Raw genomic sequence first — 42068 nt, forward strand, 5'->3', positions numbered from 1 at the left:
CCCAGCCTGCGAAAATCTTCTCCAACGCGACCACGATGTAATACAGCACGATCCCCAAGAACGCCAAGGCGATCAGAACGGCAAACATCAAGGGGAAATCCGAATTGGTGCGCCCACTGTCAAACAGCGCTCCAAGCCCGCGCCCGTGTGGGCTGACGATTTCCATCAGATTGGTCCCGATAAAGGCAAGCGTGACTGCCACTTTCAACGCGCCGAAGAATTCAGGCAAGGTCTTTGGTAAAGCGATTTTCCAAAAGATTGTCGCTTGAGACGCCCCAAGCGAGCGCAGGATATCGCGATACTCCGGCTCTAGAGTCGACAACCCGATAGAAACGGATACCGCAATCGGAAAGAACGAGATCATGAAGGCCAGCAGCACTGTGTTGAAATCATGCTGGCCCACGAACATCAGCGCGACGATAGGCACAACGGTTGCCTTGGGAATCGCATTGAAACCCACCAAAAGTGGGTAGAGCGCATCGCGCATCAGCCGCGAAAACCCCATGATCATTCCCAGCAGCGTGCCGAATAGCACAGCCAGCAACAGCCCCAGCACCGTGCGCCACAAGGTCTGCCACCCCATTGTCAGAAACAGGTTCCAGTGCCGTTCAAAGGCGGGTGGCAGGTCCGAAGGGGCCGCCATCTTGAATTTCGGCCAACCATTGAACCAGACCAGCCATTCCCAGAACGCCAGAAAGATGACAACCGCAATCAACGGAACGGCTATACCGCGCACAGTTTTCCAGCCGGTCATATGCGCGCCTCCTCTGCTGGTGCACGCCCTTGAGCAATCTGGATCTGGTGTCGCAGGATGTTCAGCTGTTCGGCTGCGACAGGCGTGTAAAGATCCTCAAGCGTGCGTGGCCCCTCTGAGGGAATATCCAGCACATATTGTGTGCGTGCGGGCCGCCCTGACAATACAACCACCTGATCGGCAAGGAAAATTGATTCACGCAAATCATGCGTGATTAGCACCCCGGTAAAGGGTTCGCGTTCCTTGACGCGGTGCATGGTCTGCCACAAATCCTCTCGGGTGAAGGCATCCAGCGCGCCGAAAGGCTCGTCGAGGATCAGCACATCCGGCTGATGGATCAGGGCACGGCAGAGCGACGCGCGCTGGCGCATACCACCTGACAGTTCCGAAGGGCGCTTGTCCTCGAACCCCTCCAACCCGACCAGAGACAACAGGAACCGTGCACGTTCTTCAGCTTGGCGCTTCGACAGTTTCGATGGCACGATTTCCAGCGGCAGCAGCACGTTTTTCAGGATCGAGCGCCATTCCAACAAGACAGGGTTCTGAAAGGCCATACCAACAGTTGAACGCGGTCCCTTGACCCGCTCGCCGTGCAGCCAGACCTCTCCTTCATCGGGTTTCATCAACCCTGCGATCAACCGCGTCAGCGTGGACTTGCCGCAACCAGAGGGGCCGACAACTGCAACAAATCCGCCTTCTGCGACGCTGATCTCCAGCCCGTCAAGCACTGGCAAGGGGCCGGCATCCGTACGGTAAGCATGGCGCACGCCCTTGATTTCAATAAGATTTTGCATTCTCTTCCTGCATAGAAAGACCAGCGCCATATTGGCGCTGGTCGGTGTCCGTATCCGCCTTAGTCCAGCTTGAAGCCGCCTTCTGGCAGGAATGCATCAGTGAAATACAGGCTCGCATCGGGCTCTGTCTGATATTCATAGGTCAGCTTGATCTGCTCGATCGAGTTGGCGAAACGATCGGAATCAATAATCCCCATCCCGTTTTCCATAACCCAGTCGGTCAGCACAGTGTCCTGCATCGCCAGCTCAAGGCGACGCAATTCCAATTCGGCATCCATTGCCGGGTTGCGGCTGACAAGGCTCTCAATTGCAGCAGCAGGGTCTGCAATGGTATCGATCCAGCCTTTTGCAACTGCCTCTAGGAAACCGGAAACGGCATCCGGATTTTCAGCTGCAAAGTCGGTGTTCACAATGACAACATTGCCATAAAGGTCCACGCCATGATCGGCCATCAAAATGACAGTCAGATCATCCTCTGGCACGCCAAGACGCGCTGTGCTGAGGAAGGATGTGAAGGAAAAGCCGGTTACGGCCGCAACAGTGCCTTCTGCCAGCGATGGCTCGCGCGTGGGAAAGCCGACAGGCTCGATCGTGACCTGGCTGGCATCAATGCCGGTTTCGGCAACAAAGATCGGCCATTGCGCAAACGCGCCATCCGGGGGCGGTGCGCCCAGCACGCGGCCTTCCAGATCGGAGGGTGTTTCGATGCCAAGGGACTTGCGGCCAACAATGGCAAATGGCGGCTTGTCATAGACCATCATCGCGCCGATGACGGGTGCATCCGGGTTCTGGTCAAGGAATTTGATCAGGCTGTTGATATCGGCAAAACCCACCGGAAACGCCCCGGTTGCAACCTTCGGGATCGCATCTAGGCTGCCTTGTCCGGCGGTTACTTCAACTTCCAGCCCCGCATCGGCGAAATAGCCCTTGTCGATGGCAACGAAATACGGCGCGGATGGCCCCTCAAACCGCCAGTCAAGCGCAAATGGCATGGATGTCTGCGCATGGGCAGCAACTGCAACAGCGCTTAGGCCGATTGCAGTAAAAATACTACGGTGAAACATCAAGATCCCTCCTGTTGGACTTACTGTGATGGTCGTAAGCCTTGCCTTGCGCGGAGTCATTGTCCACCCCCGCCGCACAGGCCACATCTGGCCTGAATGCCGCATTCTTTGGCATCCAGAGGAAAGATGCAAGAATTTTAGTCAATCACAGGTGGGAGTTGCCCTGTCTTGCGGCGCGACGGCGCAGCCACCAGCCCAGCCCACCGCCCAAAGCCAGCCCAAGGGTTGCTGGCAAGACGAATACCGAAAGCATGATGGCATACATCACACCATCCATCTGCGGTTGGCCCTGCAAGGCTAGATAAAGGCCAAGCGCTGCCAGCACATGCCCTGCCCCAAAGGCCGCGAAGGCACGTTTCCAGCCATTTCGGATCAACACCGCACCCAGCAGCGCTCCGGCCATGACCGATGCAATTATAAGCAGATAGATGCGCAGTTCCGGCCCCATCATGCGGCCTTTGTCTGCAACCGTGGCAGCAGGCCATGCGCCCAGCCCGAAATCGTGCCCGCCCCAAGGCAAACCACCATATCACCGGGGGCTGCATGTGCGCGCACAAGGGCCTCCAGTTCATCTTCGGTACTGACGGCAAAGGCCGCACGGTGCCCATGCGCGGCCAGTCCTGCCAGAAGATCATCACGACTGGCCCCCGGAATCGGGTCCTCTCCGGCGGCATAGACTGGGGCGATACCGACGATATCGGCCTCGTTGAAACAGGTGCAGAATTCTTCAAACAGGCTTGATAGCCGGGTGAAACGATGTGGTTGATGAATGGCTATGACTCGCCCTTGCCCACCTAGCGCCTGTCGCGCGGCCTTCAGCACGGCTGCAATCTCGACCGGGTGATGACCGTAGTCGTCAATTATCGTCACCTCCCCAACTTCGCCCACGCGGGTAAACCGGCGGTTGACCCCGCCGAACTTCATCAGCGCGCTGCGGATTTCGGTGCCATTCATGCCAAGATGCCGTGCCGCCGCCACAGCCGCGAGCGCATTGGAGACATTGTGATCCCCCGGCATGGGCAAGGCGCAATCCTTGATCACGCGCCCCTCGTCCTGAAACGCAATGTCGAATTTTGCGACACCCTTTTCATAATGCAGGTTGATCGCGCGAATGTCTGCCTGCGCATTGAACCCGAATGTCACAACGCGCCGGTCTGTCAGCTTCGCAACCAGCGCCTGCACTTCGGGGTGGTCGGTGCAGCAGATCGCCAACCCGTAAAATGGAATGCCCGAGACGAAATCATAAAACCCTTTGCGCAAAGCGTCAAAATCGCCCCAATGCTCCATATGTTCGGGGTCGATATTGGTCACAATCGCCATTGTTGCGGGCAGCCGATTGAAAGACCCGTCACTTTCATCTGCCTCGACCACCATCCATTCGCCTGCACCGGCCCGCGCGTTTGATCCATAGGCATGGATCACACCGCCGTTGATGACTGTCGGATCCAGCCCGCCTTCATCCAGCAGGGCCGCAACCATCGTGGTTGTCGTGGTTTTGCCATGTGTCCCCGCAACCGCAATATTGGAACGCAGGCGCATCAACTCGGCCAGCATTTCGGCGCGGCGAACGACCGGCAGACCAAGGCGGCGCGCTTGTTGCAATTCGGGATTGTCGGGCTTGATCGCGGTGGACACGACGACAACGGCAGCATCGCCGATATTCTCGGCGCGCTGGCCCACGAAAACTTCGGCACCCAGCGATTCCAGACGCTCGGTTATCGCGCTGGCTTTCAGGTCAGACCCCTGCACCCGGTAACCATGTGTCATCAGCACCTCGGCAATCCCCGACATGCCAATGCCGCCAATGCCGATAAAGTGGATCGGGCCAATATCGGTGGGCAGTTTTGTTGCCGGGCTCATGGTTTGTCCTTTCGGGCTAGGGCTTCGACCATTTCGGCCAGCCTTTCGGTTGCGTCGGCACGCCCCGCCGACAAGGCGGCCTGTGCCATAGACTGTGCGGCCTTGGGGTTGGTCAGGATCGCCTCAATACTCTCGGCCAGCGCAGGCGCTGTAAGCTGCGCTTCGGGAAAAACGACTGCTGCATCGACAGATGACAGCATTTTGGCATTTGCCGCCTGATGGTTGGCCGCCGCGGCGGCGTAGGGCACCAGCACCGAAGGCCGCCCGATAATCGAAATATCGGCAACCGAAGACGCACCTGCGCGGCTGATGACAAGCTGACACTCTGACAGACGGCGGGGAATATCGGCAAAAAACGGGGCAATCTCGGCAGCAACGCCACCTGCTTCATAAGCGGCCACAACGCGCTCGATATCCTCCTCACGCGCCTGATGGGCAACGCCCAGATTGCGCTTGATCGCCTCGGGCAGCGCAGAAATGGCCTGCGGCACGACATCTGACAAGATGCGCGCGCCTTGTGACCCTCCGATAACAAGCACATCCATTGGATAGTCGCCCGGCGGGATATAGCCTGCGCCCGCACGCTCCAGCACGGCGGCGCGCACGGGATTTCCGGTGAACTCACCCTCAATCCCGTCAGGCATCTGCATCGGCCAGATGCCACAGGCCAGTTTGTTCACGCGACGCGCGAATATCTGGTTCACGCGCCCTAGCACGCCGTTTTGTTCGTGGATCATTCGCGGAACGCGTAATGCCCAGGCCGCAGACAGCGCCGGAATAGAGGGATACCCGCCAAACCCAACCACAACGCGCGGGCGATCAAACAGCATGGACAGCGCCGCAGAAAAGACACCCGCCAACAGGCGCAACGGCACCATGATCTTGTCAGCCAGCCCGCCACGGGCAAATGTGGCAGCCTTGACCTGTTCGACCTTGACCGCAACGGGAAAACCGCCCGCATACCGCGCGCCGCGCGCATCGGTCGAGAGTTTCACCCGCCAGCCCCGCGCAAGCATCGCCTCTGCCAGCGCCTGAGCGGGGAACATATGGCCCCCTGTCCCCCCGGCAGCGATCAGTAGAAGTGGCGGTCTGGCCATGATCTTACCCCTTAGGAATGCACGCGCCGCGACAAGATATCGCCGATTTCGCCCTGAGGCCGTACCCGTGTGAATGCCAGAAGCATACCAATTGCCATTCCCGTCGCAAGGAGTGATGACCCGCCATAAGACACGAACGGCAAAGTCATGCCTTTGGACGGAAGCAACCGGACAGCAACGCCCATATTGATCATCGCCTGAATCGAGAAGACCACCACGATCCCGGTGCCCGCAAGACGAATGAACGTATCACGCTCGCGCATCAGGCGAAACAGCGACCGCATGAGGATCGTGGCGTATAACCCGATGATGAACAGCACAAGGATCAGCCCATATTCTTCGGCGGCAACAGCAATAATGAAGTCGGTATGCGCGTCAGGCAGGTTCCATTTCACGCGCCCCTCGCCCACGCCAGCCCCGAAAAAGCCGCCCTCTGAAATGGCATTTTGCGCAAATCCCATCTGGGTGCGCGGATCGACTTCCCCTGTCAGAAAGCCGTCGATACGTCGAGCAAAGTGCTCTGAGTTGTGGTAAGCAGTGTATCCCCCCACCAGCACGATGGCAGCAAAGCCCAGCAGCAGGAACATGGGGGCGCCTGCAACAAAATACATCACCATCCAGCCCGCCGCGATCAGCGCGGCCTGACCGAAATCTGGCTGAATAACCAAAAGGCCAAGAACCAGCATGGTAAAGCCCAGCGACAATGCCTGTCCGGGTGGGCCATTCGGCTCTCGTCCGGCGGCCATCAGCCATGCGGCAAAAACCGCCAGCATCGGCTTCAGGAACTCTGACGGCTGAAAAGAGCCGAACCCAAGGCTGAACCACCTTACAGCCCCTTTACCGAAATCCGTCCCAAAGAAGGGCAACAACATCAGCGCCAGCAAAGAAAAGAAGAACCCGACCACCGCAAAGCGCCGGATCCGTTCGGGCGAACACATTGACAACAGGATCATCGCCAGTATGCCCAGGATGCCGAAAAACACCTGTCGCTGTACGTAGAAAAACGGCGGCAACCCATTTCGCGTGGCCAATGGCGGCGAGGCAGCAAGCCCCAGCAACAGGCCGACTGCCATCAGAAGAAGCACCGATGTCAGGGTCACTTTGTCGATAGTGCGCCACCAGCGCGGGAGCACTGGCTCCACCACGCGCACGGGCGCGGTGCCATATACCATTTCGGTCATATTACTGCCTCGATCGAACTGCCGGGTATTCGTTACTTGCCTGTGATTGCCCGTTTTCCGGGTCTATGCACCGGATCGTAACCTGAAATCGCCACGCATTCCAGCATAAAGACGCAATTGCGCCCTGTGGGTGCCGCGCTCGCAGCCCACTTCAGCGTAATCCCGCTGCCGCGCGACCGCATAGCAAAGGCCACCTTTGTCATTGGATCACAAAACTATGGGTTCAAAGGATAAAGTACGCAGGAACGACTTTCGTCCGGGCTTGTACCATTGAACGCGACTTACCGCTTGGCAGACCACCGCCCGGCACGCGACGCTGTCACTCGCGGCAAGGGCAAAGGCACCATATGCATATCGCGGCCGGTGACGACCGCGCGACCCTGCGGCACCAGCGCCGCAAGTGTGGGCGCATCATGGTCCAGACCGCCGGTATAGACCCCAAAAGCAGGCAGGATCAGATGCATATCCCCGATCAGGAAGGCCGGCAGACGTTGCCCTGCAAGCCGTAGTTTCGGATGATAATGCCCCGATATGTCAGGACCATCGTCCGCAATATGGCGCAGATACAGCCCGGCGATTTGGTCCTGCTGTGCCACCCTGCCCGGCAAACCCACTGGGGCCGGATCGTGGTTGCCGGTGATCCAGAGCGTGTCATAGGACTGGCAGATATCGTCAAGCAACTGCCGCTCTGCACCAAGCTCTCGGATGGCCAGATCATCGTCGAAACTGTCGCCCAGACTGATCAGGCTTGCCGCGCCAGTGTCCCGCAACTCTGTGGCCAAGCGCTCCAGCGTTGCGCGGGTTTCAAAAGGTGGCAGCAATGCACCAACCTGCCGCGCCATGCGTGCAGACTTGCCCAAATGCAGATCTGAAACGATCAGCGTGCCCCTCTCGGGCCAGAACAGCGCGCCGGATGGGCGCGCGATGAAACTCTGATCATGAAATCGGAAGCTGCATGTGTTCATGCCTGTGTCTTTGCGGCAAACCCCTCCAGCGTCAAGCCTGCCTCGGCCATCATGCGCGCGGCCTCATCTTCCAGCAAGCGCGCGGTGCCAGCCCCCTTAATGGGAATGCGGCCCGCTTCCAGCATCAACGGGGCTGCAAAAGGGGTCACATGCGGCGCCATCGAATGCACAAGCTGCCCGCGCGTGCGCAGCATTTCCTCGATCCGTCCAAAATCCGCCAGCCCGCGCATCGATTCCGCGCGTGTGATCTGCAACAGCAGATGGTCGGGATCAAACTTGCGCAAAGTGTCATAGAGGATGTCGCTCGAGAATGTCGCCTGTTTGCCCGATTTCCGCGCCCCTGGCAGATTGCGCTGGATCAGCCCCGCCACTGTGGCGACAGAGCGGAAATTGCGTTTCATCATGGCGTTTTCGGCAAGCCAGTCCTGTAATCCGGCGCGCAAGCCTTCGGGGTCTAGCAAGGGTGCGGGGTCGCGCACCGGCTCCAACCCCCAGATCAGGCAGGCATAGTCGGTTGCAACAAATCCAAGCGGGGCCAGCGCGTCACGCTCCATCCGGTGGGTCAGCAACAGACCAAGGGTCTGATTGGCATTGCGCCCGGCAAAGGAATACAGCGCAAAATACCACCGCCCCCCCCGCTGGAAGGTTTCGCTTGTCATGGTGCCGGGTTTCGGCAATTGCGCAACCCGCGCCTGTAGCGCCAGCCAGTCGCGTATATGGTCGGGCAATGCCGCCCAGGCCGCGCGATCCCCGATCAAATCCAGCACCCGCGCCGAGAGTTCGGTCGATGTCGCCATTTTCAGACCATTGAACACGGCGATCTTGGGTTCTCTCGTGGGTTGCGGCGTGACCTCGACGATCATGTCGCGCAAACGGTCATAACGCACAGTCTGGCCCCCGATCAGAAAGGTATCGCCGGGCGAAAGTGCGGCGGCGAAACTTTCCTCAATCTCGCCCAAGGGTGCCCCCCCACGCGGGCCACGACGCACGCTCAGCAGTTCTGGCGCGACGATGGTGCCAATATTCATGCGAATTGCCTTGGCCGCGCGCGGGTCACGCAAATGCCAAAGACCATCGCGCAGGACCAGACGTTGCCACCGATCATAGGCGCGAAGCGCATAGCCCCCTGTTGCCACGAAATCCATGCAGGCGTCGAAATCTGCACGGGTCAGCCCCGCATAAGGGCCAGCGCGGGTGACCTCGGCGTATAAAGCATCCGCATCCAGCGGCGCAGAACATGCCAGCAGCAGGATATGTTGGCACAAAACGTCCCACCCGCCCACAGGCGCGCGCCCATCGCCATCCAACTCCCCCGCCTCGACCGCTTGCAACGCGGCGATACATTCGAGCACTTCGAACCGGTTGGCCGGGACGATCCGGGCGCGCGATGGTGTGTCAAAGCGGTGATTGGCCCGCCCGATGCGTTGGACGAGTCGCTTGATGTTCTTGGGCGCACCAATCTGGATAACAAGATCGACATCGCCCCAATCCAGACCCAGATCCAGACTGCCGGTCGCCACCACCGCGCGCAGACTCCCTTCGGCCATCGCGGCCTCGACCCGGCGGCGCGCATCACGCGACAAGCTGCCATGATGCAACCCAATGGGCAGGTTTTCGTCATTCACCGCCCAGAGTGCCTGAAAAAACAACTCTGCCTGCGCGCGTGTATTGATGAACACAAGCGTCAGCCGCGCATCGGCTATGGCGCGCATCACATCGCGCGCAGCATAGGCCCCGCCTGCCCCGGACCAAGGCGGCGCAGCGCTGGTGGGCAGCATGGCGATATCCGGCTGCGGGCCAGCATCCGCCAGAACAATCTCGGCCCCGCCCATGAACTGCGCCAGCGCGGCCGGGTTTTCGACAGTGGCGGATAACCCTGCCACCTGCATATCTGGCGCCAGACTGCGCAACCGCGACAGGCACAGCATCAACTGATCCCCGCGTTTCGATTCCGCGAGGGCATGAATCTCGTCAATCACCACGCGTCTGAGCGCGCCAAAGATTTTTGGCGCTTCTGGGTAGGAGAGCATCAGCGCAAGGCTTTCCGGTGTTGTCAGCAGCACATGTGGCGGGTCCACCCTCTGGCGCGCGCGCTGTGTGGCCGGTGTGTCGCCGGTCCGGTCCTCGATCCGGCACGACAGACCCAGATCAGCGACAGGACGCGCCAGATTGCGGCCAATATCATGCGTCAGCGCCTTCAGCGGCGACACATAAAGTGTGTGCAACCCCGCGCCAATCTTGTCCCGACATGCCGCCGCAAGGGTCGGCAAAAACCCTGCCAGCGTCTTGCCCCCGCCGGTTGGTGCGATCAGCAACGCATTTCCCGCCGCCTGCAACATCTGAATCTGGTGGGCGTGCGGCGTCCAACCTTGCGCGCTGAACCACTGCGTAAGCGGCGCAGGCAGGTCATTTGGGATAATCTGATCAAAAGCAGGCATCTGGAGCGTATCCTAAGGGCAGTGTTTAGGGTAAGCCGGATCGCGGCGATGACAACCAGTTGGGCTTTTGCTTCTTGGCCCAAGAGTGATAGGCGAAGAAACTCAAATCCGCTTCAAGGACAGCACCCGCCCATGCCGCCCGATCCGATCGCTTGCCCTGTCTGCCTTGCACCAAGCGCGCGGCCCCTGCTAGAGGTTGATGGCCGGGATTACTGGGCCTGCCCTGAATGTGAAGCACGGTTTCTGAACCCATCTCACCATCCAACCCGCGATGCGGAACATGCCCAATATATGCTGCATGACAATGATGAGGCGGACATCGGCTATCGTCGGTTCCTGTCCAGATTGGCAGAGCCATTGCTGGAAAGGTTGCCCCCCGGCGCATCGGGGTTGGATTATGGCTGTGGCCCCGGCCCGGCACTTGCTGCAATGCTGCGCGAGGCAGGGCGTGGTGTGGCGCTGTATGATCCGCTTTTTCGACCCGAAGCCTCCGTGCTGGCGCAAAGCTATGATTTTGTAACCTGCACTGAAGTGGCAGAACATTTCCACACCCCTGCGGCGGAATTCAAACGCCTGCGCGCACTGGTCCGCCCCGGCGGATGGCTGGCAATCATGACCTGTTTTCAGACGGATGACAGCAGGTTCGCCAACTGGCACTACCGCCACGACATCACACATGTGGTGTTTTATCGCGACACAACCTTCCGTCATCTGGCCGAAAACTGGGGCTGGCGCTGCGAAGTGCCCGTCAAGGATGTGGTCTTGATGCAGCGCCCCGGGCATGCGCCATGACGACATTGCTGCACAAAGACCGGATTGCGGCGGTTGAAAGCGTGCTGAATTCCGGCACCGCACGCAGCGTTCTGGATCTGGGCTGCGGTGATGGGGATTTCTTCCTGCGCATGGCGGCGCGCCCTGACATCACGCGGCTTGTCGGCATTGAGATTGACACTGGTGCCGTGACACGGCTGGAAGCGCGCCTGCGCGCACAGGGCAGCACCGCCGGAGCAGAGGTCAGAACTGGCTCCGTCCTCTCACCTGACCCGCAACTGGCCGGGTTTGACTGTGCTGTCATGATTGAGGTGATCGAACATCTTGACCCCTCGCACCTGTCGCAACTGGAACGCGCCCTGTTTCATGTCTTGCGCCCCCGACGTATTATCCTGACAACGCCCAATGCCGAATTCAACCCGCTTCTGGGCGTTCCTACGCACAGGTTCCGGCACCCCGGCCACCGCTTTGAATGGACTCGCGCGCGGTTTCGGGACTGGGCGCAACGCGTGGCCCTGCGCGGCCGTGCAGGCGTCAGCTTTGCAGATATTGGCGGCGTTCATCCAGACCTTGGCGGGGCTAGCCAGATGGCGGTTTTCCACACAGGCTAGGCATGGTTGCTCTTTCCCCTCGGGCCAAAGCAGCTTATCTGCCGGGCATGACAAACACGCACAAATTCTGGGAGACAACTCCCCTACAGAAAATGACCCCCGATGAATGGGAGGCGCTGTGCGATGGCTGTGGCCGGTGCTGCCTGAACAAACTGGAAGATATCGACACGGAAGAGCTGATCTTCACGCGTGTGGCCTGTCGTTTGTTCGACGATACGACCTGTCGCTGCGCCAATTATGCGCAACGCAAGTCGATCGTGCCTGAATGCGTGGTGCTGACCCCGGACAACCTGCATGAGATCGCCTATTGGATGCCTGAAACCTGTGCCTATCGGCTGCTGTACGAAGGAAAGCGCCTGCCCGACTGGCACCCGCTTGTGACGGGTGACCCCAAATCGACACATAAGGCAGGCGTGTCCATGCAAGGCCGCACAGTGTCAGAACATGCAGTTCCGGTCGAAGACTGGGAAGATTACCCGCTGGACGACTGAACTGCACCGACAGTTTCAGAAATTGCGCAACTGCAACTCTCGTGCGACTTCGGCGCGAACCAGTTTGCGAATATTGCGGGTAATCTTTTCGCCCAATTCGCCTTGCAATTCCTGCCGCACGATATGCGCGACCAACTGATATAAAACACCCTCGTCAATAACTTCGTCGCCTGTCGGATCAGCGGTTTCTGGCGAAGTGTCACCCTGCCCCGGTAACACGGACCCTGCAAGCACCGCTTCCAACCGTGCAAGAGTCGCTTCCAGCGCGCTGTCTTCCAGACTTGCAGGCAAATCTGCCTCGCTGTCTTGCAGTGCAAGCGGCGCGGCCCCTTCCGGCAGGGCGGGTTGCCCTGCTTCTTCGGCTTCGGCGGCGGCAGGTGGCTTGCTGGCGCTCGCAATGCGCCCCAGAAGTGAAGATGCGTTCGGCGCGCTGGCCGGTTCGTCGGCGGCAGGTTGCGACAATGCGGCATCTGGTTCAGGCGGGGTGCCTGTGTCTGAGACACAAGTATCAGGCGGGGTTTCCGCTGCGTCTTCATCAACCCTCAAAGCAGATGTCAGGATCAGCTTGTCAGATAAATCGCCTTGCTGTGCGGAAGTCGGGCTTGGATTGACATCATGAGAGACAATACGCCGAATGGAAGACAGGACATCCTCTATCTCACGGCGGGACATGGCTTCGGTCATACTGCTTGCTCTCTTGTCACAATTTTCGACACGACACTCTGTATTTCGCGTGTTTCCTGTGCGAAATCCGCGCGACACCTACAACATAGTGTAGCGCGGTCTGCTTCACCGCACAATCCAGAACTCCAAGGCGAACGCAATCGCGTCTCACGCCGCCACCGACTGACCTTATTGGCGACCAATCGACTGCAACACCCGGTCCAGTGCCTCGCCCTGTGGAGAGGACAGGGGCGCATGGCTTACGGCGTTATAGTAGGCTTCTACATCATAGGTCGGAATCCCAAGCCCAAGATGATCGACAGTCAACAGCCCCATCGCCGCCAACAGGTTATACGTTGCGATCTGCTGGGCAGCCTGCGCCTGCAAAAGTGTCGTGCGTGCATCCAGAAGATCGGTTTCCGCATTCAGCACATCAAGTGTCGTGCGCGCGCCAAGGCGGGCTTCTTCGCGGGTGCCCTCAAAAGCACTTTCCGAGGCCCGAACCTGTTGCTGGCTGGCGGCAATGCGGGCGCTGGCGACATCGACATTGGCCCAAGCCACAGCCACATTCTGCAAGACCTGCGCAACTGTCTGATGCAATCTGGACCGCGCCGCATCGCGCTGTGCAAGGGCGCGGCGATGCGAAGCACTGACCCTGCCACCCTGATAAATCGGGCGACGATAATTGATCCCTGCGCTCGCAGTCGTATCATCGCCCATCGCACCGCCGAATTGGCGACTTATGGACACTGAACCGGTCACCGCACCGCTACGCTCTGCCAGCACGCTTTCGGCACCGAGCTCTGCTGCAGTCACTTCATTTTGGCGCTGCGCGATAAGCGGGTGCGTGCGCCGCGCGATATCTTGTGCCGTTTGAAGGTTGCTGGCCGTGCGCGGCAATGCAGGCGGCGGGCGCAACTGCCCCGGATAGGCCCCTGTTACCAGCTTGTAGAATTCACGCGCTGCTGCAAGGTCGCCTTCGGCGGCCGCCAATTGCGACCGCGCAGCGGCAAGACGGGCTTCTGCCAAGGACACATCGGTGCGGGTGATCTCACCCAGTTCAAACCGCTCGCGCGCAGCATTCAGTTCTTGCGTAATCACACGCTGGGTGGCCTGGCTCAAGGACACAGCTTCACTTGCGCTGCGCACATCCATGAAGGCAGATACTGCGTCAAGCAAAACCTCTTGCTCGAAATTCACCAGCGCCTGCCTGAGCGCCAGTACCTGTGCCTTGGCCCCCTCGCGGGCCAGTTTTCCAACGCCGAAATCGATGAGCGTGACCTGACCTTCAAGCCCGAAACTCATTGTGGTGGATTCCTGATTGCCAGACGCAATAGTTCTACGCGCGCTGGTTACAAAATCCAGCACGGGCCTGAGCCGTGCAACCGAAAGTGCAACATCCTCATCGGCTGCACGCAAAACAGCACGGTTCTGCTCCAGCAAATCCGAGCTGCGATATGCTGCGATAAACGTATCAGCAAGCGACTGCGCCGAGACCGGAGCAGAGGCGATACATAATATGACCGCAAGCGCAGATAGTTTCCTGTTATGTTTCATTACGTCCGCCTCTTGATGCTGTTATTTTTTGTCGTCATTCACTTGGAACGCATCTTAGAATACAAACTCGTGATCTTTTGAAAATCCCGGCAAGACCGGCGCGGCTGCGTTAAAAATGTCACGCCAGATGATGTGATCGCCTTTGCGCAGCCCCAAACGAACAACGCCCAGCGCGCCCTCCATGAAGACAGCTGCCACGCGGCCATTTTCGCACAGCTGACCAACCAGCTCTTGCGGGAAACGTTCGATCCCGCCTTGCAGGATCATCACGTCATAGGGTGCGTGCTCTGGCGCGCCTTCGACCAGCTTCCCGGTGTGCAGAACCACAGTCTCTGCCCCGGTTTGTGCCAGCGCATCTTGTGCCGCATGCGCAAGCGCCTCGTCTTCCTCAACTGCGACAACCGCTTGCGCCATCCGCAAGATGACTGCCGAAGAATACCCGGTTCCACAGGCTATATCGAGCACAAGATCATCAGATTTGATCTCCAGAGCGTCAATCATCTTGGCAAGAGTGCGCGGGTCCAGCAGCACGCGCCCGTTTTCCAGGACGATATTCTCACCGATATAGGCGGCCTCAACCTTTGCTTCCGGGACAAATTTCTCGCGCGGCACTTCCAGCATCGCGTCAATAATGGGGAACTTCGTAACATCAGAGGGGCGCACTTGCGTGTCCACCATAATTCTGCGGCGAGCGGCGAAATCGGTCATGGACTGAACTCTTGCGGTTGACGGGACTTATCGCAATCTTTGCCACAGAACCGCTGCGCCCGCAACACGCGAGCGCGGGGTTCATGCACGCATGGGCTTTGGTCTGCTGTGCGGCTGTGCTACGTCACACCGAATTATGGAAAAGGGAGACAAGGAATGCACCTGAATGTCTATCTGGCGGGCGAGATCCACACTGATTGGCGCGAACAGATCATGTCCGGCGCGAAGGATCTTGCGATCACTTTTACCGGACCAGTCACTGATCATGCCGCATCCGACGATTGCGGCGTTGCCATTCTGGGGCAAGAGGAGAAAAAGTTCTGGCACGACCACAAGGGTGCAAAGCTGAACGCGATCCGCACCCGCAAGGCACTAGCCGAAGCGGATGTGGTCGTGGTTCGTTTTGGCGACAAATATCGCCAGTGGAACGCAGCCTTTGACGCAGGCTACGCGGCAGCGCTTGGCAAATCCATCATCGTTTTGCACGGCGCGGACCATCAGCATGCCCTGAAAGAAGTGGACGCAGCAGCGCTTGCCGTAGCCGAAACCCCCGAGCAGGTTGTATCGCTTTTGCGCTACACACTTCATGGGACATTGCCCTGAAGCGCAGGCTGGAACGGCTGCAAAATACGGGTTTCGGATTATGCTTTTGCCGATATACCTGACCTGGTTCACATAACCGGGAAAGGATTTCACATGCTTGCAGAATTCAAGACATTCATTGCCCGCGGTAACGCTCTTGATTTGGCAGTCGGCATTATAATCGGCGCCGCCTTTACTGCGATTGTCACATCGCTGGTCGATGATCTGGTGAACCCGCTGATTGGCATTTTTGTCGGTGGCGTCGATTTCAGCGCAATAAGTTTCGGGATTGGTGACGCGCAATTCATGGTCGGAAACTTTGTAAATGCCGTTATCAAGTTTCTTATCATTGCCTTCGTGGTGTTCATGTTGGTCCGCACCGTCAACAAGCTGGTCAATCTGAACACGAAAGAACAAGAACCTGCCCCGGAAGAGCCCACCAGCCCGACATCCGAACAATTGCTGGCCGAAATCCTCGACACGTTGCGGTCAAAATAAACCGCCAAGGGGTGGCCAAGGCCGCCCTTTTTTCACGCGCGCACTAATCAGATATCAATTGCCGTTGTTTTCACCACAGTGCGCAAGGCAAATGACGATTGCATTTGCGTGACACCAGGCAATCGGCTGAGGTATCGGCGGTGGATCCGCGCGAAATCTTCGGTATCGGCGGCAATGATCTTCAGCAGATAATCGGCCGCCCCTGCCATCAGGTGACACTCCAGTATATCGGGCACGCGGGCCACTTCCCGTTCGAACGCGTCCAATATCTCGTCGCTCTGGCCTGACAGCTTGATTTCAACATACACAACAGTCGGGCGACCAATGCGCTTGAGGTCAAGAAGTGCGACATAATCCGAGATGAACCCTTCCCCCTCCAACCGCTGGACACGGCGATGGCAAGCGGAAGGCGAAAGATGCACGAGTTCGGCAAGTTCAGCATTCGTCACACGGCCCTGCCGCTGCAGCACCCTTAGGATTCGGCGATCTGTCGCGTCTAGCTGCATTGCAGCGCAACCTTCTTCTGAAATTTGGTAGTTTTCTGCACGTTTCTACGTCAAAATTTGATCAATCGGCACCAAGTGTCAAGGAATTCCGCATTGATTTCCGATACTCTACCCATATCATTTCAAGGAGGAGGCCGCGATGCTGATTGGATGCCCCAAGGAAATCAAGCCACAGGAATTTCGTGTGGGCCTGACCCCAAATGCCGCGCAAGAGGCCATCGCACATGGCCATCAGGTCATGATCGAGGCAGGCGCGGGCATGGGGGCTGGCTTTGTCGATGATGATTACATCGCCGCCGGCGCGCAGATCGTCGAGAACGCCGAAGAAGTCTTTGCGCGCGCCGATATGGTGGTCAAGGTCAAGGAACCGCAGGCCAATGAACGCAAGCAACTGCGAGAAGGTCAGGTGCTTTTCACATATCTGCATCTTGCGCCGGACCCGGCACAGACGCGCGATCTGATTGAATCTGGTGTCACGGCGATTGCTTATGAAACGGTGACCGATCGCAATGGCGGTTTGCCACTGCTGGCCCCCATGTCAGAAGTGGCGGGCCGGCTGGCACCCCAGATGGGGGCGTGGGCGCTGCAAAAGGCCAATGGCGGGCGCGGGGTTCTTATGGGTGGGGTGCCCGGCGTGCGCCCGGCCGATGTGGTCATTATCGGTGGCGGGGTCGTTGGCACTGCCTCGGCCCGCGTGGCCGTAGGGATGGGTGCGAATGTGACCATTCTGGACCGCTCGATCCAGCGCATGTCCTATCTGGACGACATCTTTCATGGCCGCCTGACCACACAATTCTCGGACTCCGCCGCGATTGAAGAGCTGATTCAGCGCGCTGATATGGTGATTGGCGCAGTTCTGATACCCGGGGCCGCCGCACCCAAGCTGATCCGGCGCGAGCATCTGGCACAGATGAAACCCGGCGCAGTGCTGGTCGATGTGGCCATTGACCAGGGCGGCTGTTTCGAGACGTCGCATGCCACAACGCATCAGGACCCGATTTACGAGGTTGATGGAATTCTGCACTATTGCGTTGCCAATATGCCCGGCGCAGTTGCGCGCAGCGCGACAATCGCCTTGGGCAATGCCACCATGCCCTTCATGCTGGCGCTGGCCGACAAGGGCTGGCGCAAGGCTTGCGAAGATGACCCGCATCTGCTGGAAGGGTTGAACACGCATGCGGGCCACCTGACCTATTATGCAGTGGGCAAGGCGCTGGGAATTGACGTGCTGGCCCCAAGCAAGGCGCTGAAGGTCTGATCAGCACAAATGCAGCTTATGACCGCCCGCCCTCTCATGGGCGGGCTTTTTTGACGGAATGCAGATCTACTAACGTCGACGAATTACATTCAAATCTTGCAATGTGTATTCTAAAGTATATATTCACTCCAGACACCGATTATGGAGGCATAAGATGCAACCCGAAATTACAGCTTTCTTTGATGAAGATACCTTTACCGTCACATATGTCGTCCGCGACCCGCAAAGCAACAAATGTGCCGTTGTCGATTCAGTCCTGGATTTCGACTATGCCTCTGGCAACACCGACACGCGCTCGGCCGATGCTGTGATCGCATTCATCAAGGACAAGGGCTTTGAGGTGCAGTGGCTGCTAGAAACGCATGTCCATGCAGACCACCTGTCTGCCGCGCCCTATATCCAGCGCGAATTGGGTGGCAAGATTGCTATCGGCGAAAACATCCGCATCGTGCAGGATACATTCGGCAAGGTCTTTAACGAAGGCACCGAATTCCAGCGCGATGGCAGCCAGTTTGATGCCTTGTTCAAAGAAGGCGACAGCTTCCATATTGGCCAGTTGCGCGGCGATGTTCTGCACACGCCCGGCCACACACCTGCATGCCTGACCTATGTGATCGGCGATGCCGCTTTCGTGGGCGACACGCTGTTCATGCCCGATTTTGGCACCGCACGTTGCGACTTCCCCGGCGGCTCGGCAGAAATGCTGTGGAACTCTGTGCAGAAAATCCTGACACTGCCTGACGAAACCCGCATCTTTGTCGGCCATGACTACAAGGCAGAGGGCCGGGACGACTACGCTTGGGAAACCACCGTCGGCGCGCAGAAACGCCTGAACAAACATGTCGGCGAAGGCAAATCCAAGGATGACTTTGTGCGCGCACGCAACGAACGCGATGCGCAACTGGGCATGCCCCGGCTGATCGTGCCGTCACTGCAGGTGAATATGCGCGCAGGCCAGATGCCGCCCGCCGAAGACAATGGCACGGTCTATCTGAAAGTGCCGGTCAACACACTCTGACCCACGCGCCACGACATACAACACAGGCGCGGTCGCTGACGACCGCGCCGCATTGCGAACAGGAATATGACAATGATTCAAACAGACTGGATCTGGGGCCTTGTTGGTGGCCTGATGATCGGCACGGCAGCGGCGATCCTGCTGCTGGGCAATGGCCGTATCATGGGCGCCAGCGGCATAATTGGCGGGCTTGTGGACCGTTCTGGCCTTGGCGACTGGGCCGAGCGCGTCGCCTTTCTGGCAGCACTTGTGGTCATCCCTGCACTGATGCTGCCCATATATAACGTGGAAATCTCGACCAAGATCACCTCTAACCTTGGGATCGTGATTGCAGGGGGGCTGATGGTTGGCCTTGGGACACGCCTGGCAATGGGCTGCACCTCTGGCCACGGGGTATGCGGGATTTCGCGCTTCTCGCTGCGCGGGATCGTGGCGACGGTATTCTACTTGTTGGCTGGTGGCATAGCGATGGTGCTGTTCCGGCATGGATTGGGGTTGATCTGATGCAGCGTATTATCATTTCGGCGCTTTCGGGCGGATTGTTTGGCGCGGGGCTGCTGGTTTCGGGCATGACGGACACAACAAAGGTCCAGGGCTGGCTGGATATATTTGGCGCATGGGACCCGACATTGGCCTTTGTATTGGGTGGGGCGATCCTGCCCATGATGCTGGCCTGGCATCTGACAACAAAGCGCGCCACCTCGCTTGTGGGAGCGCCGTTTCCATCAAAGCCCAACCCTCGTCTGGGACATAACCTTGTCATTGGCTCTGTCCTCTTTGGGGCGGGCTGGGGGCTGGTCGGACTATGCCCCGGACCGGCGATTGCTTCACTCAGTTGGGGCGGGACTGGCGGGATCGTCTTTATCCTTGCCATGATCGCAGGTATGATGGCCGCACCATCCCTTCGCCTGCGCATTGACAAACTCGCAGCTATCTGACCCGGAGATATTTATGGAAATCCGCCCCTTGACCGATGATTACGCTGTCTCACCCCAAATCGCGCCCGAGGACGTGCCCGCGATTGTCGAGGCAGGCTTTACGACATTGGTCTGCAACCGCCCTGATGGTGAAATTCCGCCAGAAGTTCAGGCTGAGGCTATTCGCAAGGCCGCAGAGGCCGCAGGACTGCGTTTTGTTCTGAATCCCGTGATCGGCGGGGCAATCACGATGGAAAACATCAGAGCACAGGCGACCGCCATACAGCAAAGCGAGGGGCCTCTTCTGGCGTATTGCGCTTCTGGCAATCGTTCGTCGATTGTCTGGGCGCTTGCCCATGCGGGGCAGCGCCCCACGGACGAGTTAATCGCCATTCCGGCCCGGCATGGCTATGGGCTGGAACCGTTTCGAGCGACCATCGACCAACTCGCTCAGGGCTGAATTCCGGCAAGTCTTGGCATGTCCAACATGCGTATTCAGACCGCGCCCCCTATAAGGGGCGCGGTTTTTTGCGATTTGGGATCAATTCTCCAACCATGATCGGCCGCCTGCCGCGCGATGCCAAAGCGTTCTATTGCCATGATCTGGCATAGACATCTCTGGCAGCCGTAGCGGTCATCCCGCATCCGGGCTGTCGGAAGGGGCCTGTTGGGTTGCACCAATCTCTGCCAAGGCTTGGGGATCACTTGAGCCGGGCGCGAATGGCGGCTGCGGGGGCTGCCCCCAGGTTATAGCCGCAGGCAGGGCAAACTGTGGGACGCTGGCCCCTGTCGCATCGGTCAACTCGCCGGGATCAGCGGTCAGGCGGACGGCCCGCTGTCCGCGCGCCTGACCAAGACGGCCGATACCCAATGCAGTATGTGAAATACTTTCCAGTGTCAGCGTCTCCAGCGCCGTGTCTGGCAAGCGCAACATATCCCCGACCCGAAGGCGCAAGGCATCCGTCAACGTCAACTGTACGCGACACAGAACCGAATCCAGAACCACGCCGCTTTCATTGATGGCAACCTGTAACCGTTCCTGCCAGTCACTCTCCAGCTCTGAATCCGGCAAGTTGTCCTGAGGCAGGGAAAGCGATTTATTCTCTGGTTCAGGCAGGATCACAAACCAATCCCCTTCCTTGGCACCATAGCCCAAGGCGACATGCAGGCGCAAAATGTGAAACTGCCCCTCTTCCAGCATCAGCCCCAACGGCCGCGGGTTATCTATAAAAGACCCGTATCCATAGCCGGACACTAATGCAGACTGAGGCAGTTGCGCACAACGCGTTTCCAGCAGCCGCAGAAAACTGTCGATCATGGGGGCCAATAAGGCCGCATCAGTGCGGGTGGGGATTCGTGGTGCGATTTCTGACGGGTCAACACGGCCGGTTGTCTGCGCTTCGACCATACCCGCCAATACGGCGGGGGCAGCCATCAACAAGCCCATACGGTCGCCCTGCCCTTCCAGCAACGCCAGAAACATACCCGACTCGGCCAGATCCAGAACTTCTGCAAGTGCGCCGGTCGAGATACTGACGCCCCGCACAATCCCCTCAAGACCCGGGCAATCTGCCGACATGCGCCCGAAAGCCACGCGCAGCGCCGATTCAAAAACCGCGCGCTCCTGCGCTTGCGCCGCACGGTGCCGCGTCGCCATCTTTTCGAGGGCGTTACCGCGCACCGTGTCGCCCATCGCTTTTGCTTCTGTTTGATCCATCTTCATTCGCGCCACCCGTTCTGCACCGATCTTGGCGCAAAAGGGTTAGCAAATGCTGAATAACCGCGAAAAAGGGCGGACCCTGAATGTCAGATCTTGCAAACGGGTAGCGAGCGGGTGAATTCAGCGATATCAGCGCGCTTGCGCGCATCGCGCATTGGCGGCCAGTCTTTGGCCACTCCGCCCCAATTTCCTGAACTGCCGACAACAACCTTGTCCCGTTCAACCGCCTGTGCGGCAATACGCGCCGCACAGCGCAGATTGGTCGGGCCATCATACAAGCCGTTGGGGTGCGACAGATCACACCCATAATAACGCGCGGATGTTGGCCAGATCTGCAACAGGCCACGATACCGCCCGCCCGCCCCGGCCGCATCGGGGCGCCATGTGCTTTCATAGCCTGCAAGCCCGGAAAACAAAGCCGTCCAGAAAGCCTTGCGACCCTCTTTGTTTGCTGCCTCATACCCAGGACAAAATGCGTCAATATCCTGAGGGACTGTTGAAACAAGCGCGCGACCGTCCGTTTCCAGGGCCGCGAATTTCGCAGCCGTCCAGCGATCAGCTTCGGGGCGATGATCCCAACGTGTGGTGACCTGCGCGGCACGCGTTGCCTCTACAGCAGTATCAGGCGTTGCCAATGTGCATCCGGCGGTGAGGGTGGCCACCCCAAGAGCGGCCAGCAGTGAAAGCGGCAGATAACGCGGCATCGAATTTCCATAGGTGGCACAGCCCCAAATTGCGCTGCAGCGCGGCGTATGGCCCCGAATCGTTGAAAAAGGCAAACCTGAGAGCAAACAACGGCCCATACTCGGCGGGGTTTTGCCGACCCGCCCCTTGCTGCGCCGCAAAGGCAACGCTAGAAAGCGCTCAACACACCCCGGACAAGGATATGCAACAGCCATGCTGGACCTGAGTTTCGAGCCGCCCAAACCCAAGGTAATCTCTGGCGCGACCGGCGCATGGGAACTGGTCATCGGGATGGAGATCCATGCGCAAGTCTCCAGTCAGGCCAAACTGTTTTCCGGGGCCTCGACCCGCTTTGGCGCTGAACCCAATGCCAATGTCGCTTTCGTTGATGCGGCAATGCCGGGCATGCTGCCGGTCGTCAATGAATTCTGTATCGAACAGGCCGTGCGCACGGGGCTGGGGCTGAAGGCGCAGATCAACCTGCGCTCGGCCTTTGACCGGAAAAATTACTTCTATCCCGATCTGCCTCAGGGCTATCAGATCAGCCAGCTATATCACCCGCTGGTGGGTGAAGGTGAAGTGCTGGTGGAAATGGGCGCAGGTATCGCGCGCCTTGTGCGGATCGAGCGCATTCATGTGGAACAGGATGCAGGCAAATCCATCCATGACATGGACCCCAACATGTCCTTCGTTGACCTGAACCGCACCGGCGTCGCGCTGATGGAAATCGTCAGCCGCCCCGACATCCGCGGGCCAGAGGAAGCCGCCGCCTATGTCACCAAACTGCGCCAGATCCTGCGCTATCTGGGCACCTGTGATGGCAATATGCAGAACGGGAACCTGCGCGCCGATGTGAACGTGTCGGTCTGCCGCCCCGGACAATATGAGAAGTACCAGGAAACGCAGGATTTCGACCATCTTGGAACGCGCTGCGAGATCAAGAACATGAACTCCATGCGGTTCATTCAGGCGGCCATCGATTATGAGGCGCGCCGCCAGATCGCCATCCTTGAGGATGGCGGCAGCGTGGTGCAGGAAACGCGGCTCTATGACCCTGACAAGGGCGAGACACGCTCGATGCGGTCCAAGGAAGAAGCGCATGATTACCGTTACTTCCCCTGCCCCGACCTGTTGCCACTTGAAATCGAACAGGCTTGGGTCGATGAGATCGCCGCCAGCCTGCCAGAACTGCCGGATGCGAAGAAAGCGCGCTTCATGGCAGATTTCGGCCTGACCGACTATGACGCCAGCGTGCTGACTGCGGACGTGGCCAATGCCGCCTATTTCGAGGCCGTTGCTGCGCAAGCAGGCGATGGAAAACTGGCGGCCAACTGGGTGATCAACGAGTTGTTCGGGCGATTGAAAAAGGAAGGCCATGACATTACGGACAGCCCCGTTTCCAGCGCGCAACTGGCAGGAATCATTGCGCTGATCAAGGCGGGGGATATCTCTGGCAAGATCGCGAAAGACCTGTTCGAGATCGTCTATACAGAAGGCGGCGATCCCGCCCAGATCGTGGAAGCGCGCGGCCTGAAGCAGGTGACCGACGCTGGCGCGATCGAGAAGGCTGTGGACGAAATTATCGCTGCGAATCCGGCGCAGGTGGAGAAGGCCAAACAGAACCCCAAACTGGCGGGCTGGTTTGTGGGGCAAGTGATGAAGGCGACTGGCGGCAAGGCCAACCCCGCGGCCGTGAACCAGATCGTCAGCGCGAAACTGGGGCTGTAGCCGGTTGAAGAGCGCCTGAACTCTGGCCTGAGCGCGCTTTGGCCAGAGGCTGGATTTTGAGTATTTTTGGCAAGAAAATGAACAGACCTGCGACTTTTGTCGCGGGTCTGTCTTGTTTGGGCGGGATTGGGACACTGGTCCGCCAGCTTCCATAGAAAAGCCGCGCTCGAAAGCGCGGCCTCAAGGTCGTAGTACGGGCAAGATTACTTGATCTTGCCTTCTTTGTATTCAACATGCTTGCGCGCGACCGGGTCGAACTTGCGCATCGACATTTTTTCCGTCATGGTGCGGGCGTTTTTCTTGGTGACATAGAAATGCCCGGTCCCGGCTGTGGAATTCAGTCGGATCTTGATGGTGGTTGGCTTTGCCATGATGTCATCTCCTGAACAGAGCCGCACGATACCGGGTGCGCCCCGTGAATTCTGAGCCTGCCTTCTACCTGCCTGCCTGCCCATGTCAACCCGAATATCAAAGGTTTTGGGCCAAAGGGCGACGAATTCGGCCCGTCTGCGCGCAAAGGCATGCGCGCAGAACTTGTGCGGATGGTCTGTAAGCCGGGTTTTGTCCCGGGGGTATTCCCCCTTGGATGACCATTCATCTGGCCCTGCCCTTGCAGACAGGGTCTTGCTGCCAACCCGGACCTCGGGCTGAGGCGGCCCTGCGGTGATATCCGGTCGCCCGGATCATGCCCGCGTGAGATCCCTATTCGGCATTGCTCCGGGTGGGGCTTGCCGTGCCGGTCCGGTTACCCGTCCCGCGGTGGGCTTTTACCCCACCGTTTCACCCTTACCATACAAGCGCATGGCGGTCTGTTTTCTGTGGCGCTTTCCCTTGGGTTGCCCCAGCCGGGCGTTACCCGGCACCCTTGCCTCATGGAGCCCGGACTTTCCTCGCATACATGCCCAAGAGCCGATATGCGCGGTCATCCAACCATCCGCACAGGGGCTACATACGCGCCAAGTAGATATCGCGCAAGGCGGCTATCGATGGATATCCGCGCGCAGAACGCGCTGGACCAACCAATTCCCCATCCCATGCACGGTTCAATCGTGATGCTCTTGCCCGCAAAGGGGCGCTGCACTAAGCATGTGTCAGAAGATGAAAGGAACATGGCATGCGCATTCTGGTGACCAATGATGACGGAATCAACGCGCCGGGTCTTGCTGTACTGGAAGAAATAGCGCGTGCCGTTGCCGGGGATGATGGCGAAGTCTGGGTGGTTGCACCGGCATTCGAGCAATCCGGCGTTGCGCATTGCATCAGCTACACGCACCCCACGATGATTGCCAAGCTTGGGCCACGCCGCTACGCGGCGGAAGGATCGCCGGCTGATTGCGTGCTGGCGGGGCTATACGATGTGTTGCAGGGCGCGCGGCCTGAACTGGTGCTGTCTGGCGTGAACCGGGGCAATAACTCGGCCGAGAATGCGCTGTATTCAGGGACTGTAGGCGGCGCGATGGAGGCCGCGTTGCAAGGCCTTCCTGCTATCGCGCTGTCACAATATATGGGTCCCCTTTCGGAAGATTTGCCATCCCTGTTTGACGCCGCAATCGGGCACGGGAAAGACCTGATCGAGAAATTGCTGAAGGATGCCATCTGGGATCAGGGCGATTACCGGTTGTTCTACAATGTCAATTTCCCCCCAGTTGGTCGCGATGCCGTAAAAGGCCTGAAGGTCGCGCCGCAAGGCTACCGCAAGGATACTTTTTTCGGGGTCGAGCCGCATATTTCCCCCTCCGGGCGCAAGTTTCTGTGGATCACGGGCGGGCCGCAACACCTGCCGACCGCCCCCGGAACAGATGCAGCCGTCAACCTTGACGGCTATATTTCAGTCACCCCCATGCGCGCCGACCTGACCGCGCATGATGCGCTGGACAAGGTACGAAAGGCGCTGGAATGAGCACCCCGGACAATGCACCAGAGGGCCTGACAGAAGCGCGGATGCGGTTCATCTACACGCTGCGGTCGCGCGGGGTGACCGATGCCCGTGTCCTGTCGGCAATGGAGCGGATAGACCGGCGCGATTTTGTCACCGGCATTTTCTCGGACCGCGCCTATGAGGACATGCCCCTGCCCATCGCTTGCGGCCAGACGATCAGCCAGCCCTCGGTGGTCGCGCTTATGACCGAAGCCTTGCAGGTCGGGCCGCGCGACAAGGTGCTGGAGGTGGGCACAGGGTCGGGCTATCAGGCCGCAATCCTTAGCCAGCTTGCGCGCAGGGTATATACGGTTGAGCGCCATCGCCCCCTTGCGCGCGAGGCGCAGAAACTGTTCGATAAACTGGGCCTGACCAATATCACCTGCATGATTTCGGATGGCAGCTATGGGTTGCCCGATCTGACCCCCTTTGATCGCATTATCGTGACCGCCGCCGCCGAAGACCCGCCCGGGCCGCTATTGGCGCAGCTGCGTGTTGGGGGTATTATGGTGGTCCCGGTGGGTCAGTCCGACACTGTGCAGACATTAATTCGTGTAGTTCGTACTGAAACAGGGTATGATTATGAAGAGTTGCGCGCTGTGCGCTTCGTTCCTCTTGTCGAGGGGTTGGGGCATTAGGCGGGCATCCGGCAACATGACAGCGGAAGCTACCGCTGCACCAGAGCGGCAAGGTAAAAGGTTGAGCAGATGTTGATAAACAGTCGGATAGCTTTGCTGTGCAGCGCAGCGGCATTTGCTTTGGGCGCGTGTAACGATTTCGACCTTGATATGCGCAATTCCGGCAACGGCTTCTCTACGGCAGAGGCCGCGAGACAGGCCACGGCAGCGCGCCCGCGCCCGGATTCACGTGGCATTATCAGCTACCCGGATTATGAAGTTGCCGTTGCACGGGCCGGGGATACAGTCGGAACTGTTGCCCAGCGTATCGGCATGAGTGAAACCGAACTTGCCCGCTTCAACGCCCTGACACCTGAAACCAATCTGCGTGCGGGCGAGGTTCTGGCCCTTCCGCGCAAACTTGGCGGCGATGGGGCCAGCAGCCCGACCCGCGCAGGCGATATCGAGATTTCTACCCTTGCCGACAGTGCGATTGCACGGGCCGAGGGGACAGCCCCGACAATCACACCCCAGACCACCACCCAGCCCGCAGAACAGCAGCCTGTGCGCCACCGTGTGCAGCGCGGGGAAACGGCGTTCCAGATCGCAAGGCTGTACAACGTGTCGGCGCGCGCGCTGGCGGATTGGAACGGACTTGACCCCGAGATGCGTGTCCGCGAGGGCCAAATGCTGATGATCCCGGTTGCAGACCAGCCTGCACCAGCCAGACAGACGCCCCAACCCGAACAACCCGAGCAGACAGCCGCTGTGGCAACACCGGGAACTGGCAGCCCGACGCCAATGCCACCAAGCGCATCCAGCCCCTTGCCGGAACCCGCACCATCTGCCCGCGAAGCCGAAGCCGCGGCCGCCGAAGCACGCCCCCCTTCGCCTGCATTGTCAGAAGAACGCAGCGCGCCCGCTCAATCGCGCTTCGTAATGCCTGTGGACGGGCGCATCATTCGCGCCTATGCGCCGGGGCGCAATGAACATGGTATTGGCATTGCGGCAAGTGCGGGAACCGCCGTGCGTGCCGCCGCTGCCGGACGGGTTGCTGCGATCACCGAAGATACGAACAAGGTTCCTGTCGTTGTGATCCAGCATGATAATGGATTGCTCTCTGTCTATGCGCAGTTGGAAAACCTGACGATTACGCGCGGGGCGACGGTGACACAGGGTCAGACAATCGGACGTGTGCGCGCGGGCGATCCCAGTTTCCTGCATTTTGAAATCCGCGATGGCATGAACAGCGTCGATCCGATGCGCCACTTGCAGTAACACAGACCGGGGTTTCACGCAGCTTTTCGCGATGGGCTTGCCAGTCTTGTGGTTCTGGCGCTACAAGCACGTTAGCGCTAACCCTATTGGAGATACAAAATGACCCCTGCCGAGCAAAGCCAGAACGCCCTTGCCCTGTGCCAGATGGCCCCTGTCATTCCGGTGCTGGTTATTGAAGATCTGGCGCATGCTGTGCCGCTTGCGCAGGCACTGGTCGCAGGGGGGCTACCAGTCTTGGAAGTGACCTTGCGCACGGATTGCGCGCTTGAGGCTATAGCGGAAATGGCCCGGATCGAAGGCGCTGTGGTAGGGGCCGGGACAGTCCTGACGCCAGAGCAGATGGCCGATGCACGCGCGGCGGGTGCGCGCTTTGCTGTCGCACCTGGTGCCACATCCGCATTGATTGATGCCGCGCGCCTGAACGAGATGCCGCTTTTACCCGGCGCCCAGACCTGCTCTGAAGTGATGTCGCTTATGGAACAGGGCTATACTGTGCAGAAGTTCTTTCCAGCGGAGGCGATTGGCGGGGCCAACGCGTTGAAATCAATCGCGGGACCATTGCCGCAAGTCACATTCTGTCCTACGGGCGTGATCAGTGCCGCGCGTGCGCCTGACTATCTAGCCTTGCCGAATGTCGCCTGTGTGGGCGGCAGCTGGGTCGCCCCGAAAGATGCAATGGCCGCTGGCGACTGGGACGCCATAACCAGACTTGCACGCGCCGCTTCTGAATTGCCACGCTAAACCAGAACTGACTGGCGACATTTCGGCAGCGTTCACAAAAACCCGATATAACGGGCACATAATGACTTTGCGCAAGACAATCCGCATCATAGACTGAACGGGTTGGCCCGGCAGGACAGATGCTGCGCGACATGGATAAAGACCTTTAATACCGGATCGAATGCAGATGATCGAATTGAGCCGCCGGAAGTTTCTTTGTGCCTCAGGCAGTATGCTGGCCCTATCAGCCTGTGTCCCTGCACTCGCGCCCGCCCCGCCACCTGAGCTGGAACCGATAGACTATTCATCCCGGCGCGACGGTGCGCACAGGCTGCGCGCCATCGACATAGACGCCATACCCGAGTTTCTGCACCGTCAGATCGTGCCCTACACAACCGAAGAAGAGGTGGGCACAATCATAATAGAGAACCAGAACAGGTTGCTGTATCTGGTCCTGGAAAACAACTATGCCCTGCGTTACGGGCTTTCGGTCGGGCGCGAAGGCTTTGACTGGACAGGCGAATCAACTGTTTATCGCAAGGCGCATTGGCCGACATGGACCCCACCACCAGAGATGATTAGGCGAGAACCGCATCTGGAACGCTGGAAAGACGGTCAACCCGGCGGCCCTGACAACCCGCTTGGTGCACGCGCGCTGTATCTGATGACAGATGGGCGCGATCAGGGCTACCGTATTCATGGCACTCCGGAATGGCGCTCAATCGGGCGGTTTGCTTCTTCGGGGTGTTTCAGGATGCTGCAGCAGGATGTGATCGACCTTTATGACCGGGTACCAATAGGCACGCGCGTCCTCGTCGTCTGATCTGCCTCAATGGATGCCGTTTGCCCGTTGCAGCGCACGGATATATGCGATGATCTGTGTGATTTCGGGTTCGGTCACATGGGACTGGCGCGGCATATCACCATACTCCCAGTGATGCGCGCGCACACCAAGTTGAACGGCCGCATAGAATGCCCCATCCGGGTGGTGTGATGGCTCGTAAATGATGTGCACCAATGGCGGGCCAACCGCTTCGCGTCCCGCGCCATTGTCGCCATGACAACTGGCACAATTCCGCGCGTAAAGCTCTGCTCCCTGCTGTTCTTCCGCATCAAGGGGCGGCACCAGAACATCAACCATGACACCCTGTTGATCGCCGCCTGAAAAAAGGTAGACGCCCGCTACCATGCCAAGCGCCGCCACCCCTGCCAGTATCGCCCGCCTCACGCGCTGAGCGCCCAGGGCTGACGACCGCTGGCCCATGCGCGCACGGCTTCGCCAAACGCCTCGAACAAGGGGCGCGACACAGGGTCTTGCCCCGCCTGCCATTCGGGGTGCCATTGCACGGACAAGGTGAAACCGGGCGCATCTTTGACATAGATCGCCTCGGGTGTGCCATCAGGGGCATGGCCGTCAATGACAATCCGCTGGCCCGGTGTCTTGATGCCCTGACCGTGCAAGGTGTTGGTCATCACCTCTGGTGCCCCCATCAGGCGATGGAATACGCCCCCATCCTGAAAGCGAACCTTATGGCGCAGGGCGAATTTCTCTTCAAGCGTGCCATCGGGCGGCATGCGGTGGTTCATCCGCCCCGGAAGGTCGCGGATTTCGGGATGCAAGGTGCCCCCCATTGCGACATTCACCTCTTGAAAGCCACGGCACACACCGAAGAAAGGCTGCCCATTGGCCACGCAAGCCCGCACCAGGGGCAGTGCAATTGCATCGCGGGCACGGTCAAAGGCACCATGCGCAGGTGTTTCGGCCTCTCCGTATTCTTCGGGATGAACATTGGGCCGCCCCCCTGTCAGCAAAAAGCCGTCACAGACCTCCAGCAACTCTGCCACTGACACAAGGCGCGGGTCAGACGGCACAAGCAAGGGCAGACAGCCCGACACCTCGGCGATCGCCTCGGAATTCATGGTCCCGCCCGCATGGGCGGGATATTGATCATTGATCAGATAGGAATTGCCGATAATCCCGACGACTGGTCTGCGCATTGCTTTACCCTGTCCGCTTTCACCGACAATGTAACAAACCCGGCCAAAAGGTCGAGAGCTTGCCCGCATCTCCGACAGTTATGTGACCCACGCCTAGGCCCTGCGCTGCGGTACGGCGCAAAATTACGCTGGTCCGGGGTGAACCTGCAAGATGCGCCATGCCATCGCTAAGGCCCCTACATCCGGCGGATATATGTCCATGTCGGAACCGTGGTCCGGCGCGCAACGGAATAGGCTTCTGCATCGCCCAGATAGTCGAAACGTGCATTCGTCAGCACATGCGCAGAGGCCGGGTTATCCTGAAACACCTCGGCAAACAGCGTGCGCGCCTTGTGCGGGTTATTCTCGATCACGCAGCGAACAGCTTCGGATGCGAACCCGGCATTCCAGAAAGCGGGTGCAACCCAGAAGCCGATCTGGCTTTGCTGCCGGTCCAGTGGTTTGAGCGATATCAGACCCAGCACAGAAGAGGCATCCGCCATGGACCCATCCAGAACCCAGACATCTTCTTCCCGTTCTGGCGTGGTGACGCGTGCGATAAACTGCTCGGTCGCGCCGGGCGGCAAGGGGTGGGGAATGGACCGCGTCCCTTCGGCGACACGCTTGTCCCCTGTATACAGCGCCAGCAATCCCGCATCGGATGGCTGCAACGGGCGCAGGATCATCCGGGCCGAGGTTAAAATGGGCTGATCAGCCCTGATATCACTATCCAAATTCATGCTCGCTCCTCCGACAGGGCTTGGACCCCGATGGTAACTTTTGATTGTGACAATCTGTTCCCGCCTCCTCCTGCTGCGAACACATCGTCAAAACGCAACAGGGTCGGCGCGAACGCCGACCCTGTCTTACATGCAATATGTAAAAGTTCGGCTTATTCTGCTGCTGTCTCCACCGGCATGACCGATACGAAACTGCGGCCTTTCAGGCCTTTGGTAAAGACCACGCGACCATCGTTGAGCGCGAAAAGCGTGTGATCACGCCCCATGCCCACACCAGTACCAGGCCAGTGCTTGGTACCACGCTGGCGCACGATGATGTTGCCAGCAGTCGCGGCCTGACCGCCATAAAGTTTTACGCCAAGACGACGACCCGCAGAGTCGCGACCGTTGCGCGAGGAGCCGCCTGCTTTCTTGTGTGCCATGAGGGGTTACTCCTTCTCAGATGCGAATTGTTTTGCCTGGTCGATCCAGCCATCACGCTCGATCCGGCCTTTGAACGACAGTTGATCATCCATATAGGCAATCTCTGACGGAGTCCAAGCCGCGATCTGATCAAAATGGAACACACCATTTTCATTCAGCAGACCTTCAAGCTTTGGGCCTACGCCGGAAATCTTCTTCAGATCATCTGCCTTGCCGTCGCGTGCCTCGGTCAAGAGGTTTGTAGGCTTCGTGCCTTCGATGGCAGCGTCTGCTTCTGCCGCAGGTGCTTTTGCGGCTTTTGGCGCTTTTGCTGGCTTCGCTGCTTTTTCCTGTTTTGCAGGTGCGGCAGCTTCGATCGCAAAACCCGACACAGACCCTGTGCCGATAGCCGCTTTGATGCCCGTATCGTCTGCGCCCGAAGCAAGAATATCCGTCACGCGCACAAGCGTCAGCTTCTGACGGTGGCCCTTGGTGCGCTGCGAGCTGTGCTTACGGCGGCGCTTGACATAGTGAATGACCTTGTCAGCCTTGATCTGGTCAATGACTTCGGCCTGCACACCAGCACCGGCCACAGTTGGGGTGCCGATAACCGGGGAATCACCACCCAGCATCAGAATTTCGTTAAACTGGACTGTTTCACCAGCTTGTGCGGCAATGCGCTCTACGCGCAACACATCCCCGGACTGAACCCGGTATTGCTTGCCACCAGTTTTGAGGACCGCAAACATCGGCCTGTTCCTTCTCTTTTTCTCCGCGCTCTGTGGCCCCTGCATCTGGTGCAGGCGTTCATTGCCTCGAACAGCGTGCCCGCGCTTGCGGACAATAGTAAACAACCGCGCGGACCGAATGCCCGAACGGAAGCCGCCCTATGCGGGAAAGTATGCATGAAGTCAAGAAGGGTTGTCGAAAGGTGCAGCACAGCGCCACATTTGGCAAGCGAACTGAGAATGCCCACGACCGAAGGTGACGGAAGCTCTACGCCGAAGGCTTTGTCAACGCCCCTGCACCGATGAGTTGCGCTTTATCTGACTTGACAAGCGCCATTTGCGCAAAAAGGCCTTCGTGCTTGCCAGAAAGCGCACATCGTGCGATTATTCTCAAAAATATGTGAAGTGCTGGCTTGAACCGGCGCATCGACAAGACCGAGGCAGAGTTTCAACACGACAAGCAACCCCTTACGGAGGATATCGTGCGGTTCATCCTTTTTCTGGCAGCCACCGCAACAACTGCGGCCTGCGTAAAACCCGATAGCCAGCAAATCCCTTCTCGAAGTGCCTGCGAACAGGCCAGCCACGCATTATGGGTTCACGATTCCAGCCTTGAAAGCGCGCGACAGGGTTACCCCCATAGCTTTACGGTTCCCTTGCCTTCAAAAGGTCATGCGCGCTACCACTGCACGCAGAAGGGTTCGCAGGTAAGTTGCGTGCCAGAAGGGCAACAGAAACGCACATTGGCCGAAACCCGGCGCATAGAGCAACTGGTCAGCCAGAGAGAGGCCGTCCATGAAAGGGCGGCGCGCGCCTGCCAGATCTGACCTGTTGAACCTGCGGGTGCCCGCCTTGAGGGTATTTCCGGCCACGAGCATTCACAAACCCTTCTGAGGGTGGGCACAGGCCCCTGTCTGCTGTCACGCGCGCCCCTTGCATCCGCCCCTCGCAGCGCTTACATCTGTTGTGTCTCGCAAGGGACTATGGACATAAACGCGCTCGTAATAAGCGGATCGGACCCGGGGGCGGTACCCGGCGGCTCCACCAATCATCCTTCATTTGGGGATCATGGGGCCGAAACAGGATCGACGAACGTCTAAAGGGGTTAGCTTTGTCCCGGTGAGCCACCACCGTTATCGGTGCAAAACGTACAGTTGCAAATGACAACCGTGCTCCGGTAGCAGTTGCTGCGTAAGCAGTAACCAAACCGAAACTTAAGCCCTTGCGCTTAGCCGCGTAAGGCGGGGTTCGCAGGCACCTGGCAACAGAAGCCTGCACTTCATTTTCTGCGCCATAAACATATGATTTTGCACCTCTTTCGGTTTGCATTTTTTCAGCGTTTTACAGTTCTGTCCTGCTTGCGCTCTCTCAGATCGCGCAGCACTGCTTGCCCGCCCGCCTTTCGATCAGCGTAGCGGCTATAGCGCTCGATCATTTCGACACTCATTCCCACCATGTCGCTGATCTGTTGCCCGGTGTATCCGGTCTGTCTAAGCCTGATCACCGCATTGGCGCGCAGGCCATGCCAGACAGCGCCCTCAAGTTCCGGGTGAGCCTCGCGCGCCTTGTCGAAGATCTTCCACATCTGATTTGTGGTGACAGGCTTGCCCGCGTTTTTGCCTTTGTCCTGTAGCAGGAACGGCCCCGGCCGCTTTTCCCAAGTCCGCATTTCGGATTCCAGTTCCGGGAAGATCGGGCACCACGGTTGAACGCCGGTTTTCTTCTGAGGCAGGTTGAACCCGCCCTCGTCAATATCGGTCCAGCCCAAGCGCACCACGTCGCTGATCCGCTGGCCTGTCCAGCGCCCCAGAAGATACGCGCGGCGCAGCGTGCCAGTGAAATGCGCCTCGGCAATGGCAAGCTGCTCAGGCGTCCAGGGCTTGTGACCCTCGCCCTTGTTGAAATGTGGAACGCCCTGTGTCGGGTCGCGATCCAACAACTCGCGCGGCCCCATAGCCCAGCGGGTCATGGCGCGCAGGGCGTCCAGCGTGTTATTTGCAGTGCCCGGTCGATCAGCACCGATCTTCTCGACCAGGGCCAGCACATGCGACGGGCGCAGCTTAGCGGCTGGCAGATCGCCCCATGCGGCCCGGACGTGCTTCAGGTGGCGCTGGTATTGCTCCTGGGTGCCCTTGGACAGCTTGCGCGGCAATCCCTGCCATGCGGCCACATAGGCGTCGATCAGAGCGCCGACGGTATCGGTCGGGATCGGCCCGACAAGCCCCTGCGCCTGCCTGACCGCGTTCCAAAATTCGGGTGTGGTCGGATCATCGGGAAGGCGTATGCGAGGCCCTTGGTGCGGGGTGTTGCGCCCTGTCTGAAAATAGAAATACTCGCGCCCGCGCGAAATGACGCGATGCACATTCCGGGGCAGTGAAATCTTAGGTGACATTGCTAAGGCCCTGCATAAATGGGTCTGCCTCTGGTGACACTGTCTCAGCGCATAGCGCAGCATCGACTTGCGACCAGTTCCAACGAACTGCGCCACCGATCCGGACAGGCTTTGGAAGGATTCCGCGCTGGACCCATGCGTCCACGGTCGATTCGGAAATATCCAGTTCCGCTGCCAAAGTGGCCTTGGCCACATACGACGGTGGTCGGTGCCCAAGCACGGGCCGCCTTCCAGCGTCCGGCTTCGCTTTTCCCGTGGGTGTCGTGAGGGCTTTTGCCATGTCCTGCGTCCTGTCCCTTCCGGCATGCCGACCAGCTCAGAAGAGCTGGCCGGGTATGTCTTGGCGCTGCCATCCGCGCCCAGCGTCACTTGAAAGAGGAACAAGCCGCTGTTGCAGGTGTTTTAAGCCACCGCCTGCTGGGCCCTCCACGCCGCCGAATTGACGTGAAATCAGTCTGCAGTTGCGCCCGGATTCATGATCCAGCCGCGCCAATCCATGAAGCCTGTGGCAAAATCCATGCTGCCTTTGATTTCCATGCCATCGACCTCGAACCCCACGCGGGTGGTGATCTGTGGCCCGCGTTGCCCGCGCAGATAGCCATGGACCAGCGATTCCGGGCGACCTGGTGCCGCTGCCAGATACCAGCGTAGCGGATCCTCGAACCGGGGCTCGACCAGGACTTGCAGCCGCCGTGCGAAGACATTCACATCTTCGCTGCTTGCCGCGTAGAGGTCCGCAACGGCCTGCAGGGCCTCGGTTTCCTTTTCAGGTGCCACGATCAGGAAAGTGGGGGTGATCGCCAACACCTCGCCGCCCAGGCCACGCTGCCGCCGAAGTTTCACATAGGCCTCTGACAGACTCTGCGTGTTGATCGCCGCGGCGGCACCTATGTTGCCGTTGTTTTCATGGAAAACCGTGTTGCCATCCGACAGGACAGGCCCAGCGCCGCTGTTTTCAGCAAACATGCCCGCCAGAAGGTTCCCTTCTGTCTCGGCCGCGCCGGTCCCGATGATCTGGGGCAGGCGTTCAAAAGCGCCCGCACTATCGTTGATCAGTGTTTGCCTGGTGACTGCAAGGATCTTGCCATAGGTGGCCAGTTTGATCTTTTCGCCGCCATCTTTCACCTGGCCATACTTGTATTCACCAGACTCGAGGACTTTGTCGAATTCGACTGAACCTGAGATGCGCGCGCCTGTGACTTCGCGAAAATCATCGAATGTGCGTTCCCTGCTGGCCTGCATAACCGCTGACCGCGCCACCTGATACTTGTCGAGGACAAGAAGGCCCAACGTACCGGACAGGATCGAGGGGAAATCGCTGGTGGATTGGTACCCCACTGCACCGCGCGTCTGCATCGCTGCATCGATCGCGCCTGCGTTCCCGCCGCGATAGTTGATTCCCATCGATCGGCACCACTCGACAGCAAGCTCCGGCACGGTCATTTCTGCGAAGCGCTGCGCCTCTTGGGGAAGCGTTGTGTTTTGGCTGTGCCGATGGACCAGCGCCGCCTGCATCGCCTCTGCCATGCTCGCACCGCCGCGCTGCATGCCGGACAGGTCAGGCTCGCTCACCGGCCCGAATTCGGCATCGCGGGTTGCCTGCAGCTCCTGCAGGTGCTCGCGCGCCTCTTCTACGCTCATGCCGCGCTCGATCGCGGCCTGTGCCTCACTCTCGAAGCCGTTCCGGGTGAAGAGCGCCCGAATCTGCTTCTCATCGCCCGCGCTGGGCGTCTTCGTGCCGTCTGGCATTTTTCGTCCTTTCTCGATGATCACCGGCCCATCGCCGGTGTTTGCCTCTTCGCGCAACTGCGCGCCTGCATCGGCGCCGATTGCGACTGCCGAAATCTCCATGGGTTCCCACTCGATAGCCCGGTAAAGCGCCCGTTTGCCGCCATCCTTGCGATCGGCCTTCGCGGTTCGCTCGTATTTGTGGACCTTGTATCCGACAGATACATTTCGAATGATCCCGGCTTGCATGTCGCGCCAGATCGGCTCGACCTCTTCGCGATCAGAAAGCCGGATGGTCGCGTAACCTTTGCCGCCCTCGATCCGGACAGACCCCTCGACCACCACCCCCAGAATTGAATCAAGGCCGTAGCTGCGATGGGTGTCGAGGAATGGTGCGCCAGAATTCAGCCGCTCGAGGCGAAGTGCCGATGGCTCGACCACAAGCTCCTCGTCAAACTCTTCATCCCGCGCCCAGGAATAGCGCGCCACGCGTGCGCCAGTAGTCCAGACCACATCGACTGTGCGCTGCTTGTCATCACTTCTCGCGATGCTGGCCGCGCGCGTGACCATAGGTGATTTCATGGTTCGTTTTCCTTTCACATGATCCTCTGCCCGTCAGCCGCGCCGGACACCTCGCCGCTCTGCCAGTGCAACGGGTTCCCGCCTGCCGCCCAAGGCAGCCTTTCTGAAGACACGAGCCCCGTGAGCGATCTTGCGGCTAAGTGCCAATTGACCGGCATCAATCAAACCCCCGCTGCTCTCTCGCGCGCTTGAAGGCACCACCAATCATGCCCGGCGTCTCGACCCGCACGACAGCGCGCGCAGTGTTTTCAACGCGGGCGTCAAACTCTACCGACGGAAGGACGCGGACAACAACCTGCACAGGCTCACCCGCGCCTCTCTGCCCCTTAGTGTGGTCAATCACCGTTTCATTGGGGTGCATGACCGCCAGAAACCCGCCGCGCCCATCCAGCCCGCCCGAGCGCGCGCCAAAGCCTGTGTGCCCACCACCATCGAAACTGGCGAGAGGCCCGCTGCCCATGGCATTCAGTGGCGCGCCCCCAAGCCCGCCCAGCGCGCCGCTCAGCGCATTGGCAATCGGGCCGAGAATGAACTGGCGTGCCGCGATCCGCGCCAGATCGGCAAGGATCGAGTTGGCCAGACTGCGAAAATCTGCCTTTCCGGTCGTCACAAAGTCGGCAAAGGCGTTTTCAGCCGAAGTGAACGCGCCGGTCAGCGCATCCCCAATACCCTTACCCCAATCCGCCGCCGCCTTTGCATATTCGTCAAGCTGCGCTGTGACCGCAGCCCAACCCTCTAGCACCTTTTCTGCCGCGTTTGTGTTTGTATTCCCTGCGCCCGTGGCGGCCTCTCCGACTCGTCTCAATGCGCCGGTCACACCAATTGCGCCATCGATGACCGGGCCGAACCCTTCGCCGAAGGTAACCACGCCATCGCGAGCGTTTGCGATCGCATCTTCAATGCGCCTGATCTGACTTTCAGCTTCGCGCAGTGCTTCTGTCTGCTCTGGCGACTGCAAGAGATCACCGCGCAGCTTTGCCAGTCGAGCGAGCTCTTTATTCCAGAATTCGATATCTGCCCTATTGGCTTGCGGCGCGAAGATCCCGCCATCTCGGCCGGTGTTCTGCAGGGCACCGATTCTTGTCATCACACCGCTGATCTCGCGCGCGTTCGCGGCAAATTCGGCCGTGCTTTGGGCGAGAGCGCGCTGCTCTGCCATGATAGCGACAATGTTTTCGTGTCTGGCTTTTGTTTCGCGCAGCTTTGCGACCGCCTGATCCACCGACATTTGAGTTGCAAGGCCCATTGCTGGATTCAGCAGGTCGAGGGCGCGCAACTCATTGCCCAGCGATATGTTCAGATCATCGATCGCACGGCGCGCCTCGGCGGCCCGTCCAGTAAGCCCGGTGAGACGTGCGACCAGCTCTCCCACACCCACGATTACCGCAAACGGCAAGAACCGCACCAAAGCCAGCCTGAAAGTTTCCAGGGCACCCGTCGCAGCAATCATGGCCACCCTCGCGGCAACGAATGATGCGACGTATCTCCCCCCCATGAAGGCTGCCAGCGTTCCCGCGTATGTAACCAGGCGCGCCATCTGATCGCCCAGGAAGATCAGCGTGTCTGCGACAAGCGCACTGGCGCGGGTGGTCTCATTGAATTGCCCCACCAGTTGCAAGGCCATGTTCCCCATCAGAACAAAGGCATCACCGATGGTCGCCGGCATCGATTCTGCTTCCTCGCGCAATAGCTCGAGATTGCCGACAAGCGCCCTGTTGATGACATTTCCCGTAATCAGCCCCTGCGCCCCGACTTCGCGCAGTTGGTTCACATTTACCCCCAACTCCGCTGCCAGCAACTCGGCAACCCGCCCGCCGTTCTGAATTACGGTGTTCAGCTGCTGACCCCGCAACGCGCCCAGCGCCATGGCTTGCGACAGCGCGTTACTGATCTGGGCTGCCCTTTCCTGCCGGGCCCCAGAAACAACGATTGCGTTATTCAGCGCTTCGGTAAAGTCCAGCTGCTGGCGGGTCGACATCCCCAACTCACCCAGCGCCGTTGCGTTTGCGAGAAAAGCCTCTGTGGTCTGCGCCAAGTCGGAATAGGTGCGGCGCGCCATCTCGCCCAGCCGGTCCATGACCGCCGCGCCAGCCTCTTGGCTGCCTGTGGCCAGATCCACGCGCGATCGTAGATCAGTCCATGTGTCGGCATAGCGCACCAGCTCGCGCACACTGACCGCAGTGGCCAGAATGCCCATGACGCGGGTCAGAACGCGACCAGTAGCGTCTGCCTGGTCCTCGATCCGCTTGAACTCTCGCGTGCCGGAATCACCCACACCCTTGAATTCGGCGCGAACCTGGCCCCCACCTTGGGCGGCAAAGCGAACTGAGACGCGCTTTTCACTCATTCAGTTGAAACCTCGATGATCATTTCACCATCCGGATAAAGAGCGACACCTGCCAACGCTGACCGCGCAACCAGATGTTGCCATACCGGGCCCAGCGCCACGACGGTGAAGCTTCCGACACGCGGCGCGTATTTCGCCACATACTCAGGCAAGTCCGAGACGCTGATAATGTCACTCCGATGCATTGGAGAGCTCACCCCAGACATTTTCGGGTGATCCTGAACTTCTTGGGACAGGATCAAGAGACAATCGCTCAAAGTGCCTTCCTTCAAGCGCTGCAACACCTGATGAGGTGCATCACTGACCATGATCTCACGCGCGGCGCTCGAACTGGTGAAGTTTCGCGCCATAAGTTGCTCGTGAAGCGCAAGCGCTATCAGGTCCATGGGCCCATATGCCGGGTTCTTGCCCTCTGAGCGCCCTGCGAGTGGCACTGTTCCCCGCGAACGGTCTGTCTTGAGCTTCGCGGGGTCGAGGCCGAAAATATCGGCAATCTTTGGCAATCTGAGCATGCTGTTCTTCCTTTGTTTAAAAAAACGTAACTTAGAGTTTCGTTTCTGGCAAGGGGAAGTCTCGTGCATGCGATTGTTGAAGACCAAAGGGGTGGCGAACATGTTTCAAGTCTCTGGGAAGCCGTCTTTGCCCGTACAGGCCCGCCAGATCGCCAGAATGGGCCCGCAATCCACCGATTGCGCCAATTCCGGAAGTTCTTCCGGTTTCGGTTCACCCGGCGCGTTGAAACACCAGGCCAACGCTGCCAGACCCGCGAATCCCATCATCGAGGCAGGCTTTTCTTGTAGCATGATATCAGCGGCTGCATCCTCGCGGCCCTGAGCTTCAAGCTGCAACGGATGGCTGAAGTCTTCACCGCCTTCGATATTGATCAGATCGCGCCAGTCTTTGCGAGCCTGCAGCCAATCGGCATAAGCCGCTGCGACAGGATCGATCGGCTGGATCGGCTGGTTGTATTTCGGAAATAGATCAGCTCTGCTACACAATCTGGCGACTGTGCCGTGATCAAGCCCTTCAGTAAAATCGACCCAGAAATCAAGCGGCATCCCGGAAATGTGGCGGGCGTCTTTAAGCGCCTTAAGCTTCTCGGCATAGGCCGCCGCGACAGGATCGATCGGCTGGTTTTTTTCAGTTCCGGACTCGAGATTCTTGATCTGGTGTTTCACTGGATTGTCCCCCGTGAGAGTCTGTCGAGAAGCGAGAAATCAGGCTCATCACCTGCGCGTGTCAGAATATTATCGACAAAGAAATGCCCGCCAGGGACACAGGGACTGCCAAGATGGGAATTAGCGAGGCCATGTTCTTCGCGCTCGATGCGCTCACTCAAAAGTATCGACAGATCGTAGAGCCAACATGCGGCACCTGCGAAGTTTGCAACCTCTTCCCGATTAAGTTTTGGCAACTCGTGCAGCGGCAACACTCGCCGCATAAGATCGATATATTCTTGCTCTGTGATGTTTTCTGACGCCATCACAACTCGTGAAAATTCCAGAAGGTTCATTGTTTGCGGCAATTCTTCACCGCCCCCCGTCTGGGGGTTATTCATCGGCTTTTTCATTTGGTAGACCTCTTTAAGGTTGGGTGGGTTGCGCGGTGATCTTTTCCATGCGCTCGCGCACTGCGCGGATCAACTCGCTGTTCATGCTTGACCCATTGGAAGCTGCCTGATCCCTCAAGAAGTTCCGCAACTCCAATGGAAGCCGCGTCATGATCTTCACCCGATAATCACTGGCTGGTTTCTTTGGCATATCACTTCCTTTAGTGTCTAAGTGACACAACAATGCCCATTGGACACTATTGTGTCAAGCGTAATTTCATGTCCTTTTGACACTATGAAAGAATCCGACAGCAGAACCTTTTCCGACGCCTTCACGCTCCGCATGCCAGACGGCATGAGGCAACGCATCAAGGTCGGTGCAGCGCGCAACAATCGCAGCATGAACGCCGAAATCATCGCGCTGCTCGAAAAAGAGTATCCAGACCCGCGAACGGACATCCGCGCAGCACTGGCCAGGATCGCTGATCTTGCCGATGCGATCGGGGGAAGCCCCGAACTGCGCAAGCTGGCTGCCCATGTGAGGAACGAAATAGCAAAAGCGGAAGATCATGAAATCGCAGCCATGGCCGCCTCATATGGGCGAAGCCTTCTCGGCCTGTTGGAACACGAGCTTCACCAGGCGATCAATCACCTTCCAACCAAGTAAAAATCAGCCCTGCGAACCATGCGCGCACCTTGGTTTTCACACACCCAAACTGCGAACCTGAACCAGATAAAGTGCGAACCCAAAAAAAGCCGCAAATCTATAGACTTAGCGGGCCTAAACCACGGGCATCGGCTCTGATCCACAGCTGGCAACCTTGTTAGAAAAACGGCAACCATACCATATTTAGTGGCAACCCAAAAAAAACATCTACCCCTAGAGAACTATCGCGGCTCCGCCCCCCGCATACGCTCGCCGCTCGGGAGGACCCAAAATGTGGGGGGGTAGGTGCGCCCCTGCCCCGCCCTTGTTCTTCAGTGCATTCGCAAAGCGTCTGAAACGCGCGACGACGACGGTTGATCCGGCAGCGCAAGCACTTGTGCGTGCATGTCTGCAAGGATCGCGGCCGCATCACATCGCCCTTCCACGCCCGCCAGATATCCTGCCGACTGGGCAATGACAGCGATGAAGCACAGATTGGGTGGCACACCCTTCTCGGTGGCAATCTCGAGCTGCTGCTGGACGCTGATCAACATCTTCTGCATGGCCTTCTCTTGCTGC

Annotated in this window: 48 protein-coding genes and 2 other RNA genes (1 of these 50 cut by a window edge); 18 read left to right on the forward strand and 32 right to left on the reverse strand. The window is 58.9% G+C overall.

Features of this window, described 5'->3' with window-relative positions:
- The 9 genes from EV660_RS08010 to EV660_RS08050 all read right to left on the reverse strand — a co-directional run.
- Positions 1–754, reverse strand: partial view of an ABC transporter permease gene (locus tag EV660_RS08010; RefSeq protein WP_071481151.1) — the 5' portion only. Its footprint begins 20 nt before the window's first position; only the first 754 of its 774 coding nucleotides appear in the window; the start codon lies at positions 752–754; its stop codon lies off the left edge, out of view.
- Positions 751–1548 carry an ABC transporter ATP-binding protein gene (locus tag EV660_RS08015; protein WP_134047584.1) on the reverse strand — a complete coding sequence of 266 codons (798 nt, stop codon included), beginning with the start codon at positions 1546–1548 and terminating at the stop codon, positions 751–753. The genes EV660_RS08010 and EV660_RS08015 overlap by 4 nt, the downstream gene beginning before the upstream one ends.
- A 59-nt stretch (positions 1549–1607) precedes the next feature.
- Positions 1608–2612 (reverse strand): ABC transporter substrate-binding protein, encoded by a 1005-nt coding sequence (locus tag EV660_RS08020; protein ID WP_071482197.1) that lies wholly within the window; start codon positions 2610–2612, stop codon positions 1608–1610.
- 145 nt (positions 2613–2757) lie between these two features.
- The gene (locus EV660_RS08025) at positions 2758–3060 is read right to left on the reverse strand and encodes a hypothetical protein (RefSeq protein ID WP_100319172.1); all 303 of its coding nucleotides are present in this window, start codon (positions 3058–3060) and stop codon (positions 2758–2760) included.
- Entirely contained in the window at positions 3060–4472 is a 1413-nt protein-coding gene (gene murC / locus EV660_RS08030) for a UDP-N-acetylmuramate--L-alanine ligase (RefSeq protein WP_071481154.1), read from the reverse strand. Before murC ends, EV660_RS08025 begins: the two co-directional genes overlap by 1 nt.
- Positions 4469–5569, reverse strand: coding sequence for a UDP-N-acetylglucosamine--N-acetylmuramyl-(pentapeptide) pyrophosphoryl-undecaprenol N-acetylglucosamine transferase (locus EV660_RS08035; protein ID WP_071481155.1), 1101 nt, complete (start codon positions 5567–5569; stop codon positions 4469–4471). Before EV660_RS08035 ends, murC begins: the two co-directional genes overlap by 4 nt.
- 11 nt (positions 5570–5580) lie before the next feature.
- A complete protein-coding gene (locus EV660_RS08040) occupies positions 5581–6750 on the reverse strand; it encodes an FtsW/RodA/SpoVE family cell cycle protein (protein ID WP_071481156.1) in 1170 nt (389 codons plus the stop codon).
- A 281-nt stretch (positions 6751–7031) separates the two neighbouring features.
- Positions 7032–7715, reverse strand: a complete 684-nt coding sequence (pdeM, locus tag EV660_RS08045) for a ligase-associated DNA damage response endonuclease PdeM (protein ID WP_071481157.1) — start codon at positions 7713–7715, stop codon at positions 7032–7034.
- Entirely contained in the window at positions 7712–10153 is a 2442-nt protein-coding gene (locus EV660_RS08050; RefSeq protein ID WP_071481158.1) for a ligase-associated DNA damage response DEXH box helicase, read from the reverse strand. The genes pdeM and EV660_RS08050 overlap by 4 nt, the downstream gene beginning before the upstream one ends.
- 132 nt (positions 10154–10285) lie before the next feature.
- On the opposite strand from EV660_RS08050, the gene EV660_RS08055 reads away from it, so the two are divergent.
- From EV660_RS08055 to EV660_RS08065, 3 genes are read left to right on the forward strand one after another with little or no spacing between them, the layout of a single operon-like run.
- Positions 10286–10945 carry a class I SAM-dependent methyltransferase gene (locus EV660_RS08055; RefSeq protein ID WP_071481159.1) on the forward strand — a complete coding sequence of 220 codons (660 nt, stop codon included), beginning with the start codon at positions 10286–10288 and terminating at the stop codon, positions 10943–10945.
- The gene (locus EV660_RS08060; protein ID WP_071481160.1) at positions 10942–11535 is read left to right on the forward strand and encodes a methyltransferase domain-containing protein; all 594 of its coding nucleotides are present in this window, start codon (positions 10942–10944) and stop codon (positions 11533–11535) included. Before EV660_RS08055 ends, EV660_RS08060 begins: the two co-directional genes overlap by 4 nt.
- 47 nt (positions 11536–11582) lie before the next feature.
- Positions 11583–12026: a YcgN family cysteine cluster protein gene (locus EV660_RS08065; protein ID WP_071482198.1), complete on the forward strand. Its 444-nt coding sequence runs from the start codon at positions 11583–11585 to the stop codon at positions 12024–12026.
- Between the two features lie 15 nt (positions 12027–12041).
- On the opposite strand, the gene EV660_RS08070 is transcribed toward EV660_RS08065, so the two are convergent.
- From EV660_RS08070 to EV660_RS08080, 3 genes are all read right to left on the reverse strand, one after another.
- Positions 12042–12698 carry a hypothetical protein gene (locus EV660_RS08070; protein WP_134013875.1) on the reverse strand — a complete coding sequence of 219 codons (657 nt, stop codon included), beginning with the start codon at positions 12696–12698 and terminating at the stop codon, positions 12042–12044.
- Between the two features lie 180 nt (positions 12699–12878).
- Positions 12879–14246 (reverse strand): TolC family outer membrane protein, encoded by a 1368-nt coding sequence (locus EV660_RS08075; protein WP_071481162.1) that lies wholly within the window; start codon positions 14244–14246, stop codon positions 12879–12881.
- A 54-nt stretch (positions 14247–14300) separates the two neighbouring features.
- Positions 14301–14954 carry a protein-L-isoaspartate O-methyltransferase family protein gene (locus EV660_RS08080; RefSeq protein ID WP_071481163.1) on the reverse strand — a complete coding sequence of 218 codons (654 nt, stop codon included), beginning with the start codon at positions 14952–14954 and terminating at the stop codon, positions 14301–14303.
- 156 nt (positions 14955–15110) lie between these two features.
- Here EV660_RS08080 and EV660_RS08085 point away from each other — a divergent pair, with 156 nt between their 5' ends.
- Both EV660_RS08085 and mscL read left to right on the forward strand, forming a co-directional pair.
- Positions 15111–15557: a YtoQ family protein gene (locus EV660_RS08085; protein WP_071481164.1), complete on the forward strand. Its 447-nt coding sequence runs from the start codon at positions 15111–15113 to the stop codon at positions 15555–15557.
- A gap of 93 nt (positions 15558–15650) precedes the next feature.
- The gene (mscL, locus tag EV660_RS08090; RefSeq protein WP_071481165.1) at positions 15651–16034 is read left to right on the forward strand and encodes a large conductance mechanosensitive channel protein MscL; all 384 of its coding nucleotides are present in this window, start codon (positions 15651–15653) and stop codon (positions 16032–16034) included.
- A 47-nt stretch (positions 16035–16081) separates the two neighbouring features.
- Here the strand turns inward: mscL and EV660_RS08095 are convergent, their stop codons facing one another.
- On the reverse strand, positions 16082–16540 hold the full coding sequence (locus tag EV660_RS08095; RefSeq protein WP_071481166.1) for an Lrp/AsnC family transcriptional regulator: 459 nt from the start codon (positions 16538–16540) through the stop codon (positions 16082–16084).
- Between the two features lie 139 nt (positions 16541–16679).
- On the opposite strand from EV660_RS08095, the gene ald reads away from it, so the two are divergent.
- The 5 genes from ald to EV660_RS08120 all read left to right on the forward strand — a co-directional run bounded on the left by ald (position 16680) and on the right by EV660_RS08120 (position 20193).
- Positions 16680–17798, forward strand: coding sequence for an alanine dehydrogenase (gene ald / locus EV660_RS08100; protein WP_071481167.1), 1119 nt, complete (start codon positions 16680–16682; stop codon positions 17796–17798).
- A 154-nt stretch (positions 17799–17952) separates the two neighbouring features.
- Positions 17953–18816 carry an MBL fold metallo-hydrolase gene (locus tag EV660_RS08105; protein ID WP_071481168.1) on the forward strand — a complete coding sequence of 288 codons (864 nt, stop codon included), beginning with the start codon at positions 17953–17955 and terminating at the stop codon, positions 18814–18816.
- Between the two features lie 75 nt (positions 18817–18891).
- Positions 18892–19320, forward strand: a complete 429-nt coding sequence (locus EV660_RS08110) for a YeeE/YedE family protein (protein WP_184409748.1) — start codon at positions 18892–18894, stop codon at positions 19318–19320.
- Positions 19320–19754 carry a DUF6691 family protein gene (locus EV660_RS08115; protein WP_071481169.1) on the forward strand — a complete coding sequence of 145 codons (435 nt, stop codon included), beginning with the start codon at positions 19320–19322 and terminating at the stop codon, positions 19752–19754. The genes EV660_RS08110 and EV660_RS08115 overlap by 1 nt, the downstream gene beginning before the upstream one ends.
- 13 nt (positions 19755–19767) lie before the next feature.
- Entirely contained in the window at positions 19768–20193 is a 426-nt protein-coding gene (locus EV660_RS08120; protein WP_071481170.1) for a protein tyrosine phosphatase family protein, read from the forward strand.
- Between the two features lie 174 nt (positions 20194–20367).
- Here EV660_RS08120 and EV660_RS08125 read toward each other — a convergent pair whose 3' ends face one another.
- Together EV660_RS08125 and EV660_RS08130 are read right to left on the reverse strand one after the other, a co-directional pair.
- Positions 20368–21456, reverse strand: coding sequence for a FliM/FliN family flagellar motor switch protein (locus EV660_RS08125; RefSeq protein WP_071481171.1), 1089 nt, complete (start codon positions 21454–21456; stop codon positions 20368–20370).
- 83 nt (positions 21457–21539) lie between these two features.
- Complete coding sequence (locus EV660_RS08130) at positions 21540–22157, reverse strand: lysozyme family protein (protein WP_071481172.1); 618 nt, start codon at positions 22155–22157, stop codon at positions 21540–21542.
- Positions 22158–22350: 193 nt separating this feature from the next.
- Here EV660_RS08130 and gatB point away from each other — a divergent pair, with 193 nt between their 5' ends.
- Positions 22351–23865 carry an Asp-tRNA(Asn)/Glu-tRNA(Gln) amidotransferase subunit GatB gene (gene gatB / locus EV660_RS08135; protein ID WP_071481173.1) on the forward strand — a complete coding sequence of 505 codons (1515 nt, stop codon included), beginning with the start codon at positions 22351–22353 and terminating at the stop codon, positions 23863–23865.
- A 203-nt stretch (positions 23866–24068) separates the two neighbouring features.
- On the opposite strand, the gene rpmG is transcribed toward gatB, so the two are convergent.
- Together rpmG and rnpB are read right to left on the reverse strand one after the other, a co-directional pair.
- Positions 24069–24236, reverse strand: coding sequence for a 50S ribosomal protein L33 (gene rpmG, locus EV660_RS08140; protein ID WP_071481174.1), 168 nt, complete (start codon positions 24234–24236; stop codon positions 24069–24071).
- Between the two features lie 163 nt (positions 24237–24399).
- Positions 24400–24803, reverse strand: an RNA gene (rnpB, locus tag EV660_RS08145) — RNase P RNA component class A.
- A 176-nt stretch (positions 24804–24979) separates the two neighbouring features.
- On the opposite strand from rnpB, the gene surE reads away from it, so the two are divergent.
- The 5 genes from surE (at position 24980) to EV660_RS08170 (ending at position 29221) form a co-directional block, all read left to right on the forward strand.
- On the forward strand, positions 24980–25765 hold the full coding sequence (gene surE / locus EV660_RS08150; protein ID WP_071481175.1) for a 5'/3'-nucleotidase SurE: 786 nt from the start codon (positions 24980–24982) through the stop codon (positions 25763–25765).
- The gene (locus tag EV660_RS08155; RefSeq protein ID WP_071481176.1) at positions 25762–26421 is read left to right on the forward strand and encodes a protein-L-isoaspartate(D-aspartate) O-methyltransferase; all 660 of its coding nucleotides are present in this window, start codon (positions 25762–25764) and stop codon (positions 26419–26421) included. Before surE ends, EV660_RS08155 begins: the two co-directional genes overlap by 4 nt.
- A 69-nt stretch (positions 26422–26490) precedes the next feature.
- Positions 26491–27678, forward strand: a complete 1188-nt coding sequence (locus tag EV660_RS08160) for a M23 family metallopeptidase (protein ID WP_071481177.1) — start codon at positions 26491–26493, stop codon at positions 27676–27678.
- Positions 27679–27777: 99 nt separating this feature from the next.
- Complete coding sequence (gene eda / locus EV660_RS08165; RefSeq protein WP_071481178.1) at positions 27778–28419, forward strand: bifunctional 4-hydroxy-2-oxoglutarate aldolase/2-dehydro-3-deoxy-phosphogluconate aldolase; 642 nt, start codon at positions 27778–27780, stop codon at positions 28417–28419.
- A 211-nt stretch (positions 28420–28630) separates the two neighbouring features.
- The gene (locus EV660_RS08170) at positions 28631–29221 is read left to right on the forward strand and encodes a L,D-transpeptidase (RefSeq protein WP_168800288.1); all 591 of its coding nucleotides are present in this window, start codon (positions 28631–28633) and stop codon (positions 29219–29221) included.
- A gap of 6 nt (positions 29222–29227) precedes the next feature.
- On the opposite strand, the gene EV660_RS08175 is transcribed toward EV660_RS08170, so the two are convergent.
- From EV660_RS08175 to EV660_RS08200, 6 genes are all read right to left on the reverse strand, one after another.
- Entirely contained in the window at positions 29228–29626 is a 399-nt protein-coding gene (locus EV660_RS08175; protein ID WP_232727288.1) for a c-type cytochrome, read from the reverse strand.
- The gene (locus EV660_RS08180) at positions 29623–30396 is read right to left on the reverse strand and encodes a gamma-glutamyl-gamma-aminobutyrate hydrolase family protein (RefSeq protein WP_071481180.1); all 774 of its coding nucleotides are present in this window, start codon (positions 30394–30396) and stop codon (positions 29623–29625) included. The genes EV660_RS08175 and EV660_RS08180 overlap by 4 nt, the downstream gene beginning before the upstream one ends.
- Before the next feature lie 176 nt (positions 30397–30572).
- On the reverse strand, positions 30573–31115 hold the full coding sequence (locus EV660_RS08185) for a GNAT family N-acetyltransferase (protein WP_071481181.1): 543 nt from the start codon (positions 31113–31115) through the stop codon (positions 30573–30575).
- A gap of 152 nt (positions 31116–31267) precedes the next feature.
- Positions 31268–31537, reverse strand: a complete 270-nt coding sequence (gene rpmA / locus EV660_RS08190) for a 50S ribosomal protein L27 (RefSeq protein ID WP_071481182.1) — start codon at positions 31535–31537, stop codon at positions 31268–31270.
- Positions 31538–31543: 6 nt separating this feature from the next.
- Entirely contained in the window at positions 31544–32266 is a 723-nt protein-coding gene (locus EV660_RS08195; protein ID WP_071481183.1) for a 50S ribosomal protein L21, read from the reverse strand.
- Positions 32267–32907: 641 nt separating this feature from the next.
- A complete protein-coding gene (locus tag EV660_RS08200) occupies positions 32908–33123 on the reverse strand; it encodes a hypothetical protein (protein ID WP_071481184.1) in 216 nt (71 codons plus the stop codon).
- Positions 33124–33174: 51 nt separating this feature from the next.
- Here EV660_RS08200 and ssrA point away from each other — a divergent pair.
- Positions 33175–33524: a transfer-messenger RNA gene (ssrA, locus tag EV660_RS08205) on the forward strand.
- A 54-nt stretch (positions 33525–33578) separates the two neighbouring features.
- On the opposite strand, the gene EV660_RS08210 is transcribed toward ssrA, so the two are convergent.
- The 8 genes from EV660_RS08210 to EV660_RS08245 form a co-directional block, all read right to left on the reverse strand.
- Positions 33579–34637, reverse strand: a complete 1059-nt coding sequence (locus EV660_RS08210; protein ID WP_071481185.1) for a tyrosine-type recombinase/integrase — start codon at positions 34635–34637, stop codon at positions 33579–33581.
- Positions 34627–34917 carry a helix-turn-helix transcriptional regulator gene (locus EV660_RS08215; protein WP_071481186.1) on the reverse strand — a complete coding sequence of 97 codons (291 nt, stop codon included), beginning with the start codon at positions 34915–34917 and terminating at the stop codon, positions 34627–34629. Before EV660_RS08215 ends, EV660_RS08210 begins: the two co-directional genes overlap by 11 nt.
- A gap of 170 nt (positions 34918–35087) precedes the next feature.
- Complete coding sequence (locus EV660_RS08220; protein WP_134047585.1) at positions 35088–36947, reverse strand: prohead protease/major capsid protein fusion protein; 1860 nt, start codon at positions 36945–36947, stop codon at positions 35088–35090.
- A 157-nt stretch (positions 36948–37104) separates the two neighbouring features.
- Positions 37105–39294 carry a tape measure protein gene (locus tag EV660_RS08225; protein WP_100319174.1) on the reverse strand — a complete coding sequence of 730 codons (2190 nt, stop codon included), beginning with the start codon at positions 39292–39294 and terminating at the stop codon, positions 37105–37107.
- Entirely contained in the window at positions 39291–39908 is a 618-nt protein-coding gene (locus EV660_RS08230; protein ID WP_134014137.1) for a hypothetical protein, read from the reverse strand. The genes EV660_RS08225 and EV660_RS08230 overlap by 4 nt, the downstream gene beginning before the upstream one ends.
- A gap of 3 nt (positions 39909–39911) precedes the next feature.
- The gene (locus EV660_RS08235; protein ID WP_071479938.1) at positions 39912–40472 is read right to left on the reverse strand and encodes a hypothetical protein; all 561 of its coding nucleotides are present in this window, start codon (positions 40470–40472) and stop codon (positions 39912–39914) included.
- A complete protein-coding gene (locus EV660_RS08240; RefSeq protein WP_071479937.1) occupies positions 40469–40864 on the reverse strand; it encodes a hypothetical protein in 396 nt (131 codons plus the stop codon). The genes EV660_RS08235 and EV660_RS08240 overlap by 4 nt, the downstream gene beginning before the upstream one ends.
- A 13-nt stretch (positions 40865–40877) precedes the next feature.
- Positions 40878–41054, reverse strand: coding sequence for an Arc family DNA-binding protein (locus tag EV660_RS08245; protein ID WP_084634726.1), 177 nt, complete (start codon positions 41052–41054; stop codon positions 40878–40880).
- 84 nt (positions 41055–41138) lie between these two features.
- Here EV660_RS08245 and EV660_RS08250 point away from each other — a divergent pair, with 84 nt between their 5' ends.
- Entirely contained in the window at positions 41139–41510 is a 372-nt protein-coding gene (locus EV660_RS08250) for an Arc family DNA-binding protein (protein WP_071479936.1), read from the forward strand.
- A 311-nt stretch (positions 41511–41821) separates the two neighbouring features.
- On the opposite strand, the gene EV660_RS18610 is transcribed toward EV660_RS08250, so the two are convergent.
- On the reverse strand, positions 41822–42068 hold a 247-nt coding region (locus EV660_RS18610; protein WP_168800669.1), incomplete at its 5' end, for a hypothetical protein.

Origin of the sequence: Roseinatronobacter bogoriensis DSM 18756 (genome assembly GCF_004366635.1) — a bacterium.
Taxonomy (GTDB): domain Bacteria; phylum Pseudomonadota; class Alphaproteobacteria; order Rhodobacterales; family Rhodobacteraceae; genus Roseinatronobacter; species Roseinatronobacter bogoriensis.

Excerpts from the sequence above, each read along its gene's own strand:
- EV660_RS08015 (WP_134047584.1), bottom strand. The coding sequence starts at position 1,548 with ATGCAAAATCTTATTGAAATCAAGGGCGTGCGCCATGCTTACCGTACG.
- EV660_RS08020 (WP_071482197.1), bottom strand. The coding sequence starts at position 2,612 with ATGTTTCACCGTAGTATTTTTACTGCAATCGGCCTAAGCGCTGTTGCA.
- EV660_RS08025 (WP_100319172.1), bottom strand. The coding sequence starts at position 3,060 with ATGGGGCCGGAACTGCGCATCTATCTGCTTATAATTGCATCGGTCATG.
- murC (WP_071481154.1), bottom strand. The coding sequence starts at position 4,472 with ATGAGCCCGGCAACAAAACTGCCCACCGATATTGGCCCGATCCACTTT.
- EV660_RS08035 (WP_071481155.1), bottom strand. The coding sequence starts at position 5,569 with ATGGCCAGACCGCCACTTCTACTGATCGCTGCCGGGGGGACAGGGGGC.
- EV660_RS08040 (WP_071481156.1), bottom strand. The coding sequence starts at position 6,750 with ATGACCGAAATGGTATATGGCACCGCGCCCGTGCGCGTGGTGGAGCCA.
- pdeM (WP_071481157.1), bottom strand. The coding sequence starts at position 7,715 with ATGAACACATGCAGCTTCCGATTTCATGATCAGAGTTTCATCGCGCGC.
- EV660_RS08050 (WP_071481158.1), bottom strand. The coding sequence starts at position 10,153 with ATGCCTGCTTTTGATCAGATTATCCCAAATGACCTGCCTGCGCCGCTT.
- EV660_RS08055 (WP_071481159.1), top strand. The coding sequence starts at position 10,286 with ATGCCGCCCGATCCGATCGCTTGCCCTGTCTGCCTTGCACCAAGCGCG.
- EV660_RS08060 (WP_071481160.1), top strand. The coding sequence starts at position 10,942 with ATGACGACATTGCTGCACAAAGACCGGATTGCGGCGGTTGAAAGCGTG.
- EV660_RS08065 (WP_071482198.1), top strand. The coding sequence starts at position 11,583 with ATGACAAACACGCACAAATTCTGGGAGACAACTCCCCTACAGAAAATG.
- EV660_RS08070 (WP_134013875.1), bottom strand. The coding sequence starts at position 12,698 with ATGTCCCGCCGTGAGATAGAGGATGTCCTGTCTTCCATTCGGCGTATT.
- EV660_RS08075 (WP_071481162.1), bottom strand. The coding sequence starts at position 14,246 with ATGAAACATAACAGGAAACTATCTGCGCTTGCGGTCATATTATGTATC.
- EV660_RS08080 (WP_071481163.1), bottom strand. The coding sequence starts at position 14,954 with ATGACCGATTTCGCCGCTCGCCGCAGAATTATGGTGGACACGCAAGTG.
- EV660_RS08085 (WP_071481164.1), top strand. The coding sequence starts at position 15,111 with ATGCACCTGAATGTCTATCTGGCGGGCGAGATCCACACTGATTGGCGC.
- mscL (WP_071481165.1), top strand. The coding sequence starts at position 15,651 with ATGCTTGCAGAATTCAAGACATTCATTGCCCGCGGTAACGCTCTTGAT.
- EV660_RS08095 (WP_071481166.1), bottom strand. The coding sequence starts at position 16,540 with ATGCAGCTAGACGCGACAGATCGCCGAATCCTAAGGGTGCTGCAGCGG.
- ald (WP_071481167.1), top strand. The coding sequence starts at position 16,680 with ATGCTGATTGGATGCCCCAAGGAAATCAAGCCACAGGAATTTCGTGTG.
- EV660_RS08105 (WP_071481168.1), top strand. The coding sequence starts at position 17,953 with ATGCAACCCGAAATTACAGCTTTCTTTGATGAAGATACCTTTACCGTC.
- EV660_RS08115 (WP_071481169.1), top strand. The coding sequence starts at position 19,320 with ATGCAGCGTATTATCATTTCGGCGCTTTCGGGCGGATTGTTTGGCGCG.
- EV660_RS08120 (WP_071481170.1), top strand. The coding sequence starts at position 19,768 with ATGGAAATCCGCCCCTTGACCGATGATTACGCTGTCTCACCCCAAATC.
- EV660_RS08125 (WP_071481171.1), bottom strand. The coding sequence starts at position 21,456 with ATGAAGATGGATCAAACAGAAGCAAAAGCGATGGGCGACACGGTGCGC.
- EV660_RS08130 (WP_071481172.1), bottom strand. The coding sequence starts at position 22,157 with ATGCCGCGTTATCTGCCGCTTTCACTGCTGGCCGCTCTTGGGGTGGCC.
- gatB (WP_071481173.1), top strand. The coding sequence starts at position 22,351 with ATGCTGGACCTGAGTTTCGAGCCGCCCAAACCCAAGGTAATCTCTGGC.
- rpmG (WP_071481174.1), bottom strand. The coding sequence starts at position 24,236 with ATGGCAAAGCCAACCACCATCAAGATCCGACTGAATTCCACAGCCGGG.
- surE (WP_071481175.1), top strand. The coding sequence starts at position 24,980 with ATGCGCATTCTGGTGACCAATGATGACGGAATCAACGCGCCGGGTCTT.
- EV660_RS08155 (WP_071481176.1), top strand. The coding sequence starts at position 25,762 with ATGAGCACCCCGGACAATGCACCAGAGGGCCTGACAGAAGCGCGGATG.
- EV660_RS08160 (WP_071481177.1), top strand. The coding sequence starts at position 26,491 with ATGTTGATAAACAGTCGGATAGCTTTGCTGTGCAGCGCAGCGGCATTT.
- eda (WP_071481178.1), top strand. The coding sequence starts at position 27,778 with ATGACCCCTGCCGAGCAAAGCCAGAACGCCCTTGCCCTGTGCCAGATG.
- EV660_RS08170 (WP_168800288.1), top strand. The coding sequence starts at position 28,631 with ATGCTGGCCCTATCAGCCTGTGTCCCTGCACTCGCGCCCGCCCCGCCA.
- EV660_RS08180 (WP_071481180.1), bottom strand. The coding sequence starts at position 30,396 with ATGCGCAGACCAGTCGTCGGGATTATCGGCAATTCCTATCTGATCAAT.
- EV660_RS08185 (WP_071481181.1), bottom strand. The coding sequence starts at position 31,115 with ATGAATTTGGATAGTGATATCAGGGCTGATCAGCCCATTTTAACCTCG.
- rpmA (WP_071481182.1), bottom strand. The coding sequence starts at position 31,537 with ATGGCACACAAGAAAGCAGGCGGCTCCTCGCGCAACGGTCGCGACTCT.
- EV660_RS08195 (WP_071481183.1), bottom strand. The coding sequence starts at position 32,266 with ATGTTTGCGGTCCTCAAAACTGGTGGCAAGCAATACCGGGTTCAGTCC.
- EV660_RS08200 (WP_071481184.1), bottom strand. The coding sequence starts at position 33,123 with ATGCTCGTGGCCGGAAATACCCTCAAGGCGGGCACCCGCAGGTTCAAC.
- EV660_RS08210 (WP_071481185.1), bottom strand. The coding sequence starts at position 34,637 with ATGTCACCTAAGATTTCACTGCCCCGGAATGTGCATCGCGTCATTTCG.
- EV660_RS08215 (WP_071481186.1), bottom strand. The coding sequence starts at position 34,917 with ATGGCAAAAGCCCTCACGACACCCACGGGAAAAGCGAAGCCGGACGCT.
- EV660_RS08220 (WP_134047585.1), bottom strand. The coding sequence starts at position 36,947 with ATGAAATCACCTATGGTCACGCGCGCGGCCAGCATCGCGAGAAGTGAT.
- EV660_RS08225 (WP_100319174.1), bottom strand. The coding sequence starts at position 39,294 with ATGAGTGAAAAGCGCGTCTCAGTTCGCTTTGCCGCCCAAGGTGGGGGC.
- EV660_RS08230 (WP_134014137.1), bottom strand. The coding sequence starts at position 39,908 with ATGTTCGCCACCCCTTTGGTCTTCAACAATCGCATGCACGAGACTTCC.
- EV660_RS08240 (WP_071479937.1), bottom strand. The coding sequence starts at position 40,864 with ATGAAAAAGCCGATGAATAACCCCCAGACGGGGGGCGGTGAAGAATTG.
- EV660_RS08245 (WP_084634726.1), bottom strand. The coding sequence starts at position 41,054 with ATGCCAAAGAAACCAGCCAGTGATTATCGGGTGAAGATCATGACGCGG.
- EV660_RS08250 (WP_071479936.1), top strand. The coding sequence starts at position 41,139 with ATGAAAGAATCCGACAGCAGAACCTTTTCCGACGCCTTCACGCTCCGC.